The sequence below is a fragment of the Flavobacterium polysaccharolyticum genome (assembly GCF_038739875.1).
Lineage (GTDB): Bacteria > Bacteroidota > Bacteroidia > Flavobacteriales > Flavobacteriaceae > Flavobacterium > Flavobacterium polysaccharolyticum.
Genome location: NZ_JBCGDP010000001.1, coordinates 1 through 57,671 on the forward strand (window position 1 = coordinate 1; position 57,671 = coordinate 57,671).

At 34.1% G+C, this 57,671-nt stretch carries 56 protein-coding genes, 1 tRNA gene and 1 riboswitch (1 of these 58 running past the window's edge); of the genes, 25 read left to right on the top strand and 32 right to left on the bottom strand.

Annotation, left to right across the window (positions count from 1 at the left end):
* Positions 1–165 precede the first annotated feature (165 nt).
* Complete coding sequence (locus WFZ86_RS00005; protein ID WP_342690040.1) at positions 166–2,214, bottom strand: insulinase family protein; 2,049 nt, start codon at positions 2,212–2,214, stop codon at positions 166–168.
* Between the two features lie 15 nt (positions 2,215–2,229).
* Entirely contained in the window at positions 2,230–3,552 is a 1,323-nt protein-coding gene (locus tag WFZ86_RS00010; protein ID WP_342690041.1) for a M16 family metallopeptidase, read from the bottom strand.
* A gap of 249 nt (positions 3,553–3,801) precedes the next feature.
* On the opposite strand from WFZ86_RS00010, the gene rplU reads away from it, so the two are divergent.
* Positions 3,802–4,230 (top strand): 50S ribosomal protein L21, encoded by a 429-nt coding sequence (rplU, locus tag WFZ86_RS00015; RefSeq protein WP_315147633.1) that lies wholly within the window; start codon positions 3,802–3,804, stop codon positions 4,228–4,230.
* Between the two features lie 24 nt (positions 4,231–4,254).
* Complete coding sequence (gene rpmA, locus WFZ86_RS00020) at positions 4,255–4,515, top strand: 50S ribosomal protein L27 (RefSeq protein ID WP_017497241.1); 261 nt, start codon at positions 4,255–4,257, stop codon at positions 4,513–4,515.
* A 580-nt stretch (positions 4,516–5,095) separates the two neighbouring features.
* On the opposite strand, the gene WFZ86_RS00025 is transcribed toward rpmA, so the two are convergent.
* Positions 5,096–5,443, bottom strand: a complete 348-nt coding sequence (locus WFZ86_RS00025) for a DUF6249 domain-containing protein (RefSeq protein ID WP_159687550.1) — start codon at positions 5,441–5,443, stop codon at positions 5,096–5,098.
* Positions 5,444–5,534: 91 nt separating this feature from the next.
* Here WFZ86_RS00025 and WFZ86_RS00030 point away from each other — a divergent pair, with 91 nt between their 5' ends.
* Both WFZ86_RS00030 and WFZ86_RS00035 read left to right on the top strand, forming a co-directional pair.
* Complete coding sequence (locus WFZ86_RS00030) at positions 5,535–6,173, top strand: RNA polymerase sigma factor (protein WP_342690042.1); 639 nt, start codon at positions 5,535–5,537, stop codon at positions 6,171–6,173.
* Entirely contained in the window at positions 6,154–6,558 is a 405-nt protein-coding gene (locus WFZ86_RS00035) for a hypothetical protein (RefSeq protein ID WP_342690043.1), read from the top strand. Before WFZ86_RS00030 ends, WFZ86_RS00035 begins: the two co-directional genes overlap by 20 nt.
* A gap of 112 nt (positions 6,559–6,670) precedes the next feature.
* Here the strand turns inward: WFZ86_RS00035 and WFZ86_RS00040 are convergent, their stop codons facing one another.
* The 6 genes from WFZ86_RS00040 to ahcY all read right to left on the bottom strand — a co-directional run bounded on the left by WFZ86_RS00040 (position 6,671) and on the right by ahcY (position 12,172).
* Entirely contained in the window at positions 6,671–6,952 is a 282-nt protein-coding gene (locus WFZ86_RS00040; protein ID WP_342690044.1) for a Txe/YoeB family addiction module toxin, read from the bottom strand.
* A complete protein-coding gene (locus WFZ86_RS00045) occupies positions 6,934–7,158 on the bottom strand; it encodes a DUF2683 family protein (protein WP_159687556.1) in 225 nt (74 codons plus the stop codon). Before WFZ86_RS00045 ends, WFZ86_RS00040 begins: the two co-directional genes overlap by 19 nt.
* A 93-nt stretch (positions 7,159–7,251) precedes the next feature.
* Positions 7,252–8,193, bottom strand: a complete 942-nt coding sequence (locus WFZ86_RS00050) for a hypothetical protein (RefSeq protein WP_342690045.1) — start codon at positions 8,191–8,193, stop codon at positions 7,252–7,254.
* Positions 8,194–8,196: 3 nt separating this feature from the next.
* The gene (locus WFZ86_RS00055) at positions 8,197–9,996 is read right to left on the bottom strand and encodes an AAA family ATPase (RefSeq protein WP_342690046.1); all 1,800 of its coding nucleotides are present in this window, start codon (positions 9,994–9,996) and stop codon (positions 8,197–8,199) included.
* A 73-nt stretch (positions 9,997–10,069) separates the two neighbouring features.
* Positions 10,070–10,402: a leucine-rich repeat domain-containing protein gene (locus tag WFZ86_RS00060; protein ID WP_342690047.1), complete on the bottom strand. Its 333-nt coding sequence runs from the start codon at positions 10,400–10,402 to the stop codon at positions 10,070–10,072.
* Positions 10,403–10,855: 453 nt separating this feature from the next.
* Positions 10,856–12,172: an adenosylhomocysteinase gene (gene ahcY, locus WFZ86_RS00065; protein WP_159687564.1), complete on the bottom strand. Its 1,317-nt coding sequence runs from the start codon at positions 12,170–12,172 to the stop codon at positions 10,856–10,858.
* Between the two features lie 296 nt (positions 12,173–12,468).
* Between ahcY and WFZ86_RS00070 the strand changes: the two genes are divergently transcribed.
* From WFZ86_RS00070 to WFZ86_RS00095, 6 genes are all read left to right on the top strand, one after another.
* On the top strand, positions 12,469–13,113 hold the full coding sequence (locus WFZ86_RS00070) for a 4'-phosphopantetheinyl transferase family protein (RefSeq protein ID WP_342690048.1): 645 nt from the start codon (positions 12,469–12,471) through the stop codon (positions 13,111–13,113).
* A gap of 57 nt (positions 13,114–13,170) precedes the next feature.
* Entirely contained in the window at positions 13,171–13,890 is a 720-nt protein-coding gene (locus WFZ86_RS00075) for a phosphoglycerol geranylgeranyltransferase (protein WP_342690049.1), read from the top strand.
* Positions 13,891–13,903: 13 nt separating this feature from the next.
* Positions 13,904–14,536, top strand: a complete 633-nt coding sequence (gene pnuC / locus WFZ86_RS00080; protein ID WP_342690050.1) for a nicotinamide riboside transporter PnuC — start codon at positions 13,904–13,906, stop codon at positions 14,534–14,536.
* Entirely contained in the window at positions 14,488–16,623 is a 2,136-nt protein-coding gene (locus WFZ86_RS00085) for a DUF4301 family protein (protein ID WP_342690051.1), read from the top strand. Before pnuC ends, WFZ86_RS00085 begins: the two co-directional genes overlap by 49 nt.
* A 2-nt stretch (positions 16,624–16,625) precedes the next feature.
* Positions 16,626–17,027, top strand: a complete 402-nt coding sequence (arfB, locus tag WFZ86_RS00090; protein ID WP_342690052.1) for an alternative ribosome rescue aminoacyl-tRNA hydrolase ArfB — start codon at positions 16,626–16,628, stop codon at positions 17,025–17,027.
* Positions 17,028–17,274: 247 nt separating this feature from the next.
* Positions 17,275–19,416, top strand: a complete 2,142-nt coding sequence (locus WFZ86_RS00095) for a TonB-dependent receptor (protein WP_342690053.1) — start codon at positions 17,275–17,277, stop codon at positions 19,414–19,416.
* A 181-nt stretch (positions 19,417–19,597) separates the two neighbouring features.
* On the opposite strand, the gene WFZ86_RS00100 is transcribed toward WFZ86_RS00095, so the two are convergent.
* The gene (locus WFZ86_RS00100) at positions 19,598–20,011 is read right to left on the bottom strand and encodes a Rieske (2Fe-2S) protein (RefSeq protein WP_342690054.1); all 414 of its coding nucleotides are present in this window, start codon (positions 20,009–20,011) and stop codon (positions 19,598–19,600) included.
* A 252-nt stretch (positions 20,012–20,263) separates the two neighbouring features.
* Between WFZ86_RS00100 and greA the strand changes: the two genes are divergently transcribed.
* The 3 genes from greA to WFZ86_RS00115 all read left to right on the top strand — a co-directional run bounded on the left by greA (position 20,264) and on the right by WFZ86_RS00115 (position 22,393).
* Positions 20,264–20,740: a transcription elongation factor GreA gene (gene greA, locus WFZ86_RS00105; protein WP_342690055.1), complete on the top strand. Its 477-nt coding sequence runs from the start codon at positions 20,264–20,266 to the stop codon at positions 20,738–20,740.
* Positions 20,741–20,752: 12 nt separating this feature from the next.
* A complete protein-coding gene (locus WFZ86_RS00110; protein ID WP_342690056.1) occupies positions 20,753–21,142 on the top strand; it encodes an HIT family protein in 390 nt (129 codons plus the stop codon).
* 168 nt (positions 21,143–21,310) lie between these two features.
* Complete coding sequence (locus tag WFZ86_RS00115; RefSeq protein ID WP_342690057.1) at positions 21,311–22,393, top strand: transglutaminase domain-containing protein; 1,083 nt, start codon at positions 21,311–21,313, stop codon at positions 22,391–22,393.
* Positions 22,394–22,462: 69 nt separating this feature from the next.
* Here WFZ86_RS00115 and WFZ86_RS00120 read toward each other — a convergent pair whose 3' ends face one another.
* Together WFZ86_RS00120 and WFZ86_RS00125 are read right to left on the bottom strand one after the other, a co-directional pair.
* Positions 22,463–22,702: a GlsB/YeaQ/YmgE family stress response membrane protein gene (locus tag WFZ86_RS00120; protein WP_064715626.1), complete on the bottom strand. Its 240-nt coding sequence runs from the start codon at positions 22,700–22,702 to the stop codon at positions 22,463–22,465.
* Positions 22,703–22,764: 62 nt separating this feature from the next.
* Positions 22,765–23,910 (bottom strand): sensor histidine kinase, encoded by a 1,146-nt coding sequence (locus tag WFZ86_RS00125; RefSeq protein WP_342690058.1) that lies wholly within the window; start codon positions 23,908–23,910, stop codon positions 22,765–22,767.
* 89 nt (positions 23,911–23,999) lie between these two features.
* Here WFZ86_RS00125 and WFZ86_RS00130 point away from each other — a divergent pair, with 89 nt between their 5' ends.
* From WFZ86_RS00130 to aat, 3 genes are all read left to right on the top strand, one after another.
* A complete protein-coding gene (locus WFZ86_RS00130; RefSeq protein ID WP_342690059.1) occupies positions 24,000–24,875 on the top strand; it encodes a flavin reductase in 876 nt (291 codons plus the stop codon).
* Between the two features lie 12 nt (positions 24,876–24,887).
* Positions 24,888–25,268 carry a DUF3127 domain-containing protein gene (locus WFZ86_RS00135; RefSeq protein ID WP_064715629.1) on the top strand — a complete coding sequence of 127 codons (381 nt, stop codon included), beginning with the start codon at positions 24,888–24,890 and terminating at the stop codon, positions 25,266–25,268.
* A gap of 105 nt (positions 25,269–25,373) precedes the next feature.
* A complete protein-coding gene (aat, locus tag WFZ86_RS00140; RefSeq protein ID WP_342690060.1) occupies positions 25,374–26,012 on the top strand; it encodes a leucyl/phenylalanyl-tRNA--protein transferase in 639 nt (212 codons plus the stop codon).
* A 57-nt stretch (positions 26,013–26,069) separates the two neighbouring features.
* Here aat and WFZ86_RS00145 read toward each other — a convergent pair whose 3' ends face one another.
* The 11 genes from WFZ86_RS00145 to WFZ86_RS00195 form a co-directional block, all read right to left on the bottom strand.
* Complete coding sequence (locus WFZ86_RS00145; protein WP_342690061.1) at positions 26,070–26,780, bottom strand: HesA/MoeB/ThiF family protein; 711 nt, start codon at positions 26,778–26,780, stop codon at positions 26,070–26,072.
* A gap of 137 nt (positions 26,781–26,917) precedes the next feature.
* On the bottom strand, positions 26,918–28,045 hold the full coding sequence (thiH, locus tag WFZ86_RS00150) for a 2-iminoacetate synthase ThiH (protein WP_342690062.1): 1,128 nt from the start codon (positions 28,043–28,045) through the stop codon (positions 26,918–26,920).
* A gap of 107 nt (positions 28,046–28,152) precedes the next feature.
* On the bottom strand, positions 28,153–28,929 hold the full coding sequence (locus tag WFZ86_RS00155) for a thiazole synthase (protein WP_342690063.1): 777 nt from the start codon (positions 28,927–28,929) through the stop codon (positions 28,153–28,155).
* Positions 28,910–29,548 carry a thiamine phosphate synthase gene (locus WFZ86_RS00160; RefSeq protein WP_342690064.1) on the bottom strand — a complete coding sequence of 213 codons (639 nt, stop codon included), beginning with the start codon at positions 29,546–29,548 and terminating at the stop codon, positions 28,910–28,912. The genes WFZ86_RS00155 and WFZ86_RS00160 overlap by 20 nt, the downstream gene beginning before the upstream one ends.
* Positions 29,541–30,290, bottom strand: a complete 750-nt coding sequence (locus WFZ86_RS00165; RefSeq protein ID WP_342690065.1) for a hydroxymethylpyrimidine/phosphomethylpyrimidine kinase — start codon at positions 30,288–30,290, stop codon at positions 29,541–29,543. Before WFZ86_RS00165 ends, WFZ86_RS00160 begins: the two co-directional genes overlap by 8 nt.
* A 2-nt stretch (positions 30,291–30,292) precedes the next feature.
* Positions 30,293–30,862, bottom strand: coding sequence for a thiamine phosphate synthase (locus WFZ86_RS00170; RefSeq protein WP_342690066.1), 570 nt, complete (start codon positions 30,860–30,862; stop codon positions 30,293–30,295).
* Between the two features lie 72 nt (positions 30,863–30,934).
* Positions 30,935–32,758 carry a phosphomethylpyrimidine synthase ThiC gene (thiC, locus tag WFZ86_RS00175; RefSeq protein WP_342690067.1) on the bottom strand — a complete coding sequence of 608 codons (1,824 nt, stop codon included), beginning with the start codon at positions 32,756–32,758 and terminating at the stop codon, positions 30,935–30,937.
* Positions 32,759–32,932: 174 nt separating this feature from the next.
* A complete protein-coding gene (thiS, locus tag WFZ86_RS00180; protein ID WP_342690068.1) occupies positions 32,933–33,139 on the bottom strand; it encodes a sulfur carrier protein ThiS in 207 nt (68 codons plus the stop codon).
* Positions 33,140–33,205: 66 nt separating this feature from the next.
* Positions 33,206–33,301: riboswitch (TPP riboswitch) on the bottom strand.
* A 92-nt stretch (positions 33,302–33,393) separates the two neighbouring features.
* A complete protein-coding gene (locus WFZ86_RS00185) occupies positions 33,394–33,963 on the bottom strand; it encodes a DNA-3-methyladenine glycosylase I (protein ID WP_342690069.1) in 570 nt (189 codons plus the stop codon).
* Complete coding sequence (locus WFZ86_RS00190) at positions 33,960–34,619, bottom strand: queuosine precursor transporter (RefSeq protein ID WP_342690070.1); 660 nt, start codon at positions 34,617–34,619, stop codon at positions 33,960–33,962. The genes WFZ86_RS00185 and WFZ86_RS00190 overlap by 4 nt, the downstream gene beginning before the upstream one ends.
* Before the next feature lie 127 nt (positions 34,620–34,746).
* Complete coding sequence (locus tag WFZ86_RS00195; RefSeq protein ID WP_342690071.1) at positions 34,747–35,805, bottom strand: Ppx/GppA phosphatase family protein; 1,059 nt, start codon at positions 35,803–35,805, stop codon at positions 34,747–34,749.
* 205 nt (positions 35,806–36,010) lie between these two features.
* On the opposite strand from WFZ86_RS00195, the gene WFZ86_RS00200 reads away from it, so the two are divergent.
* Positions 36,011–37,252, top strand: a complete 1,242-nt coding sequence (locus WFZ86_RS00200) for an MFS transporter (RefSeq protein ID WP_342690072.1) — start codon at positions 36,011–36,013, stop codon at positions 37,250–37,252.
* A 486-nt stretch (positions 37,253–37,738) separates the two neighbouring features.
* On the opposite strand, the gene tsf is transcribed toward WFZ86_RS00200, so the two are convergent.
* The 4 genes from tsf to rplM form a co-directional block, all read right to left on the bottom strand.
* Positions 37,739–38,563, bottom strand: a complete 825-nt coding sequence (gene tsf / locus WFZ86_RS00205) for a translation elongation factor Ts (protein ID WP_342690073.1) — start codon at positions 38,561–38,563, stop codon at positions 37,739–37,741.
* Between the two features lie 126 nt (positions 38,564–38,689).
* Complete coding sequence (gene rpsB / locus WFZ86_RS00210; protein WP_342690074.1) at positions 38,690–39,451, bottom strand: 30S ribosomal protein S2; 762 nt, start codon at positions 39,449–39,451, stop codon at positions 38,690–38,692.
* A 172-nt stretch (positions 39,452–39,623) separates the two neighbouring features.
* Positions 39,624–40,010, bottom strand: coding sequence for a 30S ribosomal protein S9 (rpsI, locus tag WFZ86_RS00215; protein ID WP_024980376.1), 387 nt, complete (start codon positions 40,008–40,010; stop codon positions 39,624–39,626).
* Positions 40,010–40,465, bottom strand: coding sequence for a 50S ribosomal protein L13 (gene rplM / locus WFZ86_RS00220; RefSeq protein WP_342690075.1), 456 nt, complete (start codon positions 40,463–40,465; stop codon positions 40,010–40,012). The genes rpsI and rplM overlap by 1 nt, the downstream gene beginning before the upstream one ends.
* Positions 40,466–40,791: 326 nt before the next feature.
* Here rplM and WFZ86_RS00225 point away from each other — a divergent pair, with 326 nt between their 5' ends.
* Positions 40,792–41,817, top strand: coding sequence for a LacI family DNA-binding transcriptional regulator (locus WFZ86_RS00225; RefSeq protein WP_342690076.1), 1,026 nt, complete (start codon positions 40,792–40,794; stop codon positions 41,815–41,817).
* A gap of 58 nt (positions 41,818–41,875) precedes the next feature.
* Here WFZ86_RS00225 and polA read toward each other — a convergent pair whose 3' ends face one another.
* Positions 41,876–44,737, bottom strand: coding sequence for a DNA polymerase I (gene polA / locus WFZ86_RS00230; protein ID WP_342690077.1), 2,862 nt, complete (start codon positions 44,735–44,737; stop codon positions 41,876–41,878).
* Positions 44,738–44,965: 228 nt separating this feature from the next.
* Between polA and WFZ86_RS00235 the strand changes: the two genes are divergently transcribed.
* Both WFZ86_RS00235 and WFZ86_RS00240 read left to right on the top strand, forming a co-directional pair.
* The gene (locus WFZ86_RS00235; RefSeq protein ID WP_342690078.1) at positions 44,966–46,201 is read left to right on the top strand and encodes a metallophosphoesterase; all 1,236 of its coding nucleotides are present in this window, start codon (positions 44,966–44,968) and stop codon (positions 46,199–46,201) included.
* Positions 46,202–46,272: 71 nt separating this feature from the next.
* On the top strand, positions 46,273–46,569 hold the full coding sequence (locus tag WFZ86_RS00240) for a thioredoxin family protein (RefSeq protein ID WP_342690079.1): 297 nt from the start codon (positions 46,273–46,275) through the stop codon (positions 46,567–46,569).
* A gap of 63 nt (positions 46,570–46,632) precedes the next feature.
* On the opposite strand, the gene WFZ86_RS00245 is transcribed toward WFZ86_RS00240, so the two are convergent.
* Both WFZ86_RS00245 and WFZ86_RS00250 read right to left on the bottom strand, forming a co-directional pair.
* Positions 46,633–47,271, bottom strand: a complete 639-nt coding sequence (locus WFZ86_RS00245) for a polysaccharide deacetylase family protein (RefSeq protein ID WP_342690080.1) — start codon at positions 47,269–47,271, stop codon at positions 46,633–46,635.
* 81 nt (positions 47,272–47,352) lie between these two features.
* The gene (locus tag WFZ86_RS00250) at positions 47,353–50,634 is read right to left on the bottom strand and encodes a glycosyltransferase family 117 protein (protein WP_342690081.1); all 3,282 of its coding nucleotides are present in this window, start codon (positions 50,632–50,634) and stop codon (positions 47,353–47,355) included.
* A gap of 237 nt (positions 50,635–50,871) precedes the next feature.
* Here WFZ86_RS00250 and WFZ86_RS00255 point away from each other — a divergent pair.
* Positions 50,872–50,942: transfer RNA gene (locus WFZ86_RS00255), tRNA-Gln, on the top strand.
* Positions 50,943–51,004: 62 nt separating this feature from the next.
* Here WFZ86_RS00255 and WFZ86_RS00260 read toward each other — a convergent pair.
* A complete protein-coding gene (locus WFZ86_RS00260) occupies positions 51,005–51,829 on the bottom strand; it encodes a universal stress protein (protein ID WP_342690082.1) in 825 nt (274 codons plus the stop codon).
* Positions 51,830–52,017: 188 nt separating this feature from the next.
* Between WFZ86_RS00260 and rimP the strand changes: the two genes are divergently transcribed.
* Genes rimP through infB form a run of 3 tightly spaced genes read left to right on the top strand, consistent with a single transcriptional unit; the run spans position 52,018 to position 56,657 of the window.
* Entirely contained in the window at positions 52,018–52,482 is a 465-nt protein-coding gene (rimP, locus tag WFZ86_RS00265) for a ribosome assembly cofactor RimP (RefSeq protein ID WP_342690083.1), read from the top strand.
* 13 nt (positions 52,483–52,495) lie between these two features.
* Positions 52,496–53,749 (top strand): transcription termination factor NusA, encoded by a 1,254-nt coding sequence (nusA, locus tag WFZ86_RS00270; protein ID WP_159690096.1) that lies wholly within the window; start codon positions 52,496–52,498, stop codon positions 53,747–53,749.
* A 52-nt stretch (positions 53,750–53,801) separates the two neighbouring features.
* Entirely contained in the window at positions 53,802–56,657 is a 2,856-nt protein-coding gene (gene infB / locus WFZ86_RS00275) for a translation initiation factor IF-2 (RefSeq protein WP_342690084.1), read from the top strand.
* Positions 56,658–56,746: 89 nt separating this feature from the next.
* Here infB and WFZ86_RS00280 read toward each other — a convergent pair whose 3' ends face one another.
* The gene (locus WFZ86_RS00280) at positions 56,747–57,136 is read right to left on the bottom strand and encodes an SPOR domain-containing protein (RefSeq protein ID WP_342690085.1); all 390 of its coding nucleotides are present in this window, start codon (positions 57,134–57,136) and stop codon (positions 56,747–56,749) included.
* Between the two features lie 215 nt (positions 57,137–57,351).
* On the opposite strand from WFZ86_RS00280, the gene WFZ86_RS00285 reads away from it, so the two are divergent.
* Positions 57,352–57,671 carry the beginning of a c-type cytochrome gene (locus WFZ86_RS00285; protein WP_342690341.1) on the top strand. The gene runs 1,015 nt beyond the window's last position, so 320 of the gene's 1,335 nt are visible here — the first part of the coding sequence; it begins with the start codon at positions 57,352–57,354; its stop codon lies off the right edge, out of view.

Sequence of the window (57,671 nt, forward strand, 5' to 3'; positions counted from 1 at the left end):
AAATCCCATTAAAAAATTAATCACAAAGGAAAAACGCTTATAAAAGGAAGATTAAAATCCAATTATAAGCGTTTTTTTTATCTAAAAACGAGGTCTATCAAAATTGACGTGGTTTTTCAGTGGCTCTGATGAAAGCAGTCTTTATTGTTTTAATTTAAGTTGTGATTATTGAAAATCGGCCTCAGTTACGCCTTCGTTGATTTTTACATCAGACATTTTGATGTCAAGTTCAAAACCAACATTTTGGATGATGTTAAAAGGAACTTTTACGCCTTTTACTTCTTTATAGTCGCCATAATTGGTGGTTTGCGTCATACTTTGACCTCCTTGTTCTAATACTTTTGATTCGGCTACTTTTAGACCTGTTGTGGTGTCATAGAAATAAGTTGTTTTGCCGTCTTTGATTCCGTAAGCGTCTTTACCATTGATGGTTTCGATGCCTGAAAGGGAGATGTCTGCTTTTTTTAATAAAGATACTTCTTTAAATACTGTGGCGCTAGCTTTCATAGCATCTAAATCTTTACCAGTAAAATCTCGGCGTTGTCCTTGTTGAATGGCGTAGGCTCCTTTTTCGTTTACTACTTGTTTCATTAAGCTCATAGCTCCCATTGCTAATTCAATTGTCATCTTTCCTTTGTTGTCAATTTTTGAGGTAAAACTCAATGGAGAAGGTGTTTGTGGAATGGTTGTAGAACCAGTCATTGCAATGGTTTTTACAGTGGCCACGGCTTTGTCTCCACCAATAGCTTTGATATAGTTTTCTAAAACGCTTTTGGCGGTAACTCCAGCTGGAATTTCTTTTTTGGTTACTGGTTTTTCTACTGGATTGCCGTATTTGTCAAAAAAGTATAATGGTAGTTTTAGTTTTTCTAAACCAGGTGTTATCTCACTTGCTTTTCCAACGATTACAATTCGGGTGTTGTCTAATAAGAAGTATTTATTAGCTACGCGTTGAATGTCATCAGGTGTTACAGCATTGATGGTTTGAATGTATTTTTCGTAAAAATCGGCAGGTAATTGTTCTGTCTCGATATTTAAAGCATAGCGCGCCACGGCTTGTGGTTTTTGAACTTGCATTACAAAACGACCAATGTATCCTGCTTTTACGTTTTTCAAGACTTCGGCATCTACTTTTTCGGTTCTGATTTTTTTGATTTCTTTGATGAATTCAACCACAGCACTATCAGTAACGGCATTTCGAACAGCAGAATTAGCTACAAATTTGGTTATATATTTTCCGCTTCCAATTTCAGAACGTGCGCCATAAGTCCAAGCGTGTTTTTCTCTCAAATTCATATTTAAATACGAATTGAAATCACCACCCAAAATTTGATTAGCAATCACTGCTGGGAAAAAATCTGGGTCATTCATTTTTAGATTCAAGGTGTTGACCAACGAAATTTCTGATTGTACAGCATTTGGTACATCTACTATGTTGATTTGTAATTGACCTACGTTTGGATTAGCCGTATAGTTTTCTTTGGTAATGGTTTTTTTCTCCCAAGCACCAAATAGTTTTTCAACAGCAGCTTTGGTTTCTTTAAATTTTATGTCTCCAATGATTACCAAATAAGCGTTTTCTGGCACAAAACGAGTAGCGTAATTGCTTTGAACATCAGTCAGCGTTACGTTTTTTAAAGTTTCTTCTGAAACGTATTCTCCGGAAGGATGGTTTTTACCAAAAGCGAGTACATCAACAACTCGGCTAGAAATTGCGGCTACGCTTTTCTCGTTGGCTTTTAATCCTTCTATCATTTTCGCTTTGTCTTTGTCGAATTCTTCTTGTGTGAAAAGCGGAAACAATGAACCTTCGGCTAACAATTCTAAAACGCGTCCTGAATATTTAGACAGCGCACTTGCGGAAGCTCCTTGTGAAGAGAAGTTGATATTGGCACCTAAGAAATCAATTTCTTCATTGAATACATCTTTTGGGGTTTTTTGACTTCCGTTACCAATCAAGCTGCTGGTCAAATCATCTACTCCTTTTTTGTTGCCTTCTGCAAAAGGAGGGTTGTCTAGTGTAAGGTTGAAAGAAACGCGTGGAAGTTTGTGGTTTTCTACGACCATCACTTTTAGTCCGTTTTTTAGAACAAAGCTTTGTGGCTTTTTGATTTGAACCATTGGAGAAGGTCCTGGCTTGGGTTGTGGTCTGTTTTGCGCTTGCATAATTCCTGTTACAAAGAATAGGGTTAAGAGGATGCTTATATTTTTCATAATGTTCATATCTTGTTATTTGGCCTTTTCAGCAGCTGGTACGTAATCTAAAACTAAACGTTGATTAGGATTTAAATACTTTTTGGCAACGTCTCTGATTTCTTCTCTTGTGATAGAGTGAATCATTTCTATTTCTGTATTGATTAGGTTGATATCGCCATACAATAAATAATAGCTAGCCAAATTTTCAGCAATTCCTTCAATAGAGGAGTTAGAGTTTACAAAATTATTATCGAACTTGTTTTGTAATTTTTGGTAATCTTTCTCAGAAATTAATTCGGTTTGCAATTTTGTTATTTCTTCATCAATTTCTTTTAAGATATCTATAGGGGAATTTTGTCCCATTGGTAAACCATACAAAATGTACATACCGTAATCTTCTTGGCTGTTGCTAAAAGCACCTACTTGTAGTGCGATTTTTTTGTCGTCAACAATTTTTTTGTACAACTTAGAGCTTTTACCATCACTCAAATAAGAAGAGATAAGGTCTAAAACGCGTGCATCTCTTGTTTTCATTGAAGGTGTTCTGTAAGCCGCTACAATCGCTGGAATTTGAATGTTGTTGTCTTCAAATTTGGCTTTTATAGTTTCAGTAATAGGTTCTTCGATGAATTGTTCTCTTTTAATCGGAGCTCCTTTAGGAATTGTTCCAAAATACTGTGCAATCCATTTTTTGGCTTCGTCTTTTTTGAAATCACCAGCTACTACCAAAACAGCGTTATTAGGAATGTAGAATTTTTTGTTGAACGCTTGAAATTCTTCTAAAGTGGCAGCATCTAAATGTTCCATAGAACCGATTGTTGCCCAACGGTAAGGATGTTTTTTGAACAGGTTTTCTTTTACTACCGCTTGAAATCTACCATAAGGTTGGTTGTCCATTCGGGTTCTTTTTTCCTCTTTCACTACCTCGTTTTGTGTATCTACACCAATTTTGTTGATGACAGGGTGTAATAATCTTTCGGATTCCATCCAAAGGGCTAATTCTAAATTGTTTGATGGGAATACTTCATAATAATAGGTTCTGTCGTCTGATGTATTGGCATTGTTCACCCCTCCGTTAGCAGTTACGATCTTGAACCATTCGCCACGTTTGATGTTTTCAGTTCCTTCAAATAACAAATGCTCAAAAAAGTGAGCAAAACCTGTGCGATCAGGTCTTTCGTCTTTAGAACCTACATGGTACATTACTGAGGTGATTGCTACAGGAGCAGACGGGTCATGGTGTAAAATGACATGCATTCCATTGTCTAAGTCGTACTCTTCAAACGCTACTTTTTGAGCTGAGGCAACGCCTCCAAGCATCAATACACTACTCAAAGCCATTATTGTTTTTTTCATAAAGATTATTAAAATTTTGTTGTTGCATTAGTTTAGGTATCATAAAATATGTTACATCAAATGTACTTTATTTTAAGTGTTCTTGTAAATATAATCTTGTTTTTGCATGATTTTAACATTGGTTTAAACAGAGTAAATGGCTTAAAAATCAGAGGGTAATAGGGGTTGAAATATTTTTTGGACATTAGATTGCAAGATTAATTTTTAGTTGTATATTTGCAACCTTAAAAATCAATAAATCAATTTGGTATGTATGCAATCGTAGAGATAGCAGGGCAACAATTTAAAGTAAGCAAAGACTTAAAGGTTTATGTTCACCGTTTGGCTAATGAAGAAGGTTCAAAAGTTTCTTTTGACAAAGTTCTTTTATTAGACGATAATGGAAATGTAACTTTAGGCGCCCCAGCTATAGAAGGTGCTTCAGTAGAAGCTAAAGTGTTACAACACTTAAAAGGAGATAAAGTTATCGTTTTCAAAAAGAAAAGAAGAAAAGGATACAAAAAAAGAAATGGTCACAGACAATATCTTACTCAAATTGTAATTGAAGGTATTACTGCAGCAGGAACAGCTAAAAAAGCAGCTCCAAAAAAAGCAGCAGTTGAAGCTACTACTGAAGAAGCACCAGCTCCTAAAGTAAAAAAAGCTCCAAAAGCTAAAAAAGAAGATACAAAAGAATAATAACAATATTAAAACCAATACGTCATGGCTCACAAGAAAGGTGTCGGTAGTTCTAAGAATGGTAGAGAATCAGAATCAAAACGTTTAGGCGTTAAGATTTTTGGTGGTCAAGCTGCTATTGCTGGGAACATCATCGTAAGACAAAGAGGTTCTAAACACAATCCAGGTGAAAATGTTTACATCAGTAAAGATCACACCCTACACGCAAGAGTAGCTGGAGTTGTGAAGTTCCAAAAGAAAAAAGATAATAAATCATACGTTTCTATTCTTCCATTTGAAGCATAAGAATTTGATTTTAATTATTATAAAGCCTGTCAATCAAAATTGACAGGCTTTTCTTTTTTATGCTGGATTGAATAATAATCCAATGCTGAAAAACAATTTTATTTTATTATTGTTCATTCACGAGGTATCAAAAATGATAGGCTAAAAAGGTGCTGTACGAAATGGTTGCTCCACGATACAGTAGTATACTTGTAGGATCTTCATCTTGCCATTTGCCTTTTGGCGCATAAAAAAAAATTTTTAAAATCTTCGATCGGTTCCCTGAGTTGAATTTTTCTGAATAAATAATAATATGGTGACAAACAAAAGTTTTTCATTTTACTTATGACATATTTATTTTAATCATAAAAACACAAATATTATAGTTTAAACATTAAAAGGGGGTGTAAATTTTTACTTTATAATATTTATCTTGTCTATGAATAGAGATTTTTTTGAGTTTAAATAGTTATGCTCAACAACAAACCCTCACATTTCTGCGAGGGTTTGTTTGTGTTGTAAGTGATTTGGAAAAGTTTACTCAAAAGTTGCGTCTTCCTGAAAACAAGTTATTTATAATATCCTAAAATAGAAATGATAATTACTGTTGGTCAAGTTTTTTAGTCATTGTAAAACCAATGAATAATGCAGCACCAGCCATTGTGAAAATAGTTGCAGGATATAATGCGCTTTCATTTAAGGAAGTGTATGTCGAAAGCAACAATGCTATAAATACGCCTATACCTATACCCATAAGCAATAATGCTAAGTTTAAAAGTATTATTTTTGAAAATGAGGTTGAGCTTTTGTCTCTGCCCATAAAAATACTTGCATCAATACCTTTTTCGATGAGTGCCAAACGTTCTTTGTTTCTTGTTGATAGATAAAGGTAGATGATACCGAAAATTGCTAAGAACAAGCTGATTGGAATTAAAATTTCTGCGATCATAATTTTTTTGATTTTAAATTGATTAATGTGTTTGTTAGCTATGACGACGCTATTTAAGATTAGGTTACACATTTTTTGAAAAAAATATTTCTTGCGTTTTATTGTAACCGATAGTAAAGACTTGTCGTCTGATGTAAATATGAACAGTTTTAACGAGCAATACTATATTACTAAAATCCTCGAAGGTGACTCGAATGCATTTGCTGTATTGGTTGATCAATATAAGGATTTGGTCTTTTCGTTGTCTTTGAAAATGCTTAAAAATAGGGAAGAGGCCGAGGAAGCCGCTCAGGATACTTTTGTAAAAGTGTTTAAATCTCTTAACAACTTTAAAGGGGATTCAAAATTTTCAACTTGGATTTACAAAGTAACTTATAATACTTGCTTAGATCAACTCAAAAAAAACAAAAGAGTGCAGGATACGATTCCGATAGATGATTTTTCTGAGAATCAAATACAAAACTTAGAAAATGTTTTGGATGCTATCGATGAAAGAGATCGAAATAAAATGATTCAAGATTGCATTCATTTGTTGCCGAGCGAAGAAGCTTTTTTATTGATCTTGTTTTATTTTGAAGAACAATCTTTAGAAGAAATTTCAAAAATTATAGATTGTACTATCAATAATGTTAAAGTTAAACTTTTCAGAAGCAGAAAAAAAATTGCTTCTATTTTAAAAATGCGTTTAGAACCCGAAATAATTGAATATTATGGAAGCAAACGAAAATAAAGACCTGGAAAAATTTGTAGATAGAATGATGAGTGATCTAACTTTAGAATCACCTTCTGTTGATTTTACGTCAAAAGTAATGACTCAAGTTGCAGCAACAAAAGCAAGTGATGTCACTTTGTATAAACCTTTAATTCCAAAATCGATATTTATAGCTGTTTTTGGATTTACTTGTTTATTGACAATTTATCTTTTTATTTACGGTGAAACAACACCCGAAAGTTGGCTAAATTTCATTAATTACGATAAGTTGTTCAATACTAGATTTTTGAAGGGATTTGCAATCTCAAAAATTTCGATGTATGCTATTGTGGCTTCTACAGTAATGTTTTGTATTCAAATTGGTTTTTTAAGAAATTACTTTAACAAACGAATTGGAGTTTAAATTATTTTATTGTTGAAATTGCCCAAAAAACAACAAACCCTCACAGTAATGTGAGGGTTAATATATGTGCTATTTGATTTGGGTAAGCTTACCTTGTGTTGAAATTTAATAGTTATTTGTCACTATAATGTCCTAAAGCAGAAATGATAATCACTACGACTTCGTGGTCGATAATTTCATAAACTAATCGGTCTTTTTTGTTAATTTGTCTAGACCATACATTTTCGGTTTTGTATTTAAGTTTTTCAGGCTTACCAATTCCAGTTGTTGGATGTATTTCTAATTCCAGAAATATCTTTTCAATTTTTGAAATATCTGTTTTTTTACCTGACTTTTTTATTTTAGATAAATCAGCAAGGGCTTCTTTGCTTATTTCTATTGTATATCTGCCCATATATTTTTGGCATCTACTTTGGTGTAGTTTTCTTCTCTGTAGGTAGCATCTTGAAAATTTTTATGATGTTTTTCTAACCTTTCGATTATCTCCGGATTTGTAATTTCATTATTTTGCTCAATTACTTCCACATCAAATGCTTTCAAAATTTTTTTGATGATGGCAATTTGAGAAATATCTTTTATGTTTACCGTTAGTGTAGTCATTTTGATAAGTAATCAATTAAGATACAAAGATATAAAATGTTTTGGTTGTTGTTAATGGTATGGTAGTTAAATTAAATACCTGTTTTTTTTGAATTAAGATTGTTTTAATAATTCCTCAATTATATCGTGTTTAAATTTACTTAACGGTCTTTTGTGGTAATCTTCTTCTTTAATTTCTATACCAAATATCATTCGATAAGCCTCTTCTTTTGACATTGATAAACTTGAGAATGTTTTGTTTAGTAAAATATCTAAATAATTTTTTGAATATTTATACCGAAGATCTAATAAATCTTTAAGTTCTTTTTCAGAATGTGTGTTGTAGATTTCTTTGATTTTAAAATCTTTTAAAGAATTGTCCATTTTTGAGTTTTCTTCAACCATAAGCTTTATGTCAAATTTTTTGTCAATGTTGATGTAATTAAAGCTAAATTTAAAATTTTGATTGTCTTCTGTAATAGTGTAAGGGTGTGCAAAAGTGTCATCAATAACGTTGTTTAACTTTAAATGATTACAGGAATGACAGCTCGGAATTAAATTGTAAAATGATAATGCTAATAATGGAAATGTTTCTTTTGAAAACCAATGATCTAATTCAGCTCTTGACCTATTAGGAACTGTTTGTAAGGTGTAATTTCTGTTGCAGTAAGTACAGGTATCTTGGTTAATTATGTTTAAAAGCTCGTTTCCAAAATTCGGCTGAAACCAATTTTTGTATCCTGATTTAACAAAAAGGGCTTTTACTACATCTATATCGATTGCTAAATTTTCTAATTCGTGATTAATTTCTAATAATTCTGATGGTTTCCCTAATATTAAATTGTCAATTTTTTCAGAAGTTAAAAAATTAATCAAATTTTCAGGTAAAGGAACCTTATTTGTATTTGTTTTACAATTTACGCATTCATTTTCTTCACATCGATAACCTGATTTATTTACTTTACTATAATTCCCTTTAACTTTTTTTGAAAGCCAACATTTAATTAATTTATGATGAAAATCTAATGCTCTAGTATTAACCTTTAGTGCTAACATGATTTATTTTTCTTTGATTGCACAGCCTAATTTGTCAGCCATTTCTTTTAATTTTTTAAGTTGGTTTTCTCGATCCATTTCTTCTTCTGGAAATTTTTCAAAATACATTTCTCTAATTTTGTATCTAACTAAAGGTTCGTCAATAATATCTATAAGCTTTCCATAATATTCTTTTTTAGCTAAATCTCTATTTTTATCATTAATCCAGTCAATAGTGTCGTTTATTCTCGCCATTGCAAAATCGCCCATTAAACCGTTATCTATAAAAAAACTATCTGCTAATAAATCGGTAATATTTGCTCCAAATGATTTTTTTGGTTTATTTTCATTATCAAGAATAATTGTTTTATTGTTCTCTTTTTTTAAATAAACAATATTATTATTAGGAATGTCTGATAATGTCAAAGGGTCGTGAGTTGTGAATATGATTTGTATTCTCATTCCAATAAAAATTTTAGGCAACATTTTTATTAAAGTGTTGATAAACATTTTTTTCCATTTAGGATGTAGTCCTAAATCTGCCTCATCTAAAAATAAAATTGCAGGTAAATTAACATTCGTATTTATTTCTTTGTTATCATATAATAATGAAATGAGATTAAAAATCATTTCTTCTCCTGAGCTAATTATTTTATCAGGATGAAATTTTAAAAATTGATAATTGTCAATTTTAAAATCATTTAATTTTGAAATGATATTGTCGTGTAAAAATAAAATTTCGCTAGCTGAAATAAAATTTAAATTAAACTCGTTGCTTCTGCTTAATTTAATTTCACCATTGTCAAAAAAGGTTTCAATTTTTAAAATAAAATTATAGAAGGATTGGAACGGAAAAGTAATTTTAGAGTCTCTACTATTAATGTCAACAAAATAAAAATTATCAATCAATAATTTTAATAAATCCTTTGGATTAGCGAGATTGGTTAGGTTATCGAAAACTTCAATATTTTTGATTTTTGGATAAATTGTATTTGTTTCTTCTTGATTAAAGATAGTTTTAGTTATAAATGCCATAAACTGTTTCATCAAAAAACTCACAATTTCATCTTTTGTGTTTTTCTCAGTAAAAGTATTAGTTGAATTGAAATCTTCTAAAAAACCATTGACAGAAGTAAAAATATCTTTGACTTTTATTACTTCATTTTTTAGACTTTCAGCACTCGGATAGTCTAGATTCCTTATTGATTTCCTATAATCATACTTTGTATCAATTCTTTGTACTTCTATTTTAATAGTATCAAAAACAGGTAATAAAAATTCATCCAGAATAGTTGTTATTTTCTTGTCAGAAAGCATTTTCATCCATCTCTTTAATTGGGCATTTTTATAAAATGAAAAATTAGCTTTAGAGGATAACTCAGGATTTAAATCGTTTAATATTTGACTCATTAAAGATAAATCCAATGAGTTAGCTTGATTTTTATGTATTCTATTATCGCTTAAATAATTTGAAAAATAGATAGGGAAACCATAAAAGGGTTCTTTTTCAGCTTCTGAATCAAAGTTTTTAGAAATAACTTTAAAATCACTTTCTAAATTGAAAAATGAATAATATTTAATTTTTTCAGTTTCTTCAATAATAAAAAAAACACATTTTTCTTCGCCAGTTCTTACTGGAATTAATTGATTAAATAATTTTGTTATTAAACTAGTTTTGCCGGTACCATTTTCACCAACAATAGCTGAAACTAATGCGATGTCTTCGCCAAAAATATGTTCAATAAAATTTGGATTTGGCTTACAAATTAATTCAACAGAACTATCGCCATAAGATTCGATGTAATAAGTATTCCTCCCGCCCAAATTGATTATCTGAGGCTTATCAAATAAAAATTCGTGTTTATGAATATATACAGCTGCTATTTTTGAGGAATGTCTATATGTCTTTTTTTAAAAAATCATTGATATATGATTGGCTATTTATTTTATGAATCCCATAACCAAAAAGGATTAATTGTTTGAAATTCTCTAGAGGTGTAAAATCTCTAATAGGATTATTTCTTAAGTCTAATTCTTTTAAATTTTGAAACTCTTTTATGAAAGAAATATTGGTTATTTTGTTTCCAAATAGATTCAACGAAATGACTTCTCCATCATCATTTATTTTGAAGGTATTTCTATTTTTGAAATCAAAAAAATCATCAATAGTTGATAAATTTAACCCAAATCCTAATGTCTTTTCTAAATTTAAAATAGTAACTGGCTTCATAATAAAAGATTTATTCAAATATATTAAAAGCTTGAGCTGTATTTTTATGGATTGCCATAATTTGTAAAGCCATTACTAAAAAAAACAAAGTTTAAGACCAATTGTTTCTATGAAAAGTGATTTGCGTGAGGGATAGCAGTCAATGTCATTAAGTTAAGGAATTGCTCTTTTTGTTTTCACGCAGATTTATGCAGAAAAATGAGTGAAAATCTGATTAATCTGCGTGCTATTTTTTCTTTTTCCCCTTAACTTAATAACATTGGGATAGCAGTGGAAATCCTTTTATGCAGCGCAGCGGAATAAAAGATAGTAACGCCCCGTAGTTTTTACGAAAGCTCACGTCCAAAAATAACAAACCCTTACAGTACAACTGAATATATTTCAGTTTCCTGCAAGGGTTTGTCTGTTATTAACTAGTTACTAGTCACTCATCACTAAGGACTAATTACTAAATTAGTATCTGTAATATTCTGGTTTGAATGGACCTTGAACTTCAACACCAATGTATTCTGCTTGATCTTGACGTAAAGTCTCTAATTCAACACCTAATTTAGCTAAGTGCAACATAGCTACTTTTTCATCTAAATGCTTTGGTAACATATACACTTCATTTTTGTAAGCAGCACTGTTTTTCCACAATTCGATTTGAGCCAAAGTTTGGTTCGTAAATGAGTTACTCATTACAAAACTTGGGTGACCTGTAGCACAACCAAGGTTTACCAAACGACCTTCTGCTAAGATGATGATGTCATTACCGTTGATAGTATATTTGTCAACTTGTGGTTTGATTTCGATTTTTGAAGCACCGTGGTTTTTGTTCAACCAAGCCATATCAATTTCGTTATCAAAGTGTCCTATGTTACAAACGATCGTTTTGTCTTTCATTTTTTCAAAATGAGAACCCAAAACGATGTCTTTGTTTCCAGTTGTAGTAATAATGATATCAGCTGTAGCGATAACAGTATCTAATTTTTTAACTTCAAAACCGTCCATTGCAGCTTGTAAAGCACAAATTGGATCAATTTCAGTAACCGTTACAATAGATCCAGCACCTCTAAAAGAAGCAGCTGTTCCTTTTCCTACGTCTCCGTATCCACAAACAATTACTCTTTTTCCAGCCAACATAATATCAGTAGCACGACGAACTGCATCAACTGCAGATTCTTTACAACCGTATTTGTTGTCAAATTTAGATTTAGTAACAGAGTCGTTTACGTTGATCGCTGGCATTGGTAATGTTCCCGCTTTTACTCTTTCGTATAATCTGTGAACACCAGTAGTAGTTTCTTCAGACAATCCTTTGATTCCAGCAACCAATTCTGGGTAACGATCAATAACCATATTAGTCAAATCTCCACCGTCATCCAAAATCATATTCAATGGTTTTCTGTCTTCACCAAAGAACAACGTTTGCTCAATACACCAGTCAAACGATTCTTCGTCAAGACCTTTCCAAGCATATACCTGAATTCCAGCAGCAGCAATAGCAGCGGCAGCCTGATCTTGAGTAGAAAAAATGTTACAAGAACTCCAAGTCACTTCAGCTCCAAGTGCAATCAAAGTCTCGATCAAAACTGCAGTTTGAATCGTCATGTGTAAACATCCTGCAATACGAGCTCCCTTCAAAGGTTGTTCGTCTTTATATTCTGCACGAAGCGCCATCAAACCTGGCATTTCAGCTTCTGCTAATTCAATTTCTTTTCTTCCCCAAGCTGCTAAGGAAATGTCTTTCACTTTGTAAGCCACATAAGGCATAGTTGCTGTACTCATTTATAGTATATTTGTATATTGAAATTTTTTGCAAATTTACGTAATAAGTTTAGAAATAAACGAATTTCTATAAGATTTGTGAATTGTTTAATTCCTTAAGCGTTAGAATTTTAAATGCCTTGTCAATTGCACACACAAAGTTGGTCAACTATAAGGAGCTAATCCTGCTGTCCACTATATCTTGTATGGCGAACCCCGCCATACAAGGATGCCGTTCCCATCAGGGCTAGGCAATGTGCTAAACAACAAGAGAATTGTATTCAAAAACCAAACTATAAACGACACCTTATTTACAAATGCCGTTATTCAAAACCATCCAGTATACTCAACAAACCACACTCTATGTTTGGCACATCACCGAGACGTTTTCGGATTTATACGAACAAGTACACTTGAACACGATTAGCACCCAACGACTCAACGGAATGAAGTCGCAACTGCACCAACGCGCCTTTTTGAGTGTTCGAAAACTACTAGCTGAAGCTGGATATACCGACTTTGATTTGTATTACGATGCTTCAGGCAAGCCTCATTTGAACGACAAAAAATACATATCCATAACTCATTCACACGAATTCGCGGCCATTATCATAAGCACTCAAACCGTCGGGATTGATATCGAATTGCAACGAGAAAAAATCCTTCGTATCGCCGATAAATTTGTCGATACAGCCGAGTTATCTCGACTACAAAGCTTTTCTACAGAGGATTACATTCGGAAGTTAACCGTAAAATGGGGCGCCAAAGAAGCCATTTTTAAAATATGCAACGAGAAAGGTATTAGTTTTAAAAACCACATCAAAGTCAGTCCATTTGAGTTAGACCAAAAGGAAACCACCGCCATTTTGGATTTCGAAAAAAAGCAGCAATGGTTTACAATTTGTTTTGATGAGTTCGATTCTTTTACTCTAGTTTATGCTTTTGAAAAAAACGAGCAATAGTATGTATTCTTTCAGTAGTTTTGTGTCAGCTCAGCAAATGGCTGTAAGATGATTATTATGAAAAACATTTATCAAGATATTCTGTTGGCAAAAAAAGAAAAACGCAAGCTCCTTGCCATTCTTTTCGACCCCGATAAAATTGATTTGAATGTGGTTTCTTCGTTAATTCAAAAAGTGATAAACGCTCCAGCTACTCACATTTTTATTGGTGGAAGCCACGTAACGCATAATATTATTGACGAGCTCATTCTAAAGATTAAAAGCAGTTGTGAGTTACCTATTGTGCTTTTCCCTGGCAATCCATCTCAAATTTCTATTCACGCCGATGGTATTTTGTTTTTGTCCTTATTATCCGGTCGCAATCCCGATTTTTTAATCGAACATCAGGTAAAAGCAGCGCCAATTCTCAAAAAAACAGATCTAGAAATTATTCCTACTAGTTATCTTTTGATCGAAAGCGGCAATGAAACAGCCGTTGCTAGAGTAAGTAAGACACAGCCCATTGCTAGAGATAATAATGATTTGGTAGTAGCTACAGTTATGGCGGGCGAAATGTTAGGACATCAGCTCATTTACCTCGAGGCAGGAAGCGGAGCTCAACAAGCAGTTCCACTAGAAATGATTCGGGATGTTGCTAAAAACACCACTATTCCTTTAATTGTAGGCGGAGGCATTACCTCTTTGTTGGGGATACAAAATGCTTATGATGCAGGAGCAGATATGGTTGTAATAGGAACGGCTTTTGAAAAAAATCCTTCTTTTTTTGAAAATAAATAATACACAATAAATAATGATCGATTATTTTTTTGCTCAATATAAAGACTATTCCGCACTTATGGTTAGTTTGGAACTAATTGCCATTTTTTTCGGTTTAGCCAGTGTTTGGTTTGCTAAAAAAGATAATATTTTAGTGTTTCCAACGGGTTTGGTCAGTACTTCAATCTATGCCTATTTGCTTTGGCAATGGGAGTTATTGGGCGATTCGATGATCAATGTGTATTATTTTGTAATGAGTCTTTACGGTTGGTATCATTGGACACGCAAAAAAGGGGATGAAGTAGAATTCCCTATTTCTTATATCAATTCCAAAGAAAAGATATATGCTATTTTAATTTTTGTAATGACTGTAGTATTTGTAGTACTAGTTTATCTTTATTTTGGTAAATTTACCACTTGGTATTCTTATGTAGATACTTTTTTGACAGCTATTTTCTTCGTTGGCATGTGGTTAATGGCCAAACGAAAAATAGAAAATTGGATTTTTTGGATCATAGGTGATTTCATCTCTATTCCACTTTATTTTGCTAAAGGATATACCTTTACTTCATTACAATATATTATCTTTACTATTATCGCCTTTTATGGTTATTTAGAATGGAAGAAAATCTTAAACAGTTCAATGAAGCTGGAGCTTCAGAAATAATACGAATTGCCATTTTTGGCCCTGAATCTACAGGCAAAACTACTTTGGCAAAACAATTAGCCGATTACTATCAGACGGTTTGGGTACCCGAATTTGCACGCGACTATTTACAAGAAAAGCTAAATAGTGGTCGTGGTGTTTGTGATATAGATGATATGTTGCCAATTGCCTATGGACAAACTAAATTAGAAAATGAAAGTGCCGCTATTGCAGATACTTATTTGTTTTGTGATACGAATTTGATGGTGACCAAAGTGTTTTCTGAATTGTATTATAATTTTTGTGACTCGTTATTGGATAAAGCGGCTCGCACCCATCAATATGACTTGTTTTTTCTTACAGACATTGACGTGCCATGGGAAGATGATGGTTTGAGAGATAGCCCTGAAGGACGAGAGTCTGTTTTTTCAGTGTTCAAACAATCACTTATTGATAACAAAAAACCATTTATTACTCTAACTGGAGATAAAGAAACCCGATTGAACAAAGCCATAGCTATTCTGGAAGAGTTGCGTAAGGCTAAAAAAATGGGAATCGATTCTTTGGATTTTGTGCAAATCTATGAGCACGGTATTCCGATAGCTAAAGTCCAAGAACAACTGACAATTTACAAAAACGGAATTGCCAAAACCATTTTAGACAGACCTGCGACAATTGGTGATGGAATTATGTATTTGTCTACGGAGGAGTTTATTGAAAAAGCTACTTTTTTTGATGCAAACAAAGCTTCTTTAACGTTGAAAAAATTAGTGCCTGCCTCTGGAGCAGCCACACGAATGTTTAAGTTTTTGAATGAATTTCTAAGAGATTATCATTACGAAACAGAGAGTATTAATGCATACATCAACAGAAAGCGCGATTTAGAGCTGTCGCTTTTTATTGTGGGTATGGATAAGTTTTCTTTTTTTGAAGCCATAGATAAGAGACTTAGGGCTGATTTTGCCGACTTTGAGTTTTGGCCAGCAGACAAAAAAAATTATTACTTTATAACTTATTTATTATACCCTGATTATTTTGATTTTGCGAGTAAACCTAAGGGTGTTTTGCCTTTTCATAAATATTCAGATCACGTAGCCACGCCATTTGAAGAGCATCTAAACGAAAGTGTAGCCTATGCCTCAGTGCAACAGAAAAGTTATTTACATTTTACCATAACTCAGGCACATCAAACCCTATTTGAAAAATTAGAGCAAGAACTAAAAAGTAAAATCGAAACGCAATCCAATACAACAATTGAAATTGGCTATTCGTATCAAGATAAATCTACAGATTCTGTTACTGTAGATGCCAACAATTATTTGGTGAAAAACCAAAATAATGAACTTTTATTTCGTCCAGGAGGACATGGCGCCTTGATTGAAAACCTTAATGCGTTGGATGCTGATATTGTTTTTATCAAAAACATTGATAATGTAATTCAAAATGAAATGAATGCTATTGTCTTATACAAAAAGGGATTAGCTGGCATTTTATTAGAGTTACAACAGCGAGTTTTTAATTATTTAGATGCTATTCATCTACAGAAATTCGAAGAATCTGGAGTTGATGAAATTGTTCTTTTTGTTCAAAACGAATTGAGTATTGAATTGATCAAAGGGTTTTCAAAATTCACTTTTGAGAATAAAATAAAAGAATTAATACGTGTTTTAGATCGTCCGATTCGGGTATGTGGGATGGTAAAAAATGAAGGGGAGCCTGGTGGTGGACCGTTTTGGGTAATTGATGGTAAAGGGAAGATGAATTTGCAAATCGTTGAATCTTCTCAGATGGATCTAAAAAACGAAGAACAGCAGAGAATTTTGGATAATGCAACTCATTTTAATCCAGTAGATTTAGTTTGTGGCATTAAAAATTACAAAAATCAAAAATTCGATTTAAGTCAGTTTGTAGATCATAATAGCGGATTTATAGTAGAAAGAAAGTTAGGAAGTGACACTATAAAATCCTATGAATTGCCTGGATTATGGAATGGAGCCATGGCCAAGTGGATTACGGTTTTTGTAGAGGTACCTATGGTTACTTTTAATCCCGTTAAAAATGTAAATGATTTACTCAAGCCTGCCCATCAAGCCCAACAAGCTTTGTAAAAATGGAAATATATCAAATCGTAAAAGAATTGCAATTTAAGGCAGTTAGAAGCAGTGGTGCTGGAGGACAAAATGTTAACAAAGTTGCTTCTAAAGTAGTTTTAACTTTTGATTTGAAAGAATCTCAAGCCTTAACTGAGGAAGAGAAAATAGTGTTAGAAAACAAATTAGCCAATAGATTAACGTCAGAACAACTCTTGATTTTGCATTGTGATGAAGACCGAAGTCAACTCAAAAACAAAGCTATTGTGATCAAGCGTTTTTTGGCGATAATTCGCGATGGATTGTTTGTAGCCAAAGAAAGAAAAGCTACCAAAATTCCAAAATCGGCCATAAGAAAACGAATTAAGGATAAAAAGAGTTTGTCAGATATCAAGCAATCTAGAAGGAAGCCCGATTTTTAGTAGTTTCAAAAACTTTAAACTTTAGACTTGGAACTTCAAACAAATGATTTATATTTGCCCCGTCTCAAAGGGGTGCTCTAAATAACGAGCTGAGATCATACCCAAAGAACCTGGGCGGGTAATGCTGCCAAGGGAAAAAATGACAAAATACTAGAGTACTCGCTATTGTCTTGTCATAAAAATAAATCATTTACTAATTTAAAAACAAAAGAATAATTCCCCCTTTTATTCGTAAAACTATTTACGGATGAACATTTTATTTTATTCAAAAAGTACAAAGACAGTTCCTTTACGTCTTTTTTCTATTCTCTTTTTTCTATTCTCTAGTATCACTTTTGCACAAGTAAAAGACACGACCAAAGTCAACCAATTGGATGATGTTTTGGTTTCGGCAGTGCGTGTGACTTCTAAAACTCCGGTTTCTTTTAGCAATTTGACTAAAAAACAAATCCAGTTTCGCAATTTGGGTCAGGACATTCCAACACTTATGAATTATATGCCTTCTGTAGTAACTACTTCTGATGCAGGTAACGGTATTGGATACTCAGGGATACGTGTTCGTGGTAGCGATGCCACCCGAGTAAACGTAACCATCAACGGAATTCCATACAATGATTCTGAAAGTCACGGTACCTATTGGGTGAATATGCCTGATTTTGTTTCTTCAGTTGAAAGCATTCAATTGCAGCGCGGTGTAGGTACTTCTACCAATGGTTCAGGAGCTTTTGGAGCGAGTTTGAATATGCTAACCGACTCGTATACTAAAGAAGCAAGTGCTGAAATTGCCAGCTCAGTAGGAAGTTTTAATACTTTGAAAAACACGGTTAAATTCAGTACCGGTTTACTAAACGACCATTTTGAAATCGCAGGACGTTTATCTGTTTTACAATCTGACGGGTACATTGACCGCGCTAGTTCAGACTTAAAATCGTATTTTTTGCAAGGAACTTATGTAGGGAAAACTACTTTACTAAAAGCCTTGGTTTTTGGTGGAAAAGAAAAAACATACCAAGCTTGGAACGGGATTGATGGGGCAACGCTGAATAGCAATCGCAGATTTAATTCCGCAGGAATGTATACAGACGAGGCGGGAAATACTCGTTTTTATGATAATGAAACCGATAACTACCAACAAGACCATTCGCAATTGCATTGGAACGAAAGATGGTCGGATAATTGGAGTTCTAATTTTGCCTTGCATTATACTAAAGGGAAAGGCTATTACGAAAATTACAAAGAAGACGCTACCTTTTCTAGTTATGGTTTGAATCCGATTGATGTGAATGGAACTACCATTAACAAAACTGATTTGGTGCGCCAAAAATGGTTGGATAATGATTTTTATGGGACTACTTTTTCTGCTAATTATACTACGGATGCCTTACAGTTAATTTTGGGTGGAGGTTATAATAAGTATGAAGGCCTTCATTTTGGAAAAGTGATTTGGGCGCGCTACGCTTCTCAAAGTGAGTTGGGAGATCGTTATTATGAAGATTTTGCCACAAAAACTGATGGTAACTTTTTTGCTAAAGTCAATTATCAAGTTTCGGAGCAATTGAGTTTGTATGGTGATTTGCAATACCGTCACGTACAGTACAAAGCCGATAGCCCAGAAACTGGGTTGGTTAATGATACCTTTCGTTTTTTTAATCCAAAAGCGGGTTTGAATTTTAAGTTTGATGAGACGAACACGATGTATTTTTCGTATGCAAGAGCCAATCGCGAACCGAATCGCACCGATTATGAAAATGGAGGCGTGCGACCTGAAACGTTAGATGACTTTGAATTGGGATGGCGTTTGAACAACGAAAAAATACAACTGAATACTAATATTTACTATATGGCATATAAAAACCAGTTGATTTTGACTGGAAAATTAGATGATGTGGGAGCTCCTATTCGTTCAAATAGTGAAAAAAGCTACCGTTTAGGTCTTGAGGTAGATGCCACTATTGCTTTGTCAGAACAATGGATGGTGCGTCCTAATTTTACTTTAAGTGCCAACAAGAATGTGGATTTGAATGTTACAGGAACGTATTATGGAACAAATGATATCGCTTATTCTCCTTCGTTAATTGTGGGCAATATATTGGTGTTTTCGCCTATTAAAGCCTTGCATTTGTCTTTGTTACAAAAATTTGTAGGAGAACAATATATGAACAATATCGAGTTGCCTGCCGCAAAACTGGCTGATTATTTTGTAAATGACTTCAATGTGAGCTACACCTTTAAACCCAAAACAATCTTTAAAGAAATTGTGTTAAGCGGATTAGTGAATAATATTTTGGATAAAAAATATGTGTCTAATGGGTATATGTATGACATCTACCCTTCCTATTACCCACAAGCAGGAATTAATTTTTTAGCAGGATTGAATTTAAAGTTTTAATTTTTAGTTTACTTATTTTATTAGAATCCAGTGTCTTTTTGATGCTGGATTTTTTTGTCTAATGAGTATGAGGAGTTTTACCCGCGTTAGGGATTACTTAACTATAAATTTATTTTCATAGGAGTTCAGTGAATTTCATTTGTAGCTGGCTACCGAAGTCGTGAGGTGGCACGCCCAACTATTAATTATACACTCTAATCACGCTTCCGATAACTTCTATACGGTATTGTTTTAGGGGATATTGTAGGTCGCTTAAGCCAGAAAATAAGCTGTATTCTTTGCTGTCGCAAGGACAAATTGCATTGATGCCTTTGATGGTTAGGGTTGAGCAACTGCTTAGTGCTTGATTAGGGCAAGCGGCATCGAATGCGTTATAACCGCTTCCAGTATTGAAAATAATAAGTCCACGAGCTCCCGCTCCTGCGTAAAAAACCGCATTACTCGGAAATTTTAAGTTGGAGTAGGCGGGTAAACTAGTGTTGATGTCTACTGTAAAGGAATAATTCGGAATGTAGGGGTTTTTATTGGATACACCATTATCGCTACAGCTTGATAGTAGGACAATTGCGAATAGGAAAAGCAGTTTTTTTATCATTTTAAAATAGCATCAAAGATTAGTGAAACAAATTTAATTTATTTAACTTTGGATTGGTTATGGTTAACATTTAATTATAGCATAAAAAAAATTATAGTATATTTGCGGAAAGAAATCCCGTCCTGATGGGATTTTTTCTATTTTATATCAGTCAGGTATTGTAATGTGAAACGTAAGAAAACCAATAGTATTGCATTGGTTTTATGTGCAAGGAAACAAGAAAAAACCACTTAATTATTAACGCAAAAAGTTATGAGTAAAGTATCTTATTATACAGCAGAAGGATTAAAAAAGTTAAAAGACGAATTGGATTACCTAAAAGGAGTGATGCGTCCTAAAGCTTCGCAGGACATTGCTGATGCTAGAGACAAAGGAGATTTGTCTGAGAATGCAGAATATGATGCGGCCAAAGAAGCTCAAGGTTTGTTGGAAATGCGTATTTCTAAGCTTGAAGAAGTTTATGCTAATGCTAGATTGATTGACGAATCCCAATTGGATGTGTCTAAAGTTTTGGTGCATTCTAATGTAAAGATTAAGAATCAAGGGAATGGTATGGAAATGAAATATACCTTGGTAGCCGAAAGTGAAGCGGATTTGAAAACCGGAAAAATATCAGTAACTTCTCCAATCGGGAAAGGTTTGTTGGGTAAAAAAGTAGGCGAAGTAGCTGAAATTACCGTGCCTAACGGAGTATTGAAATTTGAAATCATTGAAATTTCTCGCGACTAAAAAACAAGAGTGATGAGTAGTATTTTTACCAAAATTGTAAACGGCGAAATTCCTTGCTACAAAGTAGCTGAAGAGGAGCAATTTTTAGCTTTTTTGGATGTTAATCCGAATGCAGTTGGTCATACGCTTTGTATTCCTAAGCAAGAAATTGACAAACTTTTTGATATGGATGAGGAATTGTATCTAGGATTGATGCGTTTCTCAAAGAAAGTAGCCGCTGCTCTAGAAAAAACAGTGCCTTGTGAACGAATAGGTATGGCTGTAATAGGACTAGAAGTACCTCACGCGCACGTACATTTGATTCCGATTAATGAAATGAACGAGATGCGTTTTCAAAATAAAGTCGCTTTGACAAAAGAGGAATTCGAAACTTTGGCAACTAAGATTCAACAGAATTTATAAAATCTTTTTTTCATATATTTAAACACGAATAGCAATCTTAGAATGCTGTTCGTGTTTTTTTTATACCCATTATAAACTATGAAAATCGTTTTTTCTTATTGCCTCTTTTTTTGTGCCATACTAACCTTTGGACAAACGAAAGATAATTTTGTTCTGATAGACACAAAAATGGCAAAAATACCCAAAGCGTCTACAAAGAATCCAAAAAGTATTGCCGATTATATTACTACTAATTTTAAGTCAGAAAATGAGAAGCTAAGAGCAACTTTTTTTTGGGTGGTATCTAATATTAGTTATGATGTGGCTAATATGGAGAATATTGAATTTAGCGACACTTCGGAACAGAAAATTGAGAAAACACTAACCACTAGAAAAGGGGTGTGTATTCATTATGCTGAACTTTTTAATGCGATTGTGAGTCAATTAGGCTTTGAAAGCGAAATCATTGAAGGATATACCAAACAATTTGGTAAAGTGGCGTCATTGTCTCACGCTTGGTGTGCGGTAAAGAGTGAGGGCAAGTGGTGGTTGTTTGACCCAACTTGGGGTGCAGGCAGCGTAAACAATGGTGTTTTTACCAAAAAACTCAATAACTTTTATTTTAAAACATCACCAAAAGCAATGTTGGAAACCCATATGCCCTTTGATTATTTATGGCAATTGGCCCGTTATCCTATTAGTAATGCTGAATTTATTTCAGGAAAAGTAGTAGTCAATCCAGCTAAACCAGTTTTTAATTTCGCAGATAAAATTGAGAAGTTAAAACAAAAATCAGAAGAGGTTAAGTTATTTGAATGTATTAGTAGAGTCGAAGCGAATGGTGTGTCAACGAAGTTAATAAAAGACTATTTCGAAAATAAAAAGAACGAATTGTCTGGAAAGAGAAACAATCAAGCAGTAGAAAAATTGAATTTGATTGTAGAAGAAAGTAATGCTGCAACAGCTATGTTCAATGATTTTATTTTTTACAGAAATAAAAAGTTTAAACCAACTTTGTCTGATGATACAATTAGAGAAATGATTGCAGCACCCAAAGCAAAAGTAGTAAAATGTCAAAAAGATTTGGATGGTATTGGCACTCTTAACGATAGCAATAGAGCAACTTTGACCACTTTTCGTAAAAACTTAGCCGAATTATTAGTACAAATTGAAGAGCAGGAAAAATTTGTAAATGAGTACCTGAGTAAAGGTAAACTGGCTCGAAAGACGATGTTTAGTAAAGTAACTAGGTTCGGTTTACCAGTAAATTAATCTTATGATGAGTAAATAAAAAAGGGGATTTCAAATTGAAATCCCCTTTATATAATGAGTTTTTGAAGTCTATTTTTTGAATAAACTTATTAAGAATAGCAAGACCCAAGCGCCTCCAGCAGCAATGATAATCTGCCAAAGTAGACCACCACCACCAATTCCTAATTTTCCCGCCAGCCAGCCACCAAAGATACTGCCAACAATACCTACAATGATATTACCAAATAAACCAAAGCCGCTACCTTTCCAAAGTTGTCCACCTAGCCATCCTGAAATGGCACCGATCAAAAGAAAATACAAAAATTCCATAAGTCTATTTTTATTAGTTATCCTCTAAAATTAGCCAAAAAATAATCATAACATCAATAAAATCATAATTTTACAAAAATGAGTTGCATAGCTGTACCTTTTCCTACTTCTGACTGTAATACTTTGATTTTTCCTTTGTGATAATCTTCGACTATACGTTTGGTTAAAGACAAGCCTAATCCCCACCCTCTTTTTTTGGTCGTAAAACCAGGCTCAAAAATTTTTTTAAATTGATTTTTTGGAATACCGCTTCCTGTATCTGTAATTGTGATTTTTACATTATCGTTTTCTTCTTCAATGGCTAAATGTAATTTCCCTTTCCCTTTCATCGCATCAATAGCATTTTTAACCATATTTTCTATGGTCCAACTATGCAAAGTAGCATTTAGCGGTATCAATATGCTTTTTTGCGGAGCAGAATGAGAGAATTCAATTTGTTTCGAAAATCGAGATTGCAAATAGTCATAAGAAAGTAGCGTTTCGGATACGATATCCATTTGTTCTAGTTTGGGTTCGGAACCAATTTTTGAAAAACGATCAGTAATGGTTTGCAGACGTTCAATATCTTTTTCTATTTCTTTGGTTGTACTTTCTGGGATGTCTTCGGTTTTTAAAAGCTCAATCCAACCAATCAAAGACGACAATGGAGTGCCAATTTGATGGGCTGTTTCCTTTGCCATTCCTGCCCAAAGTTTGTTTTGGGTGGCCATTTTAGTGCTTTTGTAATAATTATAAACTAGAGCGGCAAACAATACAATGATAAGCAATAGGGCAATGGGATAATATTTTAATTGATTCAAAAGCGAAGAGTTGCCATAATAAAGCTTTTGTTTTCTTCCTGGGGCATAAACGATGTTAATAGGTTCGTTTTCGCCTTTCAATTTACTTAAAAAGAGTCTTGATTTTTCAACGTTTTGGATGATGGTAGTATCGATATTGATGGCATTTATGATGCTGTCTTTCTCGGTAAGCATAATAGGAATGGAAGTGTTATTGCTAAAAATGAGTAGTGGCAAATCTACATCGGTGTTTTCATCGGCATTGATTAGTGTCTTTTGTGCTTGTGCCCAAAGATTCATTTTTAACCGTTCTTCATTTTTAAATATTTGGAAAAAGGTATAAGTATTCCATAAAATTAAAGAAACCAAACAGAACGAGGAAGCAATAATGATCCATCGAGTGGTGTTTCTTTTATTCGAAAAGTGCATAAGTTTCTTTTTTTAACTATAAATATAACGAATTTATGATGGTTGTATTTTACTTTTGTGAAAACAAAATAGCGCTTTAACTTCAATTTATGGTAACTATAGATCCCAAAAGTATTCCTACCGCTCAGCTACAAGGTTATTTGCAAAGTTCAGTTGGTCCAAGACCTATTGCTTTTGCAAGCACAATAGACAGTAATGGAGTGCCTAATTTATCTCCTTTTAGTTTTTTTAATGTATTCAGTGCCAATCCTCCCATTTTGGTTTTTTCTCCAGCTCGTCGAGTTCGAGATAATACAATAAAACATACGTTGCAAAATGCTGAATCTACTCGTGAAGTGGTGATAAATGTAGTGAATTATGATATGGTGCAGCAAACTTCTTTGTCGAGTACCGAATATCCAGAAGGTGTGAATGAATTTTTGAAATCGGGATTCACACCCATTCCTTCAACCATCGTAAAGCCCTATCGCGTAAAAGAATCTCCTGTGCAGTTTGAATGCAAAGTCACTCAAATTATTGCTTTGGGGACAGAAGGAGGAGCGGGTAATTTAATTTTGTGTGAAGTAGTAAAGTTACATATCGATGAGTCGATTTTGGATAGTAATGGAGCGATTGATCAACACAAAATTGATTTGGTTTCTCGATTAGGAGGGAATTGGTATTCTAGATCGAACGAAGGTCTTTTTGAGGTTGAAAAACCTTTAAATACCTTGGGTATTGGCGTAGATGCTATTCCTGATTTTATTAGAGAAAGTGCTTATTTTGATGGGAATGACTTAGGTAAATTAGGAAACATAGAAAAAATTCCAACCGAAGAAGAAATTACTATCTTTGTAAAAGAAAATTTCGATGTCAAAGCGGTCCTCAGTGCCGACGATATGGATAAGAAATTTCAAAAAGCAAAAGAGTATTTAGTTAACGGAAAAGCAGTAGACGCTTGGAAGTTATTATTAGCCAAAAAGTAAATTTTAAGTATTATGGAAGTTTTAGGAAGAGTAAAAGTAATCAACCCCGTGCAACAAGTTAGTGCTTCTTTTAAAAAGAGAGAAGTTGTAGTAACTACTGATGAGCAATACCCACAACATATTTCGATTGAATTTCAACAAGACAAAACCGATTTGTTGAACAGTTATGCAGTTGGGGAGCCAGTTAAAGTTTCTATCAATTTAAGAGGAAGAGAATGGGTGAGTCCTCAAGGCGAAGTAAAACATTTTAATACTATTGTTGGTTGGAGAATTGAGAAACAAGCACCTGTTGCAGCTGCAGCTCCTGCTCAAGCACCACCAATGCCAGCGGCAGAAACTTTTGCTCCAGCGACTAATTTTAATGAAGAAGAAGCAGACGATTTACCTTTCTAAAAGAATAAATTTCAAATTCTATATTCCAAATTCCAAAACATTAGAATGTGTTGGGGTTTGGAATTTTTTTTGACGGCATTTGTAATTAAAGTATCGAACAAAAAGATGTATCATTTATCTAAAAACTTATTTTTCCCACCTGTTTCAGAAGCTAATCCTGATGGAATATTGGCTATTGGAGGTGATTTATCTCCAGAGCGTTTACAGTTGGCTTATTCAAGTGGAATTTTTCCTTGGTTCGAAGAGGATCAACCGATTATTTGGTGGTCGCCCAATCCTAGAATGGTGCTTTTTCTAGAGGATTTGGTGGTGTCGAAAAGTATGCGAAACATTTTGAACCGAAATGTTTTTAAAGTCACCTTTAACCAAGATTTTAGAGCGGTTATTGCTCATTGCCAACAAGTAAAACGCGATGGACAAACAGGAACTTGGATTACAAATGATATGATCGAGGCCTATTGCAGATTACACGAATTAAGCATTGCTAAATCGGTTGAGGTTTGGCAAGACAATCAATTGGTTGGAGGATTGTATGGTGTAGATTTAGGACATATTTTTTGCGGTGAGAGTATGTTTTCTTTGGTTTCTAATGCTTCTAAAGTTGCATTTATTGCGTTGGTAAACCATCTTAAAATTAATAACTACCATCTTTTGGATTGTCAAGTATATAATGATCATTTAGCCAGTTTGGGTTGTGTAGAAATAGAACGAGATGATTTTATAAGTATTTTGAAATCAAAATAAAAGACATCACGCTTTTGTTTGACGTGATATCCTATTGTTTTGAAAAGCTAAACTTCATTAAAACCGCAGTTTGGTAAATCCCCAATTTAGGGTAGAAAATAGTAGTAATTCATTTTCTAAAGTAGGTAAATCCATAATCAATTTTAGCGTTTCGTGCGCCATCATACAGCCTATCATCCCAGGAAGTGTCCCTAATACACCATTTATATTGCAATTGGGTACTGTTTTTGGATCGGGTGGTTCCGGAAATAAATCCCTAAGATTTTTGCTTCCTTTATGATTGAAAACCGCCATTTGCCCTTCGAATTGTAAGATGCTACCGTAAACTAAAGATTTTCCTAAAGCGACGCAAGTATCGTTGACTAAATAACGAGTGGTAAAATTATCGGATCCATCCACTACGACATCGAATTTTTGAATGATTTCAGAAGCGTTTTCTGAACTGAGTTTGGTTTCAAAAGTTTCTACTATAATCAAAGGATTCAACTCCTCTAATTTTTCTTTGGCCATCAACGCTTTTGATAAACCCAATTGATCTTCGGTGTATAAAATTTGCCGATGAAGGTTGTGGATTTCGATTTTGTCAAAATCTATAATTCCTATGGTTCCTACTCCTGCGGTAGCGATGTATTGTAAAATTGGACAGCCTAAGCCTCCGGCACCTATCACCAATACTTTGGCTTTTTTGAGTTTTTCTTGTCCTTCATCGCCTATTTCAGGCAGCATAGTTTGTCGGTTATATCGAAGAAATTCTTGTATGATACTCATTTGTGTTTTGGTTTAAAAATGGTGTTGTTAGCAATTGTACGTGAGGGATAGGAGCGGCATCCTCTTGGGGCGGGGTTCGCCCCAAGAGATATAGCGGATAGCCCGACCCGAAGTTTTTACGTAGGGGCACGTCCAAATTATGACAATGTTTTTTGATGAACGAAATAGGGGTTGTCTTTCCAAACGGGTTCATAGCCTTTGTTACTGATTATTTGTGCAATTTCATTTACAGTACGTTCGTCACTAATCTCGAATTGTTCCAAAGATTGTGGGTCTACGACGTAACCTCCGGGGTTGGTTTTAGAACCTGCACTCATACTCGTCACGCCAAGAGGAATACTATTGTTTCTGAATTTTTCGTTTTCTCGGGTCGAAATGGAGATTTCTAAATCCTCATTCCATAACCGATAAGCACAAATCAATTGCGTCAAATCTTTGTCATCCATAATGAAGTTGGGTTGAATCACGCCTTCCGCAGGGCGCAATCGTGGAAAAGAAACCGTGTATTTGGTTTTCCAATACGTTTTTTGGAGATAATCCAAGTGTAAAGCATTGAAAAAACTATCGGTACGCCAATCTTCTAGGCCTAACAAAACACCCAAACCTATTTTATGAATTCCAGCGGTTCCAACTCGATCTGGAGTTTCTAAACGAAAATCAAAATTCGATTTTTTTCCTTTGGTGTGGTATTGCTTGTAAACATCTCGATGATAGGTTTCCTGATACACTAAAACGGAATACACTCCAGCTTGGTGCAATTGTACGTATTCTTCTGTAGATAAAGGCTGCACTTCCACAGAAATTGTCGAAAAATCATTTTTTATTTGAGCTACGGATTTTAGAAAATAGTTGATGTTTACGGTATAATTGGCTTCGCCAGTTACTAATAAAACGTGGTCGAATCCTGATTTTTTCAGCGCTTCAACTTCCAGTGTGATTTCGCTTTCGGTCAGGGTTTTTCGTTTGATTTTGTTGTCCAGACTAAAACCACAATAGGTGCAAATGTTTTGGCATTCGTTGCTCAAATACAAAGGGGTATACATTTGGATGGTTTTGCCAAAACGCTTTTTGGTTAACTCGTGACTTATTTGCGCCATTTGTTCTAAATAAGGCTGGGCAGCAGGCGAAATTAAGGCTAGAAAGTCATCGAGATTGCGTTTGGTTTTAGCTAAAGCTTGTTCGACTTCTTTGGATGTTGTCTGATAGATTTTGGCTTGAATCTTGTCCCAACTGTATTGTTCGAAAATTGATTTGAATGTGTTCATTGTTTTTTATTTAGAAGACTTAAAGATAAAGTTCATTAAGTTTCATAGTAATTCCTTAAAGACTTTGTGAACTCTGTGCCTTCTTAGTGTCTTTGTGTTTAAGAGAATTATTCATACAAAAACGCTGTCAAAGGACTAGAAGCAACCGCTTGTTTGTATTGTTGCGCCAGTTTTGCTTCATAGGCTTTTCTTCCTGAAATAACAGCTTCTTTAAAAGCTTCAGCCATCAATTTGGGATTTCCAGCAACAGCAATAGCGGTGTTTACCAAAACAGCATCAGCGCCTAATTCCATAGCTTTTGCGGCATCAGAAGGGGCGCCAATTCCTGCGTCAATAATTACTGGAACCTTACTTTGTTCGATAATAATCTCTAAAAAATCGATTGTTTTCAGGCCTTTGTTGCTCCCAATGGGAGATCCTAAAGGCATTACAGCTGAGGTCCCTACGTCTTCCAAATGTTTACACAAAACTGGATCGGCATGAATGTATGGCAAAACAATGAATCCTAATTTAGCTAGTTCTTCTGTTGCTTTTAAAGTTTCGATGGGATCAGGTAAAAGATATCTTGGATCTGGATGGATTTCGAGTTTGAGCCAATTGGTTTCCAGAGCTTCTCTGGCTAATTGCGCGGCAAAAATGGCTTCTTTTGCATTGCGAGCACCCGAAGTGTTGGGTAATAAATTAATTCTAGGATGCTTTAAATGTGCTAAAATAGCATCGGTTTCGGTTGCTAAATCGATACGTTTTAGTGCTACTGTCACCAATTCGCTTTCTGATGCTAAAATTGCCACTTCCATTTCGGTGTTTGAACCAAATTTTCCTGTTCCTAAAAACAAGCGTGATTCGAAGGTTTTATCTCCTATTTTAAATAATGACATGGCCATATAATTTTTCGTTAAGTTCAGTTATTATTTTGCTTTTGTGATCGCTATGGGTAATGATTCCTGATACTGCGATACCGTGAATGCCAGTAGCTACTAGCTCATCTACATTTTCTAGCGTTATACCTCCAATAGCATAAATGGGGGTTTCTTTTTGTTTTGGATTCAATTGATTTAGTATCGATTGATAACCTCGCAATCCTAAAATGGGGCTTAAATTAGCTTTGGTTTTGGTAAATTGATAAGGGCCTAAACCAATGTAGTCACAGCCATTATTGATATGACTAAGCACGTCTTCTAGTGTATTGGCAGTGGCACCAATAATTTTTGTATTCCCCAAAACAGCTCTGGCTTCAATAATACTCATGTCAGTAAGTCCAAGATGAACGCCATCGGCAGCGATATGTTCTGCTAAATGGACATCATCGTTGACGATAAAGTTCGCTAAGTATTCTTCACACAAAAAATGTACGGCTTCGGCCAATGCAAAAGATTTTTTTGTTTTTTGATTCTTAAATCGCAACTGAATCCAATCACATCCATGATCTAAGGCTTGATGAATATTGTACAATTGTTCTTTAACCGTGTCTCCTTGAGAGATGTATTGTAGTTTGTTATACATAATGATGTCCTAATTTAGAGGGAGTTGACAATAAATAGTTCTCTGTGTAGGTTTTAGCCTTTTCGCAAGCCGTTTTTAGATTTTGTCCTAAGGCTAGATAGGCTGTAATGGCGGATGATAACACACAACCTGACCCATGTTTTCCGAAAATTTTGGTAGTATTTGGCGGTAGACTGAAATATTCATTTTCTAAATACAAATAATCAAAGCCAATTTCGTTTGGATTGTGACCGCCTTTTAACAATACGGGGCAATGTTTTGAAAGTAAAATGGCTGTTGTTTCTGCATTAATTCCTTTGGAAGATAATTGTAAAATCTCATCGTAATTGGGGGTAATCAAATGAATTTCTTTCAGTACTTCAATCAAAGTAGTTTGGTTTTCAATAGTTAAAAAATCAAATTCTGTAGTCGATTTTAGAACGGTATCCCAAACTATTTTTGTCTCTGGCGAAAGCTTTTTTACAGTTAGAATTATTTCTCTCAAGTACTCTAATGAAGGTGCAATTCCAATTTTTACGGCTTTTATATCGTAAGAATTAAATATTGTTTGAACAGATTGCAAAACAAAATCCAAATCCGTCCATTGTATGGCTACAAATTCATTTTCGGTTTGAATGGTATTTGCAGTACTAATAGCAAAGCCATACACTTGATGTTGTTCGAACGTCTTTACATCTGCCAAAACTCCCGCGCCTGCTGAAGGATCGAAGCCTGCAATGCTTACTACAAAAGGTCGTGACATAGTTAAAAATTTTCTATTGAATGGTTGTTGTTCCAAATACTACCTAAAAGTGCTACATCATCAAAACCAAATGCTAATGCAGTTTTGATATTTTCGGATGTAATTCCTCCCAGAGCAATCAATGCGGTTTTGTTATTTTTTCGTTGTTCTAATTCTTTTTTGAAATCCAGATTCGAAATATAATTAGGTTTAGAAATACTTTCGAAAACAGGGCCAAAAAATGCGTAATCAAAAACACTTGACAGCTCTTCAAAATCGGACATTTGATGAATAGAGGTGGAGAGGCTGAATTTTTTTTCTTTCCACTTTTTTAAATACTCTTCGGATGTTGCGACTCTGTTTTTTTCTGTGAAATGAATGCGATTAATTCCAAATTCTTGCGCTAAATGATGATGACTATGCAAAATCAATCGGTGTCTGAAAGTTGTTTTTATTTTTGATACAAATGTTTTTATTTCTGTTTCTGAAAAATCAGGTTTCCGAATATGAAGTAACTCCAATCCGTTCTCAAAGAGAGCGTGTATGGTTTCGATTTCTTTAGGTTTAGCAACTGGATTTGTAATTACTATCATATTGAAATGTATTAAGATTGAAGTATTAAGCATTAAGTGTAAGTTTTGATACTTACTACTCAAATCTTAGTTTTAAATATAAATTTCTTTTCCGTGCTCGATAAATTCTTCAGATTTTGCCGCCATTCCTTTTTCGGCCTCGGCAACATCACGAATTTCCTGAGAAATCTTCATAGAGCAGAATTTTGGTCCACACATCGAGCAGAAGTGAGCCACTTTTGCACCGTCTGCAGGCAAGGTTTCATCGTGAAATTCTCGAGCAGTGTCTGGATCCAATGATAAGTTGAATTGATCTTCCCAGCGGAATTCGAAACGGGCTTTGCTTAAGGCATTGTCTCGATATTGAGCGCCTGGGTGACCTTTGGCCAAATCCGCAGCGTGAGCAGCAATTTTATATGTAATCACACCGTCTTTTACGTCTTTTTTGTTGGGTAAACCAAGGTGTTCTTTTGGCGTTACATAACACAGCATAGCACAGCCGTACCAGCCAATCATAGCAGCTCCAATAGCAGAGGTGATGTGATCGTAACCTGGAGCAATATCAGTGGTTAATGGACCCAAAGTGTAAAATGGCGCTTCGTCACAATGTTCTAATTGCTTGTCCATATTTTCTTTAATCATGTGCATAGGTACGTGACCTGGACCTTCAATAAAGACTTGAACGTCGTGTTTCCAAGCTATTTTTGTTAGTTCGCCCAGCGTCTCTAATTCGGCGAATTGTGCTGCATCGTTGGCATCTGCTATAGAACCTGGACGTAATCCGTCTCCAAGGGAAAAAGCAACGTCGTATTGTTTCATAATTTCGCAAATCTCTTCGAAATGGGTGTACAAAAAGTTTTCTTTATGGTGGAACAAACACCATTTGGCCATAATAGAACCACCACGAGAGACAATTCCGGTAACACGATTAGTGGTCAAATGAATGTAACGTAATAAAACACCAGCGTGAATGGTGAAATAAGAAACGCCTTGTTCGGCTTGTTCGATTAAGGTATCACGAAAAATTTCCCAGGTTAAATCTTCTGCGATTCCATTTACTTTTTCTAAGGCTTGATAAATTGGTACCGTACCGATGGGAACAGGGGAATTACGAATAATCCATTCTCTGGTTTCGTGAATGTTTTTTCCTGTAGATAAATCCATAATGGTATCAGCACCCCAGCGACAAGCCCAAACCGCTTTTTCTACTTCTTCTTCGATGCTTGAAATGACTGCGCTATTCCCAATATTGGCATTAATTTTTACTAAAAAATTACGCCCTACAATCATTGGTTCGCTTTCGGGATGGTTGATGTTGTTGGGGATAATAGCACGCCCTCTTGCTACTTCGCTACGAACAAATTCGGCTGTAATTTTAGTTTTTGGTGTGTTGGCTCCAAAACTATTTCCAGCGTGTTGGCATTGCATTGCTTTGGTTTGTTCGTTTAGTTGTTCGATACGTTGGTTTTCTCGAATGGCTATGTATTCCATTTCGGGAGTGATGATGCCTTGTTTGGCGTAATGTAATTGAGTAACATTGGCTCCTTTTTTGGCACGCAAGGGTTTGTGTAAATATTCGAAGCGCAAGTGATCTAACTTTTCATCATTCAAACGTGATTTTCCGTATTCGGAGGAGATTTCGGTTAGTTCTTCTACATCATTACGGTCCAGAATCCATTGTTCGCGGATTCGAGGCAATCCTTTGCGAACATCAATTTGAATGTTTGGGTCTGTGTAAGGGCCTGAAGTGTCGTAAACGGTTACGGCTGGATTTTTTTCTATTCTGCCATTGGATAGTTTAGTATCCGCTAATGAAATTTCGCGCATGGCTACTTTTATGGGATGAATTTCTCCGTCGATGTATGTTTTTTTGGAGTTTGGAAATGGAGTTCTTGAGATCTTGTCTTGGTTGCTCATAGCTTTAGTTTTTTTACTTTTTATTGTTTGGCTGTTTGAAAAGTGCTAGTTTTTTTGCGTGAGGGGATAGAAGCTGGCTACCGAAGTAGCGCGTATAGCCCGACCGCATTTGTAAAAGGCGCGCTCTAAACGGTGTGTTGAATAGCGCCTTTTGCAAATGGGGTCACGCCCAAATCATCCGCCTTGAGTGGCTGTGATGATGAGAATTTCGTCGGTTGCTTTGATGAGATGAGTATTCCAATTGGATTTTGGAATGACGGTATGGTTGATGGCTAGGGCAATTCCGTTTTGGTTTTCTGGAATTTCCAAGTCAATCAGCGCTTGAACCGTCAGGCTTTCGGCATCGAATTGTTTTGTTTGATTGTTGATTTTTAGTTCCATTCCTTTTGAATTTAGTATATAGGTATACTTTAGGAATGGCTACGATTGTACCCAATTATGGTACAAGGAAGTCATCTTACTTTTCCCTACGCTAGTATGAACTAGATCAGGTTCAGAGGGTAAAATCTCAGCCTACAGTTGTAGACACCCCTAAAGTGTGAAGCAAATATAAAGATTTTAGTTTATACTTTTTGTTTAAAGTTTAAAGTTTGTAGGTTTAATTGTTGAATTTCACAAAAAGAGAATGCCGAAGCTTAATTCCTAGTCCAACAATTTTCAACATGGTCATTGACCATGCCAGTGGCTTGCATATGCGCATAGATTACTGTGGAACCGACAAATTTAAATCCTCGTTTTTTTAAATCCTTACTTATCGCATCCGAAATCGGCGAAGTAGCTGGAACGTCTTTCAAGGTTTTAGGATAATTATCAATAGGTGTATGGTTCACAAAGGCCCAAATGTATTGCGAAAAGCTTCCAAATTCTTCTTGGATTTTAATGAAATTTTGTGCGTTGGTTACAGCGGAATAGACTTTGAGTTTGTTGCGAATGATGCCCGCATCTTGTAATAAATTTTGAATTTTATCATCAGAATACTGGGCGATTTTTTTATAATCAAAAGCATCAAATGCATTGTAGAAATTTTCTCTTTTGTTTAGGATGGTAATCCAACTCAGGCCTGCTTGAAAGGTTTCTAATAGTAGAAATTCAAATAAAGTAGCATCGTCATATACAGGTTTGCCCCATTCTTCATCGTGGTAGTTTTGGTATAGTGCACTAGAATTACACCAGCCACAGCGATTTTTTTCATCTATAATTTTCATAGCGTATCTGTATCTTTTGATAAAAACTTTTTAATCAAATGGTGTCCCGCATAAATTACTGGAGTGAGGAGTATAGCAATAGAAAGTTTAAAGGTATAGCCTGTTAATGCAGAACTTAAAAAGGTCTCAAAGTTGATTTTTCCAGGAAGCCAAAAAGCAATTCCTAAAACTATAAAGGAATCAAACAGTTGTGAAACTAGAGTTGAGCCTGTAGTTCTAAGCCAAATCTTAGTATCTCCCGTTCGGTTTTTAAAAAACCAGAACACAGTAACATCGATGAGTTGTGATACTAGAAAAGCAATGATACTTCCTACAATAATCCACATACTTTGTCCAAAAACGGCTTGAAATTGATCGTCGTTAACGGGACTAATACCTTTTGCAGCTGGAATACTCATAGCAAGTAATAGGATGAGAAACGAATAAGCGATAAGACAGGCCGTGATAAAGGAAAGTTTACGAACGCCTTTCTCACCAAAATATTCATTGATTAAATCGGTGGTCAAGAATACCACAGGCCAGGGCAATATCCCAATACTCATCACAAAAGGGCCAATTTGGATTAATTTACCTCCAATTAATTCTGCGGTAACTGCATTGGTGATAAAAATACCAGCAAGAATGATAAAAACAAAATCTTTACGGGTTCTAAACATAGTTTCGAATTTCTCAAAAATAACATTTTATTTTGATTTGGTTTCTGTTTTAGAATACGAACAGTTGTTAAATAAAAAATCCCATACGTTTTACGTATGGGATTTTATAAATTGATTAAATACTTTTTTAGTAAATCTGTTTTACTCCTCTAGCATTATCGAAGACATAACTCACTAACCAAGCAATTTGACCTTGTTTTGCAAAATAAATCTTTTTCTTTTTCATATCTGGAATTACTTCTAGACAGGTTTCCAAAAGGTTAAATGCAGCAATTAAGTTTTTTTGTTGGTATGTTTTTAAAACTTTTTTCTTTTCAGCATTATTTTCTGCATCCAAAACAAAACGTTGGTAGTTGTTTTCAGCAATAGCTTTGATAGTTAAAATATCATCATAAGTTACTGGAGTAAAGTTTTCTTCTGCTACAGTACCATTTAGTAAAGTAAACATAGCCCAAGCAGCTCCACCAGAGATATAAATGTTGTTTTTTTGTTGTGATTCTGGTCTGTTGGTATACATTTTTGTGAAAGTTTCACGTAATGTAGGTAAGTAATTAAACATTTCTTCGTTAAACTCGAAAACTGTTTTTTGTTTACATTTTTTATTGATCAACTCTGTTAATGTTACGGTTCCGATATCAGCAGATATAGGAAAGAATACCCCAGATGCATTAATTTCTTTTGCGTACCCCCCTTTGGTATTACCACCTCCAATATCAACAATCGCAGAAGTTAAATAGTTTTTCGGAGGAATACATCCTTTAAGCAAAAGCTTAGCTTCCAAAGAAGAAGAAATTACCTCTACATTCTTTTTGGTAAGAGCTTTGATTTTGTCTGTAAGTTCACTAGTATTTGTAGCTAAACCAACACCAGATGAAGCTACTATGAAGATGTTTTTATCTTCAATTTTGTATTCTGTTAGCATTTTGTTATAGTTCAATAGAACGACTGCTACTGCTCTTTCGATATCTTCTTTAAACAGAGTACCATCAATAGATATTCCTGTTGCTATACCAACGTTTTCTGTCCAAAACTCTTTAACATCATAAGCGTTTTTTTTAAGATTTTCAACTTGAAGAACAGTCATTTTAACTCCCTTACTTCCAACTTCTATACCTCCATAAAGTTGAGAATATGAAGAAAAGGAAAACAAGAGTAGAGCAACAATAAAGTAAAATTTTTCTTTCATGTTATTTTTGGTTTGGGGTTGAACTGCAAATTTATATTAAAAATTGAAAATTTTACGATTTTTTTTAATTTTTATTTATTAAAAATAAGAAAAATTTTTTTTTTGAAGGTATCGTGTATAATTTAACATTTCTTTGTTGTCATGGTCAAAAAAAAATCTATTTTTGCTTTTATAAAAATATTTTTCGCCCCAAAAATGATTAGTTATGATAAAAAAATACCTCGACAATTTTAAAGATTTTCCAAGAGAAGTTTGGATTTTGACTTTAATTACATTTATCAACAGAGCGGGAACCATGGTTATCCCTTTTCTGTCAAAGTACATGAAAGAAAATTTGCATTTTACTTATAGCCAAATTGGTTGGGTAATGGTTTTCTTTGGAATAGGTTCTATCGTAGGAACTTGGTTAAGTGGTAAGCTGTCTGATAAAATTGGCTTTTATAAAGTCATGGTTTTTAGTCTTTTTGCCAGTGGCGTAGTGTTTATTTTGTTACATTATGCTACCACTTTCGAAGAGCTTTGTGTTGGAATTCTTGTCCTTACGACTATAGCTGATATGTTTAGACCAGCTATGTTGGTTTGTTTAAAAACATTTACTACAAAAGAAAATAGAGCTAGTGCTTATTCTTTAACTCGTGCGGCGGTAAATTTAGGGTTTCTTTTTGGTCCTGTTTTGGGAGGATTGATTATTATGCAATCAGGATATGAGTATATCTTTTATGCGGATGGTGCTACTTGTATCTTGGCTATTATTGTTTTTGTTATTTTTGTAAAAGAAAAGCAATTGCCTATAAGAACTGCTGCAGATAAAGCATTACCAAAAAATATTTCGGTAATGAAAGATAAGCCTTTTATGTTGCATTTAGTAATATGCTTGATTACAGGGATTTTATTTTTCCAAATATTTACAACATTGCCATTGTACCACAAAGAGCAGTTCAATATGTCTGAATTTGACAGTGGGTTGTTATTGAGTTTAAATGGCTTGTTGATCTTGCTTTTTGAGCTTCCTATTGTGAATTATGTTAGTAGAAATAAAATTAATAATCATAGGGTTATTTTTATTGGTTTAGTATTAATGGCTACAAGCTTTTTGTTTTTATTGTATCCATCGGAAGGTATGTTGATTCCTATGATGCTTTTCATGACTTGTGGTGTTATGTTAACTTTTCCATTTGCTAACTCATTTGCTATGGAAAGATCTTATGAGCAAAGAGAAGGTAAATATATGGCAGCTTTCACAATGAGTTATAGTTTTGCTCATATTATGAGTGCCAAAACAGGGATGGAAATTATCCAAAATTCTGGATATGAAACCAATTGGATTTTTATGTCAATTCTTGGTATTGTAGGCTCTTTATTAGTGTTTAAATTGTTTGCAATGGTGGAGAAGGAAGAATTGAGTAGAGCAAACATGATTCCTGTAGAAAACGATGACAGAGAATAAGTTTATTTATAAATAAAAATAGAAAAAGCAGCAGCGATTAAATATTTCTGCTGTTTTTTTTTGTGTAATTCGGGTCTGCTGAAAAACTCAAAACCTCATAAAAAGCAGTAGTTGAGAAGTTGAATTTTATTATTAGGTGCAAGATTTTTGCACAATCATCCTCAAAAACCTTGCGCTATATAATTCAATTTTTGCAATTTATATTTTTAAAGCTCATTTTAAAGGCTATAAATGAATTAAAACCTTTCAAAAACTACTAAAGTTGAGGGATTTTGGGTGAAAATTGACACTAATTTGCGTTAAGTTAGTTTTTCAGCAGGCCCTAATTAAATTGGGTAAATTCCGGCAAAACCAGGCGAGAAATAATTTGAAATTTTGATATTTGTAATAAACAACAACAAGAATTGGTGTCTATGGAATAAAAAAAGTCCCAACTTCAAGTTGGGACTTTTGTTTGATTGTACAAGAAGTAAAATCGATATTTTATTATCCTAAAGCAGCTCTTTTGAAACCAGTTACGATAAGATCTTTGTCTAAAGATTTAGCATAAGCAGCAACGCTTAATTTGTTATCTTTAATATAATCTTGGTTTACTAAAGTGTTGTCTTTAAAGAAACGAGCTAATTTACCTTTAGCAATATTGTCTAACATAGCTTCTGGCTTGCCTTCTTGACGTAATAAGTCTTTTGCTATTTCAATTTCTTTAGCGATAGTTTCAGCATCAACACCTTCTTCGTTAAGAGCGATAGGTGCCATTGCAGCAGCTTGCATAGAAATGTTTTTAGCAACTTCGTCAGCGCCTTCAGTATTTTTAGATAAAGCAGTTAAAGTAGCAATTTTGTTACCAGCGTGGATGTAAGAACCGATAAAAGCACCTTCTAATCTTTCGAAAGCACCAATTTCGATTTTTTCTCCAATTACTCCTGTTTGCTCGATTAATTTTTCAGCAACAGTAATTCCGTTGTAATCAGCAGCTAATAATTCTTCTTTAGTATTGAAATTTAAAGCTAAAGCAGCTAAATCCTGAGCCAATTTCACGAAAGATTCGTTTTTGCCTACGAAGTCAGTCTCACAGTTTAATGAAACTACAACTCCAGCAGTTTTGTCAGTATTTACAACAGCGATAACAGCGCCTTCTGTAGATTCTCTATCAGAACGGTTAGCTGCTACTTTTTGTCCTTTTTTGCGTAAGTTTTCGATAGCTAAATCAAAATCTCCTTCTGCTTCAACCAAGGCTTTTTTGCAGTCCATCATACCTGCGCCTGTGATTGTTCTTAATTTATTTACGTCTGCAGCAGTAATTGTTGCCATAATATTTTGTATTTAAATGTTAAAAGTAAAAATTCCAATTCTCAAATCCCAAATTCCAACTTTATCAGAAAGTTAATTTTCTGATTTTGGATTTTGGAATTTAAGTTTTGGAATTTAAAATTTGATCTATTCTTCAGTTGCTGGAGCTTCAGTAGCTACTTCTTCGGTAGCAGGAGCAGCTTCAACTTCTTTCTCAGCACCTCTATCAGAAAGGCCTTCGATTACAGCAGTAGTAACTAAAGATAAAATTTTGTCAATTGATTTAGAAGCATCATCATTTGCAGGGATAACATAATCTACTTCACGTGGATCAGAGTTAGTATCAACCATTGCAAAAACTGGAATGTTTAATTTTTGAGCTTCTTTTATTGCGATGTGTTCCGCTTTGATGTCTACTACGAACAATGCTGCAGGTAATCTTGACATATCTGCGATTGAACCTAAGTTTTTCTCTAATTTAGCACGAAGACGATCTACTTGCAAACGCTCTTTTTTAGAAAGTGTGTTAAAAGTTCCGTCTTTTTTCATCTTGTCGATAGAAGACATTTTTTTAACAGCTTTACGGATAGTAACAAAGTTTGTTAACATTCCACCAGGCCATCTTTCAGTGATGTAAGGCATGTTTGCAGCTTTTGCTTTTTCAGCTACGATGTCTTTAGCTTGTTTTTTGGTAGCAACAAATAATATTTTTCTACCTGATGCAGCGATTTTTTTCAATGCTTCATTAGCCTCTTCAATTTTTGCTGCAGTTTTATATAGATTGATAATGTGGATTCCATTACGCTCCATATAAATATAAGGAGCCATGTTTGGATCCCATTTTCTAGTCATGTGTCCAAAATGAACACCTGCTTCTAGTAATTCTTTTACTTCTACTTTGTTTGACATTTTTTGTACTAGTTTACGTTCTGTTGATTATAGCAATGTACGAATGGCGATAAATCGGCTACTTACATTTAGATGCTAAACTAATTTCTCGACGCATCGAGACAACAACAACATTGTTTTTAAATTCAATAAATAAACGAAGTCTTGTACGTGCTGCACAAGACAGGTAATATTAACGTTTAGAGAATTGGAATCTCTTACGAGCTTTCTTCTGACCGAATTTCTTACGTTCAACCATTCTTGGGTCTCTTGTTAATAAACCTTCTGGTTTCAATACGCCTCTGTTTTCAGCATTTACTTCACACATTGCGCGAGCGATTGCCATTCTTACAGCTTCTGCTTGACCAGTTACACCACCTCCATAAACGTTTACTTTTACGTCAAAGTTTGATGCATTTTCTGTCATAGACATTGGTTGCATTACTTTGTACTGTAGAGTAGCAGTTGGGAAGTAAGTTGCGAATTCTTTTTTGTTTACAGTGATTACTCCTGTTCCTTCTGAAACATAAACACGTGCAACAGCGGTTTTTCTTCTACCGATTTTGTGAATAACTCCCATTACTTAAGATCGTTTAGGTTAACAGTTCTAGGTTTTTGAGCGCCTTGTTTGTGCTCTGATCCTACAACAACATTTAAATTTCTGAAAAGTTCTGCTCCTAATTTGTTCTTAGGTAACATTCCTTTTACTGCTTTTTCCACTAATAACGCTGGGTTTTTAGCTTGTAAAACTTTAGCAGTTAAAGTTCTTTGTCCTCCTGGGTAACCGGTATGACGCATGTAAATTTTGTCATCCATTTTGTTTCCTGTAAGGTTAATTTTTTCTGCGTTAATAACGATTACGTTATCTCCACAGTCCACGTGTGGTGTATAACTTGGCTTGTACTTTCCTCTCAAAATCATAGCGACTTTAGAAGCAAGACGTCCTAAGTTATGACCGTCAGCATCTACAACAATCCATTCTTTTGTAGAATTGGCTTTTGTTGCTGAAATTGTCTTGTAGCTTAATGCGTTCACAATAATAATTTTTAATTAAACATTCCATCCCCAATAAAGGGGTTGCAAAAGTACAATTAATTATTTTAAATACAAATAGCTTAAATGATTATTTTTCATGGGTTTCTATCTTGATTATCAATTGTATATTCTTTTTTGTCTAATTAGGTATATTGTTTTTTATTATCCTACCTGTTGAAATATAAACCCTTGAATTTCTTTTTTTTGTGAAAAATCTGGTGGATTGAATATATAAAAAACAAAAAATATCGTTATCTTCGCTCGTTTAATGAATATAATTTAAAATTGTATTTTTTTCTTTAAATTTCCAATTACATTTCTATCATATGAAAGCTAAAGCTACCCTAAAACAGATTGCCAAAGAACTGAATGTTTCAGTTTCTACCGTGTCAAAAGCGCTTAATGATAGCCCCGAGATAAGCGAACAAACCAAGATAAAAATTAAAGAATACGCAAAGTTGAAAAATTACAAACCAAATGTTATTGGTTTGAATCTTAAAAATAGAAAGACAAAAACAATTGGCGTTATTATTCCTAATATTTTGAATTCTTTTTTTGCTAAAGTCTTTAGTGGTATTGAGAAAGTTGCTGACGAAAATGGTTATAACGTTATTATGTGTATTTCTAATGAATCGTTGGAGAAAGAAGCACACACCTTAGGAATGCTAAGTAACGGAACTATTGATGGTTTTGTTTTGTCTATTTCTGAAGAAGCTCAAAAACAGCATGAATACAATCATTTTAAAGAAATTATAAGCGAGGGAACTCCAATAGTTCTGTTTGATAGAACCACAGACGAATTGGATTGTGATAAAGTTATTGTAGATGATTTTGATTCGGCTTTGGATTCTACTCAGTATTTAATTGATTCTGGGTGTAAAAATATCGCTCTTATTTCTACTATTGATAATTTGAGCATTGGTAAATTGCGTTTAGAAGGGTATTTACAAGCATTAAAAAACAACAATTTACCTATTAATGAGAATATCATCTTGAGAACCGATTCTAGTGAAGGACTTAATGAAAAAGTAGAAGCGATATATGCCAATAATACTATTGATGGTGTTTTTGCATTAGCCGAAGATGATTCTGTTGCTGCTTTGAAGTTTGGTTTGAAGAAAGGCTTGCGAATTCCTGAAGAGTTGTCGATTATTGGCTTTGCTGATGGGATTCTAGCTTCAAGACGTTTGTCTCCGAGTTTGACAACCGTAAGTCAGCATGGTGTTGAAATTGGTGAAGTAGCCGCTCAATTATTAATTGATCGTCTAGAATCTAAAGAAGAGCATTTGCCTTATCAAACCAAAGTAATTAAAACCAAATTGAAAGAAAGAGAATCTACTCGATTAAATTAATCTCTTAAAATCATAGAAAAAAGGCTCGTAACTATTTTGTTGCGAGCCTTTTTTTATTCTAATGAGCTTCCAGCCAATTTTTCCCTAATCCGATTTCAATATCTAGTGGGACTGCCATTTTGAAGGCATTCTCCATTTCGTGTTTGATCATAGGTTGTATCTTTTCGAGTTCAGAGTGGTGAACATCAAACACCAATTCGTCATGAACTTGCAATAACATTTTGGATTGCCAATTTTCATCAGTAAGTTTTTTATGAATATTGATCATAGCAATTTTGATGATATCGGCAGCGGATCCTTGGATTGGTGCATTGACAGCGTTTCGTTCTGCTCCTCCACGGACAATGGCGTTGGCGGAATTGATGTCTTTCAAATAACGTCTTCTGCCTGAAATGGTTTCTACATAGCCATTTTCTCTGGCAAAATCAACTTGTTCTTGTATGAATGATTTTAATCTTGGATAGGTTTTGTAATAGGCTTCGATCAAATCTGCACTTTCTTTTCTAGACAAATTGGTTTGATTGCTTAATCCAAAAGCCGATACACCATAGATAATTCCGAAGTTGACTGTTTTTGCATGACTACGCTGTTCTTTGGTTACTTCTTCTAAAGGAACATTAAATACTTTGGCAGCCGTACTTTTATGAATGTCTTCTTTATTTTGAAAAGCTTTGATCATATTTTCTTCCCCACACAAAGCGGCTATAATACGCAATTCTATCTGAGAATAATCCGCAGAAAGTAGCGTGTAATTTTTATCACGTGCGATAAATGCTTTTCTGATTTGTCGTCCTCTTTCGGTACGAATAGGAATGTTTTGTAGATTAGGATTATTAGAACTCAAACGACCAGTTGCGGCAACCGTTTGCATATAATCGGTATGTACTCTTCCAGTTTTTTTGTCTACCTGATTGGGTAAGGCATCAATGTAAGTACTTTGCAGTTTTACCATTTGACGCCATTCGAGTATATCACGAACAATTTGGTGTTCATTGGCTAAATAAGATAAAACTTCTTCACCAGTAGCATATTGTCCTGTTTTTGTTTTCTTTTGTTTCGTTCCGCCAATTTTGAGCTTGTCGAATAATATATCGCCTAATTGTTTAGGAGAAGCCAAATTGAATTTCTCACCTGCAGTTTCATAAATTTGTTGTTCAAAGGCATCGATTTCTTTTTGCATGTCAATCGACATTTTTTTCAGGAAATCGACATCCAAATTGATACCTTCTTTTTCCATATCGGCCAATACTTGTACCAAAGGAATTTCGATGTCATCAAACAACTTTTTGGTTCCCACTTTTTCTAAAATAGGCTGAAAATGGGCTGCCAATTGAAAAGTGATGTCAGCATCTTCGGTGGCATATTCTTTAATCGCTTCCAATTCTACTTGACGCATTGATAATTGGTTTTTTCCTTTTTTGCCAATTAAGGTTTCGATAGATTTTGGACTGTATTTTAGATAGGTTTCAGATAAAATATCCATATTGTGTCGCATATCAGGATTGATCAAATAATGTGCAATCATGGTATCAAACAGTTTTCCTTTAACTTGAATGTTATAATTGGATAAAATTTTCAAATCATATTTCATATTTTGACCAATCTTCTCAATGGTTTCATTTTCGAAAAAAGGGATGAATTTTTCTATCAATTCTTGAGCTTCTTCTTGGTTTTCAGGAAAAGGAACGTAAAATCCCTTGCCTTTTTCCCATGAAAAAGATAAGCCAACTAGTTCGGCATTCAAAGCATCGATTCCTGTAGTTTCCGTGTCAAAACATACGGAAATTTGTTGTAATAAATTTTGAAGCAATAATTTTACAGGAAAATCTCCTTGAATGATTTGGTAAAAATGTGGAGTATCTTCGAGTGTTTGGTAAAACTTATTTAATTCATTTTCATTGCTATTATCATCATCAGAGAATCCAAACAAATCCATTTGGTTTTCAGGAGTCTTTTTTGATGCCGTCTTTTTTGAAGAGATTGGATTCGTTTCGTTTCCATTTTCATTGCCATCTATTTCGTCATATTCTTTTCCTGTTCCAAAAAGTTTGTCGAATTGTGTTTTCATTTGACGAAATTCCAATTCTTGAAACAAAGCATCTGTTTTTTCTACATCAGGTTTGGATAATTCATAGTCTTGTGCGTCAAAAGTAACAGGACAATCGAGTAGGATAGTGGCTAGTTTTTTGGATAAAATACCTAATTCTTTATTGGCTTCAATTTTTTCTTTCATCGCCCCTTTAAGTTGATGCGTATTGGCCAACAAGTTTTCTAAGGTGCCATATTCGGCCAAGAATTTCTTAGCTGTTTTTTCTCCAACTCCTGGTAGTCCAGGAATGTTATCTGCAGAGTCACCCATCATTCCCAAAAAGTCAATTACTTGTTCGGGTCTTTCAATTTCAAATTTAGCTAAGACCTCTGGGATTCCCCAAATTTCAATGTCATTCCCCATTCGGGCAGGTTTGTACATGAAAATATTTTCTGAGACCAATTGTGCAAAATCCTTATCAGGTGTAACCATAAAAACTTGATAACCTTCTTTTTCAGCTTGTTTGGCTAAAGTTCCAATAAGGTCATCGGCTTCAAAACCTGCTTTTTCTATAATTGGAATATGCATTGCCTTTAACAATTCCTGAATGTAGGGAACTGCAATTTTTATTGCTTCGGGCGTTTCGTCACGATGGGCTTTATATTCTTGATACATTTCATAACGATAATCACTACCACCTTTGTCAAATGCTACTGCCAAGTGATCGGGTTTTTCTCTTCGGATAACATCCATCAAAGAGTTCATAAATCCCATAATGGCCGAGGTATCCATTCCTTTGGAGTTGATTCTAGGGTTTTTGATAAAAGCATAGTAGCCACGAAAAATTAGTGCGTAGGCATCTAAAAGGAAAAGTCGTTTTTGAGTAGACATGTATTTTGTATCTAAAATTTGAAAGGGTAAAAATAAACAAAGCAATTTGATTTTGTTCATTGCATATCTTCAAACTACTGCTTTTGCTCAAAATAATTACTTCTATAGCTTGGAAATTAAATAATGAAGAAGTTGTATGTTGGTTTTTTCTAAAACATAAGTTAAAAATTAGGTTAGGCTATTTATAGCGTCTACTTTCTTTGTTAATTTGTGCTAAATTTAAGTAATATGATTTTTCGCTTTTTAGTTTTTTTATTGGTTTTGGCGCTTATCGAAACCTATGCTTTTCAGGCTTTCAAAACAATAATAAAGAACAAGACTTTTTTATGGGCATATGCTGTACTTAGTATTGTTTTACTCCTATATATTGTTTACGGATTTACTCAATTTGATCGTTCAGTAGGACAAACACAATCTAGTCTTCGTATTATGGGATTGATGTTGTTGGTTTATGTGCCAAAGATTTTGATTACTCTTATCTTGTTAGGAGAAGACGTGTTTCGAATTTTAATAGGTGTGATTAATCATTTTGTGGATAATAATAACGAATCTGCCTTTTTGCCTTCTCGGAGAAAATTTGTTAGTCAAGTGGGATTAGGTTTAGCGGCAATCCCTTTTTTGTCTTTGATATATGGCATTTTTGAAGGGAAGTATAATTTTAAAGTGATCAAACAAGCTATTTTTTTTCCTGATTTACCCGATGCTTTTGATGGATTTACGATTACTCAAATATCCGATGTGCACAGTGGAAGTTTTGATAATCCTGAGAAAATCGGTTATGCTATTGATTTGATTAATGAGCAAAAAACCGATTTGATTTTATTTACGGGAGATATAGTAAACACACATGCCAAAGAGATGCATCCTTGGTTAGAAACTTTTAATAAAATAGATAAACATGTATTCGGAAAATATGCAGTACTTGGGAATCATGATTATGGCGAGTATGTTTCTTGGAAAACAAAAGAAGAAAAAGCAGAGAATTTTGAAGCCATAAAGCAATTGTATGGGCAAATAGGATTTACTCTTTTACTGAATGAGCATACTTTTATTGAAAAAGACGGACAAAAAATAGCGTTAGTTGGGGTAGAAAATTGGGGACAAAACTTCAAACAAGCTGGGGATTTGAACAAAGCGGCTGCGGGGTTATCCAAAGATGATTTTAAAATCTTAATGAGTCACGATCCAAGCCATTGGGAACATGTAGTGAAAAATGATGACAAACATTTTCATCTTACCCTTTCTGGACATACCCATGGCATGCAGTTCGGAATCGAAATTCCAGGCTATTTCAAATGGAGTTTAGCACAATACGTTTATAAGCAGTGGGCTGGATTATATGAAAATTTAGGCAGATATGTTTATGTTAATCGTGGTTTTGGATTTCATGCTTATCCAGGAAGAGTTGGTATTATGCCAGAAATAACTGTCATAAAACTAAAAAAAGGAGAAAATCAAGCATAATTAGTTAAAAATGCTATATTTGCATTGTAATATCTGTATAAAAAGTATTATAAATTAAATATTTTGGTTTTATGTCAAAATTTGGAGAACTTATAAATGCTCAAGTTCCTGTGTTAATTGATTTCTACACAGATTGGAACGAATCTTCAGTTTCGATGCATCCAGTTATAAAAGATGTGGCTGCTGCACTTGGCGACAAGGCGAAGGTTATTCGAATTGATGTTGATAAAAATCAAGAATTAGCCGAAGTTTTACGAATTAAAGGATTGCCTACTTTGATGATTTACAAAGGTGGCGTAATGATGTGGAGGCAATCTGGAGAATTAGATGCTAATACAATTATAGGTTTGGTACAAGAACAAATATAGTTTTTGATATCAATCTTCTTTAATCTTATTTCATAAAATTTATCAGGTTTGTATTTGGAATCATTACGTTAAGATTTCAAATGTAAATCCGTTTTGTTTTAAGTATAGTATCGCTTTTGGAAGTGAATATTTCAGATTTTTGGAAGCTTTTAAGCTGTCGTGAAAAACAATAATACTTCCTGATTGTACAGACGAAGTTACATTGTTTAGGCATTTTTCAGGTGTGATTTGTGTGTCGAAATCACCACTAAGTACATCCCACATAATAATTTTATACCCTAATTCCTTAATTTTTTTTGCTTGCCCTCTTTTAATTTTTCCATAGGGTGGGCGAAAGAGGTGTGGCTGCTTACCTGTGTTTGTGGTAATAATAGCATCACATTTTTTGGTGTTTTTTAAATAAATTTCAGTTGTATTTTTCCAGCCATTGTAGTGGTCGTTGGTGTGATTGCCTATAGCATGTTCTTCTGCAATTATTTGTCTAAAAAGTTCAGGTTCAGCTAGAATGTTTTTACCAATGCAGAAAAATGTAGCTTTGATGTTTTCTTTCTTTAATAGTTTGAGTACCCAATCTGTTACTTCGGGTGTGGGGCCATCATCAAAAGTTAAATAAATACAATTGTTTTTATTGGGGACATCCCAAATATAATTGGAAAAGCACTTTTTGATGAGTGAGTTAGTTTTAATCCAATAGAATGACATACTTTCTTTTTTTCAATTTAAAGATAAAAAAAATGTAGCACAAACTAGTTATGCTACATTTATTAGAAGTTGTTTTTTGTGTTATTCTTTCTCTCTTCCAAATCTTTCGAAGATAGTTACATAAGTATTGAATTGTACTTTATTTTTATTGTAAAAATCTAAATCTCCGCTTTCTTTCATCACTAATAATAAACTGCGATAACGTTCGATATCCGTAATGATATCAATAGCGATATCCGATTGATCAGAGTGGGGTAGGGTGCTGTAGTACTTAAGATTTTCTTTGTACTTCACAATTAATTTTGTTAATAAATCTTGAGCTTTTCCTTTTTCGTTGATGTCATAGTATCCTTTTGCAAAAGGTTCGACTAATGAGTAATAGCCAAATTTGTCTAACGGCATTTTGGTCATGGCTAGTTCGATGATGTTTTTTGCTTTGTCTTTTTTGCCTTCTAAAATTAATTGATTCATTAATCTGGACAGGTAAGAACGATAGGTGATGCTATTTTTCCTAGTTTCAGGATCATGATAGATAGTTAGGTTTTCGCTATTTCCCCAATCCCATTTCATTACATTACCATACATTTTATCACTATCAATTCCACCCATTTCTAATGGACTTGCGTCTTTTGGTATTCCAGTTTTAATAGGAACTAGTTTGTATGTCATTCCGTCTAATTGAAGGTAATTTTTCATCCAAAGAAAATCTTCGTCATCATATGCGCCTCCACTAAAATAAACAGGTCTTTTCCAATTGTTATTTGCAATTAAATCAAGCATCATCAATCGGTTTTTGTATAGAGCACGACCTTTTACATCGATATCTATATAAGGGACTATTGAGTCGTATTGCTTTGGAGAAACTACTTTGTTTTTGATTACAGCTTCTTTGTCAACTGCAAGTCTGATTTTATTGGTAGGGTAAAAATGTATAGATTGACCATTATCCATCTCAACAATTGATTTTGGATTTTTGATAAAAGTAATTAGGTCTTTGATGTCCCATCTGTTTTCGATTTTTGGGATATGAGCTACATAATCTAATTTGTCACCCACATAGTCTTCATGGTTGAAAGTTATAGGTAGTGGTTCTGATTCGTATGCTTTTCGTTTCATCTGATCGATATACCAATCGGTCATAAATAGACTAGTATTGACAATTCTAATATCGGTTCTTACTTTTTCAATTTCTTGAGCATACCATAAAGGGAAGGTGTCATTGTCTCCAATAGTAAACAAAATAGCGTCTTTGTCACACGAATTTAAGTAAGCTTTTGCCATTGCAACCGCGGTATATTTATTCGAACGATCATGATCATCCCAGTTTTGCGAAGCCATTAAAACAGGAGCTGCTAATAAACTTCCTGCGATAAGTATAGGTCCAGCAATTTTTGGTGCTAAATATTTTTGCAAACTTTCATAAAGGGCATAAACTCCAAACCCAATCCAAATGGCAAAAACATAGAATGATCCTACTAAGGCATAGTCTCTTTCTCTTGGTTCAAATGGACGTTCATTCAAATAAATTTTAAGAGCGAAACCTGTAAATAAAAACAAAGTTAAGAGTACGTAAAAACTTTTTAGGTCTTTATTAGCATGGTACATCAGACCTATTAAGCCAAGAATGAAGGGTAAAAAATAGTAAGTATTTCTTCCTTTATTATTTAGTACATCCGACGGAAGGTTATCTTGAGATCCAAGATGAATTGAGTCCATAAAAGGAATGCCGCTAATCCAGTTTCCATCAAGATTGTCATATTTACCTTGGATGTCGTTTTGTCTTCCAGCAAAATTCCACATTAAATATCTCCAATACATGTAGCCAAATTGGTACTCGAACATAAAAGTAAAATTGTCTACTGTGGTTGGTTTGTCTACAATCAAGTAGTCACCGTAGCTTTTTAGGAATTTAATATACCCACTATTGTCGATTTGTTTCTGAGAGTAGGCGCTTCTAAATTCTGCAACAATTTTTTCAATTTCGTTACGAACCTGTGCGGTAGCTTTATTTAAATCTTCTTCGCTTAACTGACTTGGGTCAATGCCATATTTTACTAAATCTTCTTCATAAGGATAGTTAGGATTTAGTCTAAAGGCCGGTGGATTAGTAAAGTTGATGTAGTTTTCAATGTGATCTGCACTTCTCATACGAGGCAAAATAGTTTTGTGACTATCATCACTATTTTGTTCTGCATTTTTGAAGTTGTTTACAATAACATATTTTCCGCTTTTATAATCTCTTTCGTAGTTGGGAGCTTTGTCTAAATAAGGATTATTTGGGTCAAGACCTGCAAAAGCTTCTGTATATTGTGATCCATAAAACAAAGGGCTTGCGCCATACTGTTCTCTATTGTAATATGCTAAAACTTCTCTTGCGTCCGAAGGTTTATTTTCGTTGATTACCACATTAGCATTGGCTCGAATAGGCAACATCATCCAAGTTGAAAAGCCTATTAAAATAAATAAAATGCAAAGTATTATCGTGTTGTAAAAAACCTGTCCTTTTTGTCTGGTGTATTTTAATCCAAAGTAGAAGAATAAACCAAATAAAAGGGCAACAAAAATAGTCCCAGAATCAAAGGGTAATCCAAGCGAGTTAACCATGAAAACTTCTGTTTTTCCGAAGAATGCCATGGTTAAAGGAAGAAGTAATTTAAAAATAAATAACAATATGGATATTACTACAATATTAGCAATAATGAAATTTTTAATAGTTACTTTTTCGTAATGTTTGAAATAGTATAAAAAGCCAATAGCTGGAATAGTAAGTAATGCCATAAAGTGAACACCAAAGGATAGTCCAATTACTAATGAGATAATGAGAAGCCATTTATTACCTTTTGGTTCGTCCATATCTTGTTCCCAGCGTAAGCCTAGCCAAAATAATAGTGAAATTAACAAAGAGGCCATCGCGTAAACCTCTGCTTCGACAGCATTATACCAAAAACTATCAGAGAAAGTATAGGCTAAAGTCCCTACAAAAGAACTTCCTAAGATTACTATGTTATTATTGGTGTTGATTTCTGAAACGCGAGCAATAATTTTTTTTAAAATCATTGAGCTCGACCAAAACATAAATAGAATTGTAAATGCACTTGAAAACACAGATAGCATATTTACCATTAGAGCGATATGTTGATTGTCTGTGGCAAACATGGCAAAGAACGCACCCATCATTTGAAAAAGTGGAGCTCCAGGAGGGTGACCAACTTCAAGTTTAGCAGCCGTTGCAATGTATTCTCCACAATCCCAAAAACTCATTGTGGGTTCTACAGTTAAGGAATAAGTGATTAAAGCAATTCCAAATGCAATCCAGCCCAATATTGTATTCCATTTATTAAAGTTAAAAGTGGTCTTATCCATGTATTTTTAGAGGTTTTGATTTCAATTACAAAGAAAATGTTTTTTTATGTAACGTAACAAGCATTAACATTATTTTCTGCAAAAGTATTAGGCTTGTGCAAGTTTCTGAAAACTAGAGTTTTTCGTTTTTTTAGACTTTGGATTGTAAATTATTTTTATTTTTTTTGAATAAAACTGCTTAAAAAATTTGTGCAACTTAAAATTTGTATTAAATTTGCACTCGCTTAATCGCACTGCTGGTCTATGGTGTAATGGTAACACAACTGTTTTTGGTGCAGTCTTTCTAGGTTCGAGTCCTAGTAGACCAACAAAAAAAACCTCTCAATCGAGAGGTTTTTTTTATGCCTCATTTTCATGAGGCATTTCTTTTTTAAAGTTTAAAAGTCAAAACTGGCTTATGAGTATGGTTTACGATATCTTCGGTAATACTTCCGTTGAAAAAATGTGACAAACCTGTTCTGCCATGTGTGTAAATTCCAATTAAATCGGCATTAATTTTATTGGTAAAGTTAAGGATTCCTTTTTCTATATTTGAGTCATTATAGATGGTAATGCTAAAATTAGTCAGTCCGAATTCGTAAGCAAAAGCTTCCATTGTTGCAGTGGCGGTATCTGTGGTTTTAAAGCTATTAGGAGTGCAGATGGTTACAAGATTGATTTTTGAATTCAATTTGTCAGCTAAATCTTTTAGTTTTGAAAAAGGTGCTTTGCTTTCTTTTGAGAAATCTGAAGCGAAAACAATTTCTTTTGGATCGAATTCACCTTCATCTTTTTTGATTACCAAAACAGGTACTTCAGAAAGGCGAACTACTTTTTCGGTGTTTGAGCCTATGAAAATTTCTTCTACACCAGAAGCGCCATGAGATCCCATTACAATAAGATCGACATTGTTTTTTTGTGTAAATTTAAGTACTCCGTCAAATGCCTTTTCAAATTGTATAAATTCGGTTACCTCAATGTCATCAAGATAGGGACGGTCAAAAATTTCTGCAAAAGTTTCTTTTGCTTTTTGAATAAAAAACATTACCTCTGGAATACTTTTTCCGTTTGAAATGGCATCGCTCATTTGGTTAGGAAGTTCTAACATGTGAAGTAGTAAAATTTCGGCATTGTGTTTTTTAGCTAATTGTGCAGCGGCTTTTAATGCGTTTTCTGCATAAATTGAAAAATCGGTTGGGACTAAAATCCGTTTCATGATTAGTTTGGGGTTTTAATTGTGAGAAATTCCTTTATTTAAAAATATTATAGTAAAGATAAGATTTTTTTTTACTGCAATCAAATAAAATGATTTGTAAAAAAACACTATATTTGCACCGTTATTTATTAAAAGTTAAGTAATGAGGGGACTAATGTCCCCTCTTTTTATAAAATAGTTATAAAAGTATGACATTTAAAGAAAAAGTAAATGGCTTAGTTGAAGAAGCTTTGTTAGAAAGACCGGCTGTTTTTTTGATTGATTTAACGATAACTGATGCTTTTAAAATAATCGTTTCGCTAGATGGTGATACTGGTGTGGCTCTCCAGGATTGTATAGATATTAGCCGTGTCATCGAGAGTAACTTAGATCGTGAGGAGCAAGATTTTTCTTTAGAAGTTGCCTCAGTTGGCGTTGGTTCTCCATTAAAAATGATTCGTCAGTATAAAAAAAATGTTGGGAGAACATTAATTGTTAAAACTGGAAGCGAAATTATTGAGGCAGAATTAGTTGAAGCTAACGATGTTTTTATAATTTTGTCATGGAAAGCAAGAGAGCCTAAAAAAATAGGTAAAGGAAAGGAAACCGTTCAAAAAGAACTTCAGTTGCCTTACGCAGATATTAAAGAAGCAATTGTTACAGTAACATTTTAATTAAAGAATTCGCATGGAAAATTTAGCATTAATCGATTCATTTTCAGAGTTTAAAGATGATAAACTTATTGATCGTGTAACGCTTATGGCAATTTTAGAAGATGTATTTAGAAATGCATTGAAAAAGAAATATGGTTCAGATGATAACTTCGATATTATTATAAATCCTGACAAAGGAGATATGGAGATTTGGAGAAGAAGAGTTATTGTTGCTGATGAGGATTTGGATTTCGAAAATGAAGAAATTACTTTAACAGAAGCTCGTAAGATTGAAGCGGATTTTGAAATTGGTGAAGAGGTTTCTGAGGAAGTAAAATTAATAGATTTGGGTAGAAGGGCTATTCTTGCTTTGCGTCAAAATTTAATTTCAAAGATACATGAACACGATAATACGAATCTTTACAAACAATTTAAAGATATTATTGGTGATATTTATACTGCCGAAGTACATCATGTTCGTCCAAGAGTTGTAATTTTGGTTGATGATGAAGGAAACGAAATTGTTTTGCCAAAAGAGAAACAAATCCCTTCTGACTTTTTTAGAAAAGGAGATAATGTTCGTGGAATTATTGAGAGTGTTGAGCTAAAAGGTAATAAACCACAAATTATTATGTCTAGAACTTCTGAGAAGTTTTTGGAGAAATTGTTTGAACAAGAAATTCCGGAGGTTTTTGACGGATTGATTATGGTTAAGAATGTGGTCAGAATTCCGGGTGAGAAAGCAAAAGTGGCAGTTGATTCTTATGATGATAGAATTGATCCTGTAGGAGCTTGTGTTGGGATGAAAGGATCTCGTATCCACGGAATTGTAAGAGAGTTAGGTAATGAAAATATTGATGTAATCAATTATACGAATAATATTCAATTGTATATTACAAGAGCATTGAGCCCTGCTAAAGTGTCTTCGATTAAAATTAATGAAGAAACGAAACGTGCAGAAGTGTTTTTGAAATTAGAAGAAGTTTCTAAAGCTATTGGACGTGGTGGGCACAATATCAAATTGGCAGGAATGCTTACGGGTTATGAGTTAGATGTAATTCGTGAAGGAGATATTGCTGGTGCTACAGCTGACGAAGACGATGTTGAATTGACGGAGTTTTCAGATGAAATAGAAGACTGGGTTATAGAAGAATTTGCGAAAATTGGTTTAGATACTGCTAAAAGTATTTTGAAACAAGAAGTAGAAGATTTAGTTAGAAGAACAGATCTAGAAGAAGAAACGATTCTAGATGTAATGAGAATTTTGAAAGAAGAATTCGATAGTTAAATCTATATTCTTCTAACAACACAACAAAAAAAGATAATAATAAAAAGGTTTTATGTCTGAAGAGAGAATAATTAGAATAAACAAGGTTTTAAGGGAATTGAATATTTCTTTAGAAAGAGCTGTGGATTATCTTAAGGATAAAGGGATTGCTATTGAGTCAAATCCAAACACAAAAATTTCTGAAGATGTATACAATGTCTTGTGCGGTCAGTTTGCTGGTGACAAAGGGAATAAAGAGGCGTCGAAAGAAGTAGGAGAGGAGAAAAGAAAGGAAAAAGAAGCGTTGCGTATTGAAAGAGAAAAAGAAATTGAGAGCAAACGCAAAGCAGACGAAGAACGGTTAAGACAACAAGAAATTATTAAAGCAAGAGCTGTTGTTACTGCTCCTGTTCAAGTAGGTAAAATTGATCTTAATCCTAAAAAAGCTGCTCCTGTTCTTAATCCAACTGTTGTTGTTGAAAAGTCTGAAGTTCCAACTGTAAAAGCAACTGAACCTGTTGTTGAAACTAAATCAATTTCTCCAGAAAAGCCTTCAACAGACCAGCCAGTTTCTAAGCCAATTGCTGGGATAAAAGAAAAAGAAGTTGTTAAAGAGGTGGTTCCGGTAGAAGAGAAACCTGTTTTGGCTCCTGTTGCTCAAGTTTCAGTCGAGCCGGTTGAAGAGACTATTACAACTCAATATCAAAAGTTGTCAGGTACTACACTTACGGGTCAAATTATTGATTTATCTCAATTCAATAAGCCTAAAAAGAAAAAAGAAGATCCGAAGATTACTCCAAACAAACCTGGCACTCCTGGGGCTGCTGGAGGAAACAATGCCAATAAGAATAAGCGTAAAAGAATAGCGCCTAAACCAGGTGCTCCTAAACCGCCGACTACACCAGGTGCTCCAAATCCAAATAAAATCACTCCTAATACAGGTGGCGGTTTTAATGCAAATAGAAGCGCTAGACCCGGATTTGTAAAAGGAAATCGTCCTGCAATTGTGGCCAAAGTTGAGCCTACAGAGGAAGAAGTAAAAAATCAAATTCGCGAGACTCTTGAAAAACTTCAAGGAAAAGGAGGGAAATCCAAAGCAGCTAAATACCGTAGAGAAAAAAGAGAAACGCATCGTCAGAAAACAGATGATGAGCAAAGAGCATTAGACGAAGGAAGCAAAACAATCAAGGTAACCGAGTTTGTTACTGTTGGTGAAATTGCGATTATGATGGATGTTCCAATTACTAAAGTTATTGGTACTTGTATGTCTCTTGGGATCATGGTGACCATGAATCAACGTTTGGATGCGGAGACTTTGACTATAGTTTGTGATGAATTTGGATATGAAGTAGAATTTATCACTGTTGATATTGAAGAAGCAATTCAAGTGGTTGAAGATAAAGAAGAGGATTTGGTTACACGTGCTCCTATTGTTACAGTAATGGGTCACGTCGATCACGGAAAAACATCTTTGCTGGATTATATTCGTAAAGAAAATGTAATTGCTGGCGAATCTGGAGGTATTACACAGCATATCGGGGCTTATGGGGTAACTTTAGATAACGGACAAAAAATTGCCTTTTTAGATACGCCAGGTCACGAAGCTTTTACCGCGATGCGTGCACGTGGAGCTCAAGTTACAGATATCGCAATTATTGTTATTGCAGCAGATGATGACATCATGCCACAAACGAAAGAGGCTATTTCTCACGCACAAGCTGCAGGTGTTCCAATTATATTTGCTATTAATAAAATAGATAAGCCAAATGCTAATCCTGATAAAGTAAAAGAAAGATTAGCTGGTATGAATCTTTTGGTGGAAGACTGGGGTGGAAAAATTCAATCTCATGACATTTCTGCTAAAGTAGGTACTGGTGTGAAAGAATTGCTGGAAAAAGTATTATTAGAAGCTGAAATTTTAGATTTAAAATCTAATCCAAATAAATCTGCTCAAGGAACGGTTGTTGAAGCCTTTTTGGATAAAGGAAAGGGGTATGTTTCGACTATCCTGGTACAACACGGTACGTTAAGAGTAGGGGATTATATGTTGGCAGGTAAGCATCATGGGAAAATTAAAGCGATGCATGATGAACGCGGGCACGTAGTAAAAGAAGCTGGTCCTTCTACTCCGGTTTCAGTTTTAGGATTAGATGGTGCTGCAACAGCAGGTGATAAGTTTAATGTTTTTGAAGACGAAAAAGAAGCAAAACAAATTGCAGCTAAACGTTCTCAATTAATGCGTGAACAATCGGTAAGAACACAACGTCATATTACTCTTGATGAGATAGGACGAAGAATTGCTTTAGGTCAATTTAAAGAGCTTAATATTATTCTTAAAGGAGATGTGGATGGTTCAGTTGAAGCATTATCAGATTCATTCTCTAAATTGTCTACTGATGAAATTCAGATTAATATTATACATAAAGGAGTTGGAGCTATTACAGAAACAGATGTGATGTTAGCTTCTGCATCAGATGCGATTATTATTGGATTTAACGTTCGCCCTGCTGGAAATGCTAGACAGTTAGCTGATAAGGAAGAAATTGATATCCGATACTATTCTATTATCTATGCTGCTATCGATGACCTGAAAGATGCAATGGAGGGAATGTTAGCTCCTGAAATGAAAGAGGAGGTTTTAGGAACTGCTGAAATTAGAGAGATTTTCAAAATATCGAAAGTAGGTTCTATTGCTGGAAGTATGGTTATGGATGGTAAGATTACCAAGAATGCAAAAATTAGAATTATTCGTGAAGGTGTTGTGATTTTTGAAGGAGAACTTTTAGCATTAAAGCGTTTTAAAGATGATGTAAAAGAAGTTTCTAAAGGATATGATTGTGGTATTCAAATCAAAGGATTTAACGATATTGAAGAGCGGGATATTATCGAGGCTTATCATGAAGTTGCAATCAAAAAGAAATTGAAATAATATATAGATACGTAAAAAAAAGCCTCAAATTTTTGAGGCTTTTTTTATGTTTTTTTAAGTAAATAGGTGGCGTTTTATTTTAATTACGTTTATTTTGAAGGCTTAATTAAGAGGATATTCTTATATTTTTTTTGAAATTCAATCAAATTTCTCTCTGCTTCCATTCTGGTTCTGTAATTACCTGCCCATACTTTGTAGTTTGGAGTTTGGAAAATTATCGTAACATCAACATTTTTATACTCCATTTTGAAGTCATTTAGCGTTTTTTTAGCCAGATCACTTGCTCCACTAAAAATCTGAATTTTGTATCGATCATTTATTGATAGAGAGGAGTTTATTTTTCTTTTTTCATTCAATAATTGTTCGACTTTTGGATCTTGATTTACTATTAAATTTTTATTTTGTGCATGTAATTTCGCTATCGATGTAGTTATTGTGAATGCGATGATTAGTGCAGTATTGATGGGTAAAGCTTTCATAACTAATTGGTTTTTATGCAAAAGTAATATTTAATCACAATATCAAGCTTTGAATTATTATTTAGAATGGATATAAATTGGATTTAAGGTTATTTTAAGGTTTTGTGAATAGTTCTTAAAGTGTATTTTTGTCGAATATTTTAAAGAAAGTGATTTTTGTCATAGTTTACGTTTCAAAAAATCACGACAATATTGTAGATAATTACTATAACTATATGAAAAAGATGGGTAACCATAGTTCGATTACAAGGAAATTATGTTTGAGTATAGCATTAATGCTGACTGTATCCTTGAGTTTGTTTGCGCAAGATCCTGCTCCTGTAGATGCTACAGCTACACCTGCAGCACCTGCTGCTGCATCAGGAGGTGATGCTGTAAAAGGGAAAGAGCTTTTTAATGCCAATTGTGCAGCTTGCCATAAATTAGATGCTAAAGCCACTGGTCCTGCGTTAAGAGGTGTTGCTTCTAAGTATGAAATGGCGTGGATTTACAAATGGGTTAAAAATAGCTCTGATTTGATTAAATCAGGTGATGC

What these genes read in the sequence shown, in the direction of transcription:
- WFZ86_RS00005 (WP_342690040.1), bottom strand. Translation starts at nt 2,214, where the DNA reads ATGAAAAATATAAGCATCCTCTTAACCCTATTCTTTGTAACAGGAATT.
- WFZ86_RS00010 (WP_342690041.1), bottom strand. Translation starts at nt 3,552, where the DNA reads ATGAAAAAAACAATAATGGCTTTGAGTAGTGTATTGATGCTTGGAGGC.
- rplU (WP_315147633.1), top strand. Translation starts at nt 3,802, where the DNA reads ATGTATGCAATCGTAGAGATAGCAGGGCAACAATTTAAAGTAAGCAAA.
- rpmA (WP_017497241.1), top strand. Translation starts at nt 4,255, where the DNA reads ATGGCTCACAAGAAAGGTGTCGGTAGTTCTAAGAATGGTAGAGAATCA.
- WFZ86_RS00025 (WP_159687550.1), bottom strand. Translation starts at nt 5,443, where the DNA reads ATGATCGCAGAAATTTTAATTCCAATCAGCTTGTTCTTAGCAATTTTC.
- WFZ86_RS00035 (WP_342690043.1), top strand. Translation starts at nt 6,154, where the DNA reads ATGGAAGCAAACGAAAATAAAGACCTGGAAAAATTTGTAGATAGAATG.
- WFZ86_RS00040 (WP_342690044.1), bottom strand. Translation starts at nt 6,952, where the DNA reads ATGGGCAGATATACAATAGAAATAAGCAAAGAAGCCCTTGCTGATTTA.
- WFZ86_RS00045 (WP_159687556.1), bottom strand. Translation starts at nt 7,158, where the DNA reads ATGACTACACTAACGGTAAACATAAAAGATATTTCTCAAATTGCCATC.
- WFZ86_RS00050 (WP_342690045.1), bottom strand. Translation starts at nt 8,193, where the DNA reads ATGTTAGCACTAAAGGTTAATACTAGAGCATTAGATTTTCATCATAAA.
- WFZ86_RS00060 (WP_342690047.1), bottom strand. Translation starts at nt 10,402, where the DNA reads ATGAAGCCAGTTACTATTTTAAATTTAGAAAAGACATTAGGATTTGGG.
- ahcY (WP_159687564.1), bottom strand. Translation starts at nt 12,172, where the DNA reads ATGAGTACAGCAACTATGCCTTATGTGGCTTACAAAGTGAAAGACATT.
- WFZ86_RS00070 (WP_342690048.1), top strand. Translation starts at nt 12,469, where the DNA reads ATGCCGTTATTCAAAACCATCCAGTATACTCAACAAACCACACTCTAT.
- WFZ86_RS00075 (WP_342690049.1), top strand. Translation starts at nt 13,171, where the DNA reads ATGAAAAACATTTATCAAGATATTCTGTTGGCAAAAAAAGAAAAACGC.
- pnuC (WP_342690050.1), top strand. Translation starts at nt 13,904, where the DNA reads ATGATCGATTATTTTTTTGCTCAATATAAAGACTATTCCGCACTTATG.
- WFZ86_RS00085 (WP_342690051.1), top strand. Translation starts at nt 14,488, where the DNA reads ATGGAAGAAAATCTTAAACAGTTCAATGAAGCTGGAGCTTCAGAAATA.
- arfB (WP_342690052.1), top strand. Translation starts at nt 16,626, where the DNA reads ATGGAAATATATCAAATCGTAAAAGAATTGCAATTTAAGGCAGTTAGA.
- WFZ86_RS00095 (WP_342690053.1), top strand. Translation starts at nt 17,275, where the DNA reads ATGAACATTTTATTTTATTCAAAAAGTACAAAGACAGTTCCTTTACGT.
- WFZ86_RS00100 (WP_342690054.1), bottom strand. Translation starts at nt 20,011, where the DNA reads ATGATAAAAAAACTGCTTTTCCTATTCGCAATTGTCCTACTATCAAGC.
- greA (WP_342690055.1), top strand. Translation starts at nt 20,264, where the DNA reads ATGAGTAAAGTATCTTATTATACAGCAGAAGGATTAAAAAAGTTAAAA.
- WFZ86_RS00110 (WP_342690056.1), top strand. Translation starts at nt 20,753, where the DNA reads ATGAGTAGTATTTTTACCAAAATTGTAAACGGCGAAATTCCTTGCTAC.
- WFZ86_RS00115 (WP_342690057.1), top strand. Translation starts at nt 21,311, where the DNA reads ATGGCAAAAATACCCAAAGCGTCTACAAAGAATCCAAAAAGTATTGCC.
- WFZ86_RS00120 (WP_064715626.1), bottom strand. Translation starts at nt 22,702, where the DNA reads ATGGAATTTTTGTATTTTCTTTTGATCGGTGCCATTTCAGGATGGCTA.
- WFZ86_RS00125 (WP_342690058.1), bottom strand. Translation starts at nt 23,910, where the DNA reads ATGCACTTTTCGAATAAAAGAAACACCACTCGATGGATCATTATTGCT.
- WFZ86_RS00130 (WP_342690059.1), top strand. Translation starts at nt 24,000, where the DNA reads ATGGTAACTATAGATCCCAAAAGTATTCCTACCGCTCAGCTACAAGGT.
- WFZ86_RS00135 (WP_064715629.1), top strand. Translation starts at nt 24,888, where the DNA reads ATGGAAGTTTTAGGAAGAGTAAAAGTAATCAACCCCGTGCAACAAGTT.
- aat (WP_342690060.1), top strand. Translation starts at nt 25,374, where the DNA reads ATGTATCATTTATCTAAAAACTTATTTTTCCCACCTGTTTCAGAAGCT.
- WFZ86_RS00145 (WP_342690061.1), bottom strand. Translation starts at nt 26,780, where the DNA reads ATGAGTATCATACAAGAATTTCTTCGATATAACCGACAAACTATGCTG.
- thiH (WP_342690062.1), bottom strand. Translation starts at nt 28,045, where the DNA reads ATGAACACATTCAAATCAATTTTCGAACAATACAGTTGGGACAAGATT.
- WFZ86_RS00155 (WP_342690063.1), bottom strand. Translation starts at nt 28,929, where the DNA reads ATGGCCATGTCATTATTTAAAATAGGAGATAAAACCTTCGAATCACGC.
- WFZ86_RS00160 (WP_342690064.1), bottom strand. Translation starts at nt 29,548, where the DNA reads ATGTATAACAAACTACAATACATCTCTCAAGGAGACACGGTTAAAGAA.
- WFZ86_RS00165 (WP_342690065.1), bottom strand. Translation starts at nt 30,290, where the DNA reads ATGTCACGACCTTTTGTAGTAAGCATTGCAGGCTTCGATCCTTCAGCA.
- WFZ86_RS00170 (WP_342690066.1), bottom strand. Translation starts at nt 30,862, where the DNA reads ATGATAGTAATTACAAATCCAGTTGCTAAACCTAAAGAAATCGAAACC.
- thiC (WP_342690067.1), bottom strand. Translation starts at nt 32,758, where the DNA reads ATGAGCAACCAAGACAAGATCTCAAGAACTCCATTTCCAAACTCCAAA.
- thiS (WP_342690068.1), bottom strand. Translation starts at nt 33,139, where the DNA reads ATGGAACTAAAAATCAACAATCAAACAAAACAATTCGATGCCGAAAGC.
- WFZ86_RS00185 (WP_342690069.1), bottom strand. Translation starts at nt 33,963, where the DNA reads ATGAAAATTATAGATGAAAAAAATCGCTGTGGCTGGTGTAATTCTAGT.
- WFZ86_RS00190 (WP_342690070.1), bottom strand. Translation starts at nt 34,619, where the DNA reads ATGTTTAGAACCCGTAAAGATTTTGTTTTTATCATTCTTGCTGGTATT.
- WFZ86_RS00195 (WP_342690071.1), bottom strand. Translation starts at nt 35,805, where the DNA reads ATGAAAGAAAAATTTTACTTTATTGTTGCTCTACTCTTGTTTTCCTTT.
- WFZ86_RS00200 (WP_342690072.1), top strand. Translation starts at nt 36,011, where the DNA reads ATGATAAAAAAATACCTCGACAATTTTAAAGATTTTCCAAGAGAAGTT.
- tsf (WP_342690073.1), bottom strand. Translation starts at nt 38,563, where the DNA reads ATGGCAACAATTACTGCTGCAGACGTAAATAAATTAAGAACAATCACA.
- rpsB (WP_342690074.1), bottom strand. Translation starts at nt 39,451, where the DNA reads ATGTCAAACAAAGTAGAAGTAAAAGAATTACTAGAAGCAGGTGTTCAT.
- rpsI (WP_024980376.1), bottom strand. Translation starts at nt 40,010, where the DNA reads ATGGGAGTTATTCACAAAATCGGTAGAAGAAAAACCGCTGTTGCACGT.
- WFZ86_RS00225 (WP_342690076.1), top strand. Translation starts at nt 40,792, where the DNA reads ATGAAAGCTAAAGCTACCCTAAAACAGATTGCCAAAGAACTGAATGTT.
- polA (WP_342690077.1), bottom strand. Translation starts at nt 44,737, where the DNA reads ATGTCTACTCAAAAACGACTTTTCCTTTTAGATGCCTACGCACTAATT.
- WFZ86_RS00235 (WP_342690078.1), top strand. Translation starts at nt 44,966, where the DNA reads ATGATTTTTCGCTTTTTAGTTTTTTTATTGGTTTTGGCGCTTATCGAA.
- WFZ86_RS00240 (WP_342690079.1), top strand. Translation starts at nt 46,273, where the DNA reads ATGTCAAAATTTGGAGAACTTATAAATGCTCAAGTTCCTGTGTTAATT.
- WFZ86_RS00245 (WP_342690080.1), bottom strand. Translation starts at nt 47,271, where the DNA reads ATGTCATTCTATTGGATTAAAACTAACTCACTCATCAAAAAGTGCTTT.
- WFZ86_RS00250 (WP_342690081.1), bottom strand. Translation starts at nt 50,634, where the DNA reads ATGGATAAGACCACTTTTAACTTTAATAAATGGAATACAATATTGGGC.
- WFZ86_RS00260 (WP_342690082.1), bottom strand. Translation starts at nt 51,829, where the DNA reads ATGAAACGGATTTTAGTCCCAACCGATTTTTCAATTTATGCAGAAAAC.
- rimP (WP_342690083.1), top strand. Translation starts at nt 52,018, where the DNA reads ATGACATTTAAAGAAAAAGTAAATGGCTTAGTTGAAGAAGCTTTGTTA.
- nusA (WP_159690096.1), top strand. Translation starts at nt 52,496, where the DNA reads ATGGAAAATTTAGCATTAATCGATTCATTTTCAGAGTTTAAAGATGAT.
- infB (WP_342690084.1), top strand. Translation starts at nt 53,802, where the DNA reads ATGTCTGAAGAGAGAATAATTAGAATAAACAAGGTTTTAAGGGAATTG.
- WFZ86_RS00280 (WP_342690085.1), bottom strand. Translation starts at nt 57,136, where the DNA reads ATGAAAGCTTTACCCATCAATACTGCACTAATCATCGCATTCACAATA.